At 42.5% G+C, this 57671-nt stretch carries 51 protein-coding genes, 1 tRNA gene and 1 pseudogene; 26 read left to right on the forward strand and 27 right to left on the reverse strand.

What is annotated here, in order from left to right:
* The 4 genes from ACFQZS_RS00005 to ACFQZS_RS00020 all read left to right on the forward strand — a co-directional run.
* Positions 1–204 (forward strand): hypothetical protein (locus ACFQZS_RS00005; RefSeq protein WP_377095791.1); only part of this gene is annotated, 204 nt, incomplete at its 5' end.
* A gap of 795 nt (positions 205–999) precedes the next feature.
* Positions 1000–3345: an outer membrane beta-barrel protein gene (locus ACFQZS_RS00010; RefSeq protein WP_377095794.1), complete on the forward strand. Its 2346-nt coding sequence runs from the start codon at positions 1000–1002 to the stop codon at positions 3343–3345.
* A 32-nt stretch (positions 3346–3377) separates the two neighbouring features.
* A complete protein-coding gene (locus tag ACFQZS_RS00015; RefSeq protein ID WP_377095797.1) occupies positions 3378–3740 on the forward strand; it encodes a BlaI/MecI/CopY family transcriptional regulator in 363 nt (120 codons plus the stop codon).
* Complete coding sequence (locus tag ACFQZS_RS00020; protein ID WP_377095800.1) at positions 3737–5566, forward strand: M56 family metallopeptidase; 1830 nt, start codon at positions 3737–3739, stop codon at positions 5564–5566. Before ACFQZS_RS00015 ends, ACFQZS_RS00020 begins: the two co-directional genes overlap by 4 nt.
* An 88-nt stretch (positions 5567–5654) precedes the next feature.
* Here the strand turns inward: ACFQZS_RS00020 and ACFQZS_RS00025 are convergent, their stop codons facing one another.
* From ACFQZS_RS00025 to ACFQZS_RS00045, 5 genes are read right to left on the reverse strand one after another with little or no spacing between them, the layout of a single operon-like run.
* Positions 5655–6014, reverse strand: coding sequence for a helix-turn-helix domain-containing protein (locus ACFQZS_RS00025; RefSeq protein WP_377095802.1), 360 nt, complete (start codon positions 6012–6014; stop codon positions 5655–5657).
* Complete coding sequence (locus ACFQZS_RS00030) at positions 5998–6309, reverse strand: type II toxin-antitoxin system HigB family toxin (protein WP_377095805.1); 312 nt, start codon at positions 6307–6309, stop codon at positions 5998–6000. Before ACFQZS_RS00030 ends, ACFQZS_RS00025 begins: the two co-directional genes overlap by 17 nt.
* A 51-nt stretch (positions 6310–6360) precedes the next feature.
* Complete coding sequence (locus tag ACFQZS_RS00035; RefSeq protein WP_377095807.1) at positions 6361–7671, reverse strand: paraquat-inducible protein A; 1311 nt, start codon at positions 7669–7671, stop codon at positions 6361–6363.
* Complete coding sequence (locus ACFQZS_RS00040) at positions 7658–8977, reverse strand: paraquat-inducible protein A (protein ID WP_377095810.1); 1320 nt, start codon at positions 8975–8977, stop codon at positions 7658–7660. Before ACFQZS_RS00040 ends, ACFQZS_RS00035 begins: the two co-directional genes overlap by 14 nt.
* Before the next feature lie 22 nt (positions 8978–8999).
* Positions 9000–9131, reverse strand: a complete 132-nt coding sequence (locus ACFQZS_RS00045; protein WP_377095812.1) for a hypothetical protein — start codon at positions 9129–9131, stop codon at positions 9000–9002.
* Positions 9132–9495: 364 nt separating this feature from the next.
* Between ACFQZS_RS00045 and katG the strand changes: the two genes are divergently transcribed.
* A complete protein-coding gene (gene katG, locus ACFQZS_RS00050; RefSeq protein ID WP_377095814.1) occupies positions 9496–11760 on the forward strand; it encodes a catalase/peroxidase HPI in 2265 nt (754 codons plus the stop codon).
* A gap of 125 nt (positions 11761–11885) precedes the next feature.
* Here katG and ACFQZS_RS00055 read toward each other — a convergent pair whose 3' ends face one another.
* Both ACFQZS_RS00055 and ACFQZS_RS00060 read right to left on the reverse strand, forming a co-directional pair.
* Positions 11886–12275: a hypothetical protein gene (locus ACFQZS_RS00055; protein ID WP_377095817.1), complete on the reverse strand. Its 390-nt coding sequence runs from the start codon at positions 12273–12275 to the stop codon at positions 11886–11888.
* Entirely contained in the window at positions 12272–12880 is a 609-nt protein-coding gene (locus ACFQZS_RS00060; RefSeq protein WP_377095820.1) for a GNAT family N-acetyltransferase, read from the reverse strand. The genes ACFQZS_RS00055 and ACFQZS_RS00060 overlap by 4 nt, the downstream gene beginning before the upstream one ends.
* Before the next feature lie 106 nt (positions 12881–12986).
* On the opposite strand from ACFQZS_RS00060, the gene ACFQZS_RS00065 reads away from it, so the two are divergent.
* The 5 genes from ACFQZS_RS00065 to ACFQZS_RS00085 all read left to right on the forward strand — a co-directional run bounded on the left by ACFQZS_RS00065 (position 12987) and on the right by ACFQZS_RS00085 (position 22004).
* Positions 12987–14732 (forward strand): ABC transporter ATP-binding protein, encoded by a 1746-nt coding sequence (locus ACFQZS_RS00065; protein ID WP_377095823.1) that lies wholly within the window; start codon positions 12987–12989, stop codon positions 14730–14732.
* Positions 14716–16494 (forward strand): ABC transporter ATP-binding protein, encoded by a 1779-nt coding sequence (locus ACFQZS_RS00070; RefSeq protein ID WP_377095826.1) that lies wholly within the window; start codon positions 14716–14718, stop codon positions 16492–16494. Before ACFQZS_RS00065 ends, ACFQZS_RS00070 begins: the two co-directional genes overlap by 17 nt.
* Positions 16495–16649: 155 nt before the next feature.
* Positions 16650–17096 (forward strand): response regulator, encoded by a 447-nt coding sequence (locus ACFQZS_RS00075; protein ID WP_377095829.1) that lies wholly within the window; start codon positions 16650–16652, stop codon positions 17094–17096.
* A gap of 75 nt (positions 17097–17171) precedes the next feature.
* Complete coding sequence (locus ACFQZS_RS00080) at positions 17172–20837, forward strand: PKD domain-containing protein (RefSeq protein ID WP_377095831.1); 3666 nt, start codon at positions 17172–17174, stop codon at positions 20835–20837.
* 156 nt (positions 20838–20993) lie between these two features.
* On the forward strand, positions 20994–22004 hold the full coding sequence (locus ACFQZS_RS00085) for a PorP/SprF family type IX secretion system membrane protein (protein ID WP_377095834.1): 1011 nt from the start codon (positions 20994–20996) through the stop codon (positions 22002–22004).
* Between the two features lie 416 nt (positions 22005–22420).
* On the opposite strand, the gene ACFQZS_RS00090 is transcribed toward ACFQZS_RS00085, so the two are convergent.
* The 6 genes from ACFQZS_RS00090 to ACFQZS_RS00115 are packed head-to-tail and all read right to left on the reverse strand — an operon-like array spanning position 22421 to position 27280.
* Positions 22421–23233: a hypothetical protein gene (locus ACFQZS_RS00090; RefSeq protein ID WP_377095837.1), complete on the reverse strand. Its 813-nt coding sequence runs from the start codon at positions 23231–23233 to the stop codon at positions 22421–22423.
* Positions 23234–23235: 2 nt separating this feature from the next.
* Positions 23236–24030: a hypothetical protein gene (locus tag ACFQZS_RS00095; RefSeq protein WP_377095840.1), complete on the reverse strand. Its 795-nt coding sequence runs from the start codon at positions 24028–24030 to the stop codon at positions 23236–23238.
* Between the two features lie 2 nt (positions 24031–24032).
* Entirely contained in the window at positions 24033–24842 is an 810-nt protein-coding gene (locus tag ACFQZS_RS00100) for a hypothetical protein (RefSeq protein WP_377095843.1), read from the reverse strand.
* A gap of 2 nt (positions 24843–24844) precedes the next feature.
* Positions 24845–25645: a hypothetical protein gene (locus tag ACFQZS_RS00105; protein WP_377095846.1), complete on the reverse strand. Its 801-nt coding sequence runs from the start codon at positions 25643–25645 to the stop codon at positions 24845–24847.
* A 1-nt stretch (position 25646) separates the two neighbouring features.
* Positions 25647–26465 (reverse strand): hypothetical protein, encoded by an 819-nt coding sequence (locus tag ACFQZS_RS00110; protein WP_377095849.1) that lies wholly within the window; start codon positions 26463–26465, stop codon positions 25647–25649.
* A gap of 8 nt (positions 26466–26473) precedes the next feature.
* A complete protein-coding gene (locus tag ACFQZS_RS00115) occupies positions 26474–27280 on the reverse strand; it encodes a hypothetical protein (protein WP_377095852.1) in 807 nt (268 codons plus the stop codon).
* Positions 27281–27437: 157 nt separating this feature from the next.
* Between ACFQZS_RS00115 and ACFQZS_RS00120 the strand changes: the two genes are divergently transcribed.
* The 3 genes from ACFQZS_RS00120 (at position 27438) to ACFQZS_RS00130 (ending at position 29733) form a co-directional block, all read left to right on the forward strand.
* The gene (locus ACFQZS_RS00120; protein ID WP_377095855.1) at positions 27438–27845 is read left to right on the forward strand and encodes an EVE domain-containing protein; all 408 of its coding nucleotides are present in this window, start codon (positions 27438–27440) and stop codon (positions 27843–27845) included.
* A 31-nt stretch (positions 27846–27876) separates the two neighbouring features.
* Positions 27877–28860 (forward strand): aldo/keto reductase, encoded by a 984-nt coding sequence (locus ACFQZS_RS00125; protein ID WP_377095858.1) that lies wholly within the window; start codon positions 27877–27879, stop codon positions 28858–28860.
* A 63-nt stretch (positions 28861–28923) separates the two neighbouring features.
* A complete protein-coding gene (locus ACFQZS_RS00130; protein ID WP_377095861.1) occupies positions 28924–29733 on the forward strand; it encodes a hypothetical protein in 810 nt (269 codons plus the stop codon).
* A 25-nt stretch (positions 29734–29758) separates the two neighbouring features.
* Here ACFQZS_RS00130 and ACFQZS_RS00135 read toward each other — a convergent pair whose 3' ends face one another.
* Together ACFQZS_RS00135 and ACFQZS_RS00140 are read right to left on the reverse strand one after the other, a co-directional pair.
* Complete coding sequence (locus tag ACFQZS_RS00135) at positions 29759–30127, reverse strand: hypothetical protein (protein WP_377095863.1); 369 nt, start codon at positions 30125–30127, stop codon at positions 29759–29761.
* Positions 30128–30175: 48 nt separating this feature from the next.
* Positions 30176–30694: an acyl-CoA thioesterase gene (locus ACFQZS_RS00140; protein ID WP_377095865.1), complete on the reverse strand. Its 519-nt coding sequence runs from the start codon at positions 30692–30694 to the stop codon at positions 30176–30178.
* 142 nt (positions 30695–30836) lie between these two features.
* On the opposite strand from ACFQZS_RS00140, the gene ACFQZS_RS00145 reads away from it, so the two are divergent.
* Positions 30837–31370, forward strand: a complete 534-nt coding sequence (locus ACFQZS_RS00145) for a hypothetical protein (RefSeq protein ID WP_377095868.1) — start codon at positions 30837–30839, stop codon at positions 31368–31370.
* A gap of 203 nt (positions 31371–31573) precedes the next feature.
* Here ACFQZS_RS00145 and tamL read toward each other — a convergent pair whose 3' ends face one another.
* Positions 31574–33937 (reverse strand): translocation and assembly module lipoprotein TamL, encoded by a 2364-nt coding sequence (tamL, locus tag ACFQZS_RS00150; RefSeq protein ID WP_449288894.1) that lies wholly within the window; start codon positions 33935–33937, stop codon positions 31574–31576.
* Between tamL and ACFQZS_RS00155 the strand changes: the two genes are divergently transcribed.
* From ACFQZS_RS00155 to ACFQZS_RS00165, 3 genes are all read left to right on the forward strand, one after another.
* A complete protein-coding gene (locus ACFQZS_RS00155) occupies positions 33928–34677 on the forward strand; it encodes a TrmH family RNA methyltransferase (protein WP_377095874.1) in 750 nt (249 codons plus the stop codon). The two genes, tamL and ACFQZS_RS00155, sit on opposite strands and share 10 nt — an antisense overlap.
* Positions 34678–34726: 49 nt before the next feature.
* Positions 34727–34797: transfer RNA gene (locus tag ACFQZS_RS00160), tRNA-Cys, on the forward strand.
* 32 nt (positions 34798–34829) lie between these two features.
* Positions 34830–35003, forward strand: coding sequence for a spore protein (locus tag ACFQZS_RS00165; RefSeq protein WP_377095877.1), 174 nt, complete (start codon positions 34830–34832; stop codon positions 35001–35003).
* Between the two features lie 164 nt (positions 35004–35167).
* Here the strand turns inward: ACFQZS_RS00165 and ACFQZS_RS00170 are convergent, their stop codons facing one another.
* Entirely contained in the window at positions 35168–36214 is a 1047-nt protein-coding gene (locus ACFQZS_RS00170) for a quinone-dependent dihydroorotate dehydrogenase (RefSeq protein WP_377095880.1), read from the reverse strand.
* A 108-nt stretch (positions 36215–36322) separates the two neighbouring features.
* Here ACFQZS_RS00170 and ACFQZS_RS00175 point away from each other — a divergent pair, with 108 nt between their 5' ends.
* The 6 genes from ACFQZS_RS00175 (at position 36323) to ACFQZS_RS00200 (ending at position 44098) form a co-directional block, all read left to right on the forward strand.
* Positions 36323–37084 (forward strand): SGNH/GDSL hydrolase family protein, encoded by a 762-nt coding sequence (locus tag ACFQZS_RS00175; protein WP_377095882.1) that lies wholly within the window; start codon positions 36323–36325, stop codon positions 37082–37084.
* An 89-nt stretch (positions 37085–37173) separates the two neighbouring features.
* Complete coding sequence (locus ACFQZS_RS00180; protein WP_377095885.1) at positions 37174–38331, forward strand: redoxin domain-containing protein; 1158 nt, start codon at positions 37174–37176, stop codon at positions 38329–38331.
* A gap of 89 nt (positions 38332–38420) precedes the next feature.
* Complete coding sequence (locus ACFQZS_RS00185) at positions 38421–40343, forward strand: ABC-F family ATP-binding cassette domain-containing protein (protein WP_377095888.1); 1923 nt, start codon at positions 38421–38423, stop codon at positions 40341–40343.
* Positions 40344–40470: 127 nt separating this feature from the next.
* Positions 40471–41724 (forward strand): type IX secretion system plug protein, encoded by a 1254-nt coding sequence (locus tag ACFQZS_RS00190; RefSeq protein WP_377095891.1) that lies wholly within the window; start codon positions 40471–40473, stop codon positions 41722–41724.
* A 25-nt stretch (positions 41725–41749) separates the two neighbouring features.
* The gene (locus tag ACFQZS_RS00195) at positions 41750–43417 is read left to right on the forward strand and encodes an ArnT family glycosyltransferase (RefSeq protein WP_377095894.1); all 1668 of its coding nucleotides are present in this window, start codon (positions 41750–41752) and stop codon (positions 43415–43417) included.
* A 36-nt stretch (positions 43418–43453) separates the two neighbouring features.
* On the forward strand, positions 43454–44098 hold the full coding sequence (locus ACFQZS_RS00200; protein ID WP_377095897.1) for an HAD family hydrolase: 645 nt from the start codon (positions 43454–43456) through the stop codon (positions 44096–44098).
* On the opposite strand, the gene ACFQZS_RS00205 is transcribed toward ACFQZS_RS00200, so the two are convergent.
* Complete coding sequence (locus tag ACFQZS_RS00205; RefSeq protein WP_377095900.1) at positions 44086–44442, reverse strand: VOC family protein; 357 nt, start codon at positions 44440–44442, stop codon at positions 44086–44088. The genes ACFQZS_RS00200 and ACFQZS_RS00205 overlap by 13 nt on opposite strands.
* A gap of 53 nt (positions 44443–44495) precedes the next feature.
* On the opposite strand from ACFQZS_RS00205, the gene ACFQZS_RS00210 reads away from it, so the two are divergent.
* The gene (locus tag ACFQZS_RS00210) at positions 44496–45155 is read left to right on the forward strand and encodes an MBL fold metallo-hydrolase (RefSeq protein WP_377095903.1); all 660 of its coding nucleotides are present in this window, start codon (positions 44496–44498) and stop codon (positions 45153–45155) included.
* Between the two features lies 1 nt (position 45156).
* On the opposite strand, the gene ACFQZS_RS00215 is transcribed toward ACFQZS_RS00210, so the two are convergent.
* The 5 genes from ACFQZS_RS00215 to ACFQZS_RS00235 all read right to left on the reverse strand — a co-directional run bounded on the left by ACFQZS_RS00215 (position 45157) and on the right by ACFQZS_RS00235 (position 51271).
* Entirely contained in the window at positions 45157–46584 is a 1428-nt protein-coding gene (locus ACFQZS_RS00215; RefSeq protein WP_377095906.1) for a serine hydrolase domain-containing protein, read from the reverse strand.
* An 8-nt stretch (positions 46585–46592) separates the two neighbouring features.
* Positions 46593–47522, reverse strand: a complete 930-nt coding sequence (locus ACFQZS_RS00220) for an aspartate carbamoyltransferase catalytic subunit (RefSeq protein ID WP_377095909.1) — start codon at positions 47520–47522, stop codon at positions 46593–46595.
* Positions 47523–47720: 198 nt separating this feature from the next.
* Positions 47721–48266 carry a bifunctional pyr operon transcriptional regulator/uracil phosphoribosyltransferase PyrR gene (gene pyrR, locus ACFQZS_RS00225; RefSeq protein ID WP_377095911.1) on the reverse strand — a complete coding sequence of 182 codons (546 nt, stop codon included), beginning with the start codon at positions 48264–48266 and terminating at the stop codon, positions 47721–47723.
* A gap of 191 nt (positions 48267–48457) precedes the next feature.
* Entirely contained in the window at positions 48458–50434 is a 1977-nt protein-coding gene (rpsA, locus tag ACFQZS_RS00230; RefSeq protein ID WP_377095914.1) for a 30S ribosomal protein S1, read from the reverse strand.
* 156 nt (positions 50435–50590) lie between these two features.
* Entirely contained in the window at positions 50591–51271 is a 681-nt protein-coding gene (locus tag ACFQZS_RS00235) for a hypothetical protein (protein ID WP_377095917.1), read from the reverse strand.
* 151 nt (positions 51272–51422) lie between these two features.
* On the opposite strand from ACFQZS_RS00235, the gene tyrS reads away from it, so the two are divergent.
* Entirely contained in the window at positions 51423–52706 is a 1284-nt protein-coding gene (gene tyrS / locus ACFQZS_RS00240) for a tyrosine--tRNA ligase (protein ID WP_377095919.1), read from the forward strand.
* Positions 52707–52776: 70 nt separating this feature from the next.
* On the opposite strand, the gene ACFQZS_RS00245 is transcribed toward tyrS, so the two are convergent.
* The 4 genes and pseudogenes from ACFQZS_RS00245 to ACFQZS_RS00260 form a co-directional block, all read right to left on the reverse strand.
* Entirely contained in the window at positions 52777–53439 is a 663-nt protein-coding gene (locus ACFQZS_RS00245; protein ID WP_377095922.1) for a PH domain-containing protein, read from the reverse strand.
* 57 nt (positions 53440–53496) lie between these two features.
* Positions 53497–54483, reverse strand: coding sequence for a LuxE/PaaK family acyltransferase (locus ACFQZS_RS00250; protein ID WP_377095925.1), 987 nt, complete (start codon positions 54481–54483; stop codon positions 53497–53499).
* Between the two features lie 43 nt (positions 54484–54526).
* Positions 54527–54712, reverse strand: a pseudogene (locus ACFQZS_RS00255) (hypothetical protein); the annotation flags it as partial.
* Between the two features lie 12 nt (positions 54713–54724).
* A complete protein-coding gene (locus tag ACFQZS_RS00260) occupies positions 54725–54889 on the reverse strand; it encodes a hypothetical protein (RefSeq protein ID WP_377095928.1) in 165 nt (54 codons plus the stop codon).
* Between the two features lie 226 nt (positions 54890–55115).
* Between ACFQZS_RS00260 and ACFQZS_RS00265 the strand changes: the two genes are divergently transcribed.
* On the forward strand, positions 55116–57572 hold the full coding sequence (locus tag ACFQZS_RS00265) for a glycoside hydrolase family 31 protein (protein ID WP_377095930.1): 2457 nt from the start codon (positions 55116–55118) through the stop codon (positions 57570–57572).
* Positions 57573–57671 lie beyond the last annotated feature (99 nt).

Raw genomic sequence — 57671 nt, forward strand, 5'->3', positions numbered from 1 at the left:
CAAAAAACCTATCGATATGGTAACCCTAAACAACCAAAAATAAACCGCTATTCTGTCATCGAATTACTAAACCCTTACAGCAAAGACGGGTGGGTGAGGTTCCATAAAAGCGGGCAATGGCCTGCCGAAAAACGCGGGCCATGGGTAATGGCCCTGAGCGGGGAAGAATTTTTTCGGCTTGATGTTTGGTTACTTTGCATCTAAGGTAAAGTAACAGCCTCCGCGGCAAATGAGCGGGGCAAGCCAATAGCGTTGGCTAACCGAGCGATAAGCCACGCGCCCGGAACTAGCCAATTAATCAGTAACCCCGCACTTCCGGTCGCTTTGGGATTACTTCGTGCCTCACAATTACGGGTGGGTGAGATTGGCTTGAAAAGCGTTCGAAAAGACTTTTTCCCCTCGCTTCGAAAAGATTTCTCTTTCGCCCCGCCGCGCAATCCCCGCCCTCGCTCTATCGAAATGACAAATTTTTATTATATGTCATCCCGACCTAAGGAGGGATCTATACACATGTTGGTCCGGCGGCTTGGCTTGTGTATAGATTTTTCTTTCGCCCCGCCGCGCAATCCCGCCCTTGCTCTATCGAAATGACAATTTTTATTATTTTGTCATCCCGACCTAAGGAGGGATCTATACATGTTGGTCCGGCGGCTTGGCTTGTGTATAGATTTCTCTTTCGCCCCGCCGCGCAATCCCGCCCTTGCGCTATCGAAATGACAATTTTATTATTATGTCATCCCGACCTAAGGAGGGATCTATACACATGTTGGTCCGGCGGCTTGGGTTGTGTATAGATTTCTCTATAGCCCCGCCGCGCAATCCCCGCTCTTGCTCTATCGAAATGACAATTTGTTAAATAGGGTTTGGTTGTAAAATTTATTTACTCATAATCAATTACTTATAAATTATTAATCAATTAGTACTAATACTATAGTACTAATACTAATTAATTAGTATTATGTTTGTGTAACGAATTTTTAAACCTGAGTATCCGTTAGTATGAGAACCTTTATAACCACCTTATTACTATTTTCCGTTTGCACCTTAAGGGCGCAGCAAAGCTTTAAATTAACCGGCAGCATTACAGACGGCGGGGGCGGCGGTTTGCCTTATGCAACGGTGGGCATCAGCAGCGGCGGACAGCAAACCGCGGTGCTAAGCAACGAGGCGGGTTCTTATTCGTTGCCCTTAAAAACGGGCAGGTACCTGGTAAAAGTAAGCCTGGTAGGGTACACAACCTATCAGGATTCGGTTACCATTAGCGGCGATAAGATTTTGAATATAAGATTAGAAAAAGATGCCAAAACACTGGCAGAAGTTAACGTGGTAGCCGCGAAGCCCATTATTGAGCAAAAGATTGACCGCCTCACCTTTAACGTTGCCAACAGCGTGTTTAACAGGGGCTTTAGCGCTATGGAAGTGTTGAGCCAGGCACCCAGGGTAGAGGTATCGCCGGATGGGCAGTTATCATTAATAGGCAAAAGCACCCTTGCGGTAATGATTGACGGGCGCATTATATCCGGCGATGCGGTAAAAGACCGTTTGGCGGCTATCCGGTCAGACAATATCGCCAGCATTGAGGTGATCACGATGCCGCCGGCAAAATACAGCGCGCAGGGTAATTCGGGTTTGCTCAACATCGCGCTTAAAAAAAATCCGAACCTGGGCTGGCTGTTCAGCTTTAACACGGGGTATCAGCAGCGCACATTCGCGGCGGGTTCGCAGTCGGTAACGGTAAACTACAAAAGCAGCAAGCTGGATGTAAACTTTAATACCAATGGCTTTATTGAAAAGCGCCGGTTTAAAACCGACCTGCAATTTGAGCAGGCTGCTATAAAGTGGGATAATGATAATGTGAGGGACCCATTCGGCAAAAACGTATCGGTCAACACTTCGCTTAATTATAAGCTCACAAAAAAGATGAACGTAGGTTTCCTGGGAGATATCACCACGCAGAAAGTAAAGGAGGATGGTGTAACCAGCAGCGTTTTTCAAACCATTGGTCGCACTGCTGCCGACTCTGCCGCCTCGGCCATAATCAATAATGCTATGCGCTACACCACCAAATCGGCCACTGCTTATTATGATTTTATGATTGATTCGCTGGGCAAAAAGCTAACCGTTAACGGCAGTTACTTTGTAAGGAACAACGGCAGCGATGTTTTTACCAATAACCAGATAAACAGCAAAAACCCACGACAGGAGCTTTTTACCAATACAGATGATACCCGCTACCAGGGCAGCTCGGTTAATTTAGATCTGGAGCTGCCTTACAAGTTCGCCAAAATTGAGACGGGCGGGGCGCTGGCCTATGTAAACAACCATTCGCTCATCAACGCTACCGGCAAGGGTATCCCTATTGGCGTAAACGACTTTTTGTATAAAGAGAATACCGCGGCGCTGTATGTTTCGGGCAGTAAAAAGCTGGGTAAAAGCTGGTCGGCCAAGGCGGGTTTGCGTTATGAGCGCACGGGCATCAACAGCGAGTTGGTTAATACCGGTTTGGGTAATAGTACGGCTATAAATAACCTGTTTCCGAGTTTGTTTTTATCCTATACCCCTAAAAATAATTCCATTACTATTGCTTATTCCAAACGTATTCAACGGCCATCATTCAGCCTATTAAATCCTTTCAGAAGCTACGTTAACAGTTATACTTACCGCACAGGTAACCCTTATTTGCTGCCTGCTTTTAGTGATAATGTAGAGCTTACGCATATTTACAAAAACAACTTAACTACAACGCTTTCGGGCACGGTGCTTAATGGGGGATTTGGCAGCATAACTACTTTCAAACAGGGCGAGGCACTGACAGAATCAAAGCCTTTTAACTATATAAAGACTTACTCGGGTAATTTATACGTCGCTTACACTTTTTCGTATAAATGGCTAAACAGCTACAATAGTTTCAGCTTGACGTATAATCGCTCAGTTGCTAATAAGAATGTGGTTGTTCTGCCTGATGTGAATGGCTTTACTGCCAACTATTCCATCCGCAACACTCTTACGCTGAACAGCAAAAAAACAACCTTTGCAGTGGTAAATTATCAGTATGGTTTTCCGGGCACTTCGGGGTTTTTTACACTGCAAAGCAGAAGCAATTTGGAGGCGGGGGTGAGGTTTCAGTCGCATAATGGTATGTTTATGTATAACCTGGTGGTGTCTGATATATTGCGTACCGGTGCCAACCGTACCGCCATGCAGTATAATGGTGCCAGGCAAACCACCCATATATATAACGACCTGCGGTATTTAAATTTTTCTGTAACCTACAGCTTTGGTAATGCCAAGGCGCGGGCCAATACCAAGTATATAGATGGCGGTAACAAAAACCGTACGCTTTAAAAAATTATATATTTAAATAATAACTTAGTACAATGCAAAAGCTGGCTAAACGCGAAGAACAAATAATGCAGGTTTTCTGGAACCTGAAAAGAGCTTTTATAAAAGAAGTGCTGCCCGAGCTGCCTGACCCTAAGCCGCATTATAACTCGGTATCAACCATGATAAAGGTGTTGGAGGATAAGGGCTTTTTAGCGCATGATGTGGTGGGTAATATCTTTCAATACTTCCCTATGGTATCAAAAGAAGATTATCAGAAACATGCCATGAAGGATGTGGTGAGCCAGTATTTTGATAACTCGTATGCCAACATGTTGGCGTTTTTTGCCAAAGAGCAAAAAATGACCGAAGAGGAATTGAATGACATTATTAACCTGATTAAAGCGGGAAAAAAATGATGAGCTATATTTTAAGCGTTGCGGCTATAATTGGTATCAGCTTGTTGTTTTACAGGATGTTTTTAGACAGGGAAACGTTTTTCAGGCTGAACAGACTGGTTTTGTTGAGCTGCCTTATAATGGCGTTTATCGTACCGCTGGTACATGTGCCCGCTAAATTTTCTTTCAGGAGTGCTGTGCCGGTCGCATTGGATAATGTAGTTGAAACGCCTGTAATTACCCAACCGGAAAAACGTTTGGTTATGCAGCCAACGGAAGAGGTGAATTACATTAAAACGGTAACTCCGCCATCGCCAATAACAATTGGTGGGGTTGTTGCCGGCGCGATAAAATATATCCCATTTATTTACTGGGGAGGTATTGCCATTATGGGTACCAATTTGCTGTTGCAGATATTTGTATTGTTATACCGCTCTCGTAAAAGCCGGATAGTTAGGGATGGCGTATGCCGTATTGTTGAGGTTGATGATGACCGGGCGCCCTGTTCTTTCGGCAATAACATTTATATCAACCCCGGAAAATACGATGTTAAAACCTACAGCAAAATATTAGCGCACGAGAAGATCCATGTTATACAGGCACATAGCGTTGACCTGTTATTGGCCGAGGCCATGCTTATTTTTCAGTGGTTCAACCCATTGGCCTGGATCTATCGCAAAGACATAGAGCGTAACCTTGAATACCTTACGGATGATTCTGTACTGAAGGGTAATAATTTTGAGCCGTCTGATTATCAGTTGAGCTTGCTAAAGGTATCGGTGCCGCACATGGCTTTAAATATTACCACCAATTACAGCCAGTCTATGTTGAAAAAACGCATTCTGATGATGAATGCCAGGCGCTCAAACATTAATAGCATGTGGAAGTATATGACACTTGTTTTGCTGATGGGGGTGTTGGTTTGTAACATAAACCAGCCGCTTGCGGCAATCGCTGCTAATAATGTTCCGTTTAGCTTTAATAAAAATACTGATGCTAAAAATGCTGATGTAGCTGTACATGAACAAGCACCCGCCGCATTACCACCTGCTGCGTCACCATCGCCTGAAAACAATAACAATGAGCCGGTAAAAATAGCTGGTGGTTTAACGCCGCCACCTCCCGCGTTAGATGCCGACACGTCCAACCGGCTTAAATTCAGCAACACCAAAGGCAGGATAGAGATATTTTATGAGCGAGGCACCTATAAAATGCCCTTTCCGGATGATATTGTAGTGGCCGATGCTGCATTTGTCAACGCCATCAGCGGTTTAGGGTATAGCTCGTTAAGTCCAAGCCAAATGGACTCGCTAAAAACAGCCGGGGTTACACCGCAATTTGCTAAGGATATAGCGGCATTGGGTTATACTGATCTGCCTTATAAGATACTTTGCATGTTAAAATTAGCCGGGGTTACGCCGGAGTACATAAAAAGTTTTTCTGATCTGGGATACGGTCACCTGATGATCTCAAAGCTGATATCGTTTAAGTTTTCAAACATAGAAGCGGCGTATATAAAAAGTATGCAGCGTGTAGGCTTAACTATTCCGTTAGAATTGGTTACCATGGCCAAATTAAGAAACCTTACGCCCGAGTACGTTCAAGGTTTTAAAGACCTGGGATATACCAACATCACATATGATAGAATTTCTATGTGGAAGTTGCAGGGCATACATGCCGATTATATCCGGGGTTTTAATAAAATAGGATATAACAACATCCCTGAATCGGAGGTGTCCTTCCTTAAAATCAGTAAGCTAACGCCTGAATATATAACAGCTATGAAGGATAAGGGAGTTGTTTACGCTGATTTGAAAAGGTATACGTTTGGAAGGGATCGGAATTAATATATTAGTCGATTAATTTGTAAGCTGTATTTCTGCTGCCACCAGCTTCTTCCTATGGGGATAGTTTTATAGGCAGGCTTGACAAGCTTTAATAAGCCTGTATCAATACCTCTGCAGGTATATGTAATATCTGGTTAAGTTTTCTGATCATGGCCAGACTTAACTTTCTTTTGCCGGAAAGTATCTCTGATTTTCTGGAGCGGTTACCCAGGATACTACTCAATTCAGTTTCTGACATATTCAATTGATCAAGCCTGAATTTAATTGCATCCAAAGGGTTTGGATTTGGTATAGCGTGGTGCACGTTTTCATATTCTTTAATCAAAATACTCAGTATCTCCAACTCATCAGAAGCTGATGTGCCTTCCTTTACGTCATTTTGCATGAGTTGGTAAACCTGCATCAACGCTTCATTATATTGCTCTTCGTTTTTAATTAGTTTTAACATAACTTACTGTTTTAGCGTCAACCCTATCATATTCTTTATGCGTACCAAACCATACTATAAAAACAATTTTTAATCGGTATTCAATATCTACAATAAGGCGGTAACTATTACCGTGGATATTGAAAACAACGCGTTTGTTGTTAAGTATAGATACATTGCGATATTGATCCTTTAGTTCATTATGATTACTCCAATTTACTATAGAAACCTCCTCGTACCAACTAAACAAAGCCTGATCGGCTTGATGATACCTTTCGGAATAAAATTTTAAGGTTTTGGTAGCTATTACACGCATGCTTCACAAACATACAGAATTGTTACCAATATGGTAACAAATTTAGATAAATTATTTTAACTTATCATGCGGAGATACCCTTTTCAAAACATACGAGAGCAGCGCGCCAAAAAACACATATCCTACAAAAATAAAGTAGCCGGGTTGCAACGATGTACCATTATCCGTTATCATGGTTAATGATGGGGTGTGGATGTTAAGACTGGAAAGCTGCCCTTTTATAATGCCGTTTAAACCAATGTAGGTCATTAACACGCCTACAATCATCACATCGGCCATGTCCCATTTGCCCAGCTCAAAAGTCAAGTAACGTATTACGGGGTGGCGGGCTATTTTTTTGGTGCTTAATACATAAATGCCTTTGGCTATTAACCGTAGCAGGGGCAGTATCAACACAAATAACATAATAAGCGCCCCCACAACAGTAGCATCGGGTTTGCCTTGCCGCATTAGTGTGCTAACTATACCAACAATGCTTTTGCTTTGGTAAAACAACACCTGGTTCTGGAAAGTTATGTTTTCGCCCAAAATTAACAGGTCCAATGATTGCACGCGGGCATCAACTTCAATAACGGGCTGCAGGCTGCCCACTGCCAGCAGCACAAATGCAAAAAGCAGCGAAAAAATAAACAGAGGTGTTTGCAGTTCAACATGCCTGCGCATAGACAACCACAATAGCAGCGCTGCAACAACGCATCCTAACAATATGCAAACGTATTTAATCAGCTCGGCCTTTAAATGCGCCAGGCGCGCCTTTATCTCATCGTTAAAGCTGGTGGGGTTATCTACCTTATATTTTTTATAAACGTATTTGGTCACCTCGTAATTGGCTACGCGGGTGCTATCATAAGTTTGAGTTATTAGTTGCTTAAACTTACTGCCGGCTATATCTTTTAACCTGTCCTCGCTTCGCTGGCTGCTTATTTTGGCAACAATGGTATTGGTAAATGGCCTAACCTGCGCTTGCAATTCGGCGGAGTCTACCAATATATTGAACGCCAATTTTTTAAGCTTGCCGCCGACGCTCTTTTGCGGTTTTTTGATCTCGCGTACCGTTTGGGCAATTAAACCGTGCAGTTGGGCCGATATAGCCTGGCGCATATCTGTACGCTGCTTAGGCGTTATATGATATTCCTCAATTTTGCCGTCCATTAGTTTAGCAATTCTGTCGCTCCACTCATCAACAGAAAAAAGGCCGAATGTAACACTGTTAGATAAGCTGTAATCCTCTTTAACCTGCACGCGTTCATCAGATATAAGATGCAATTTATACCCACAGTAAACCGCACCGGCCAGTAATACGCTTAAGCCGGTAAGCAGAACGATGTTTAAAACGGTATATTTTAATTTAGCAGTTGGCATCGTTAGGTGTTATATATTTAAGGATGGTTGACAGGATCAACCCGTACAGCACAAAACTTATAAATATGATGTAACCCGGCTGCAAGGCCGTGTTGTTGGTGGTTATAATAGTAAGATCCTGGCTTTTAACATTCAGAAAAGCTAACTGGCTCTCCAATAATCCGTTCAGGCCGATATAGGTCATCAGCACAGCAATAACAATAACATCGGCCATGCTCCATTTGCCCGATTGAAAGGCGAAGTATTTTACGATCCTGTTCTCGGCTATGCTGCGCCTGCTTAGTAAGTGTATACCGGTTGAGGATAATTTTAATACCGGGAACAAAATGCTGAAACACAGTATCAGTATGCCAACGGCAATGGCATCAACCGCCGGTTGCTCTATCAGTACCTTTACTACGCCCAGAATGCTCTTGCTTTCGTAAAATAGTACCTGGTCCTTAAACTCTACCTGTTCACCCAGCAGCACAAAGTCGAAGGTTTTTATGCGGCAATCCACCTCTATCATAGACGCGCTTAAACCCACGCCCAGCAGTATGAAAGCAAAAAGTAGTGATAATATAAACAGGGCACCATGCAGATCTGTACGGCTCCTGAAAAACCACCAGCAGCACAGCACAATTATAATACAGCCCAACATACCAAAGCAATAACGGTACATATCTGTATGAATGTTTTTAAGCTGACTGTCTAATTTAGCGTTTAAAGTGGGGGTTGAATTTACATTGTACTTTTTGTACATGCCGTGAAACAGCACATCGCGCGCACGTAAAGCGCTATCTATTGTATCGCCTTTCAATACCTCGGCAAAACCGCCCATGGCCATTTCGCTCAGCTTCGCTTTTTGGTTGGGGTTATCGGCTTTAGCTATAATTTTGCGAGCCAGCTGGGGCACCTGGGCGCGTACTTTATCTGTTTTTACAAAGGTTTTAACTACCAGCTTGCGTATTTTGCCTATCAGGCTTGTGGGCTTTTGCTCCACCATGCGTTCGGCCTTGGCAATTAATGCATACAAAACCTCTTCAACTTCGGTTTGCATTAACTTTTTTTGCTTTTTGTCAAATTTAAGGTTGCGCAGCTGTTTGTTTACAATGCGGGCAACATCATCGCGCCATTGGTCAAGCGAGAGCAGGCCGTAGTTGATGCTATTAACCTCAGAGTAGTCGGCTTTAATGGTTTCCTGCTGCGCGGATAGTGCGCGCAGGCGATACCCAAAATAGCCTTCGGCACCGAGTAATAGCATAAGCCCGAAGATAAGTATTAGCTTATCGACTGAAAAGAAGCCGGTTTTAGATTTTGTGGTCAAGGTTTAAAGCAAAAAATACCGATTAAGCAGCAAGTTTTTGACCTTGCGCTTGTTTCGCGCGGAACGCTTTTAAGTCTTTTTTCAATATAGCTTTTAATTCAATGTCTAAAGCTTTCATTAATACGTCGGTTGAGGTAACAGTTACTTTTTTCATGATATGATAGTTTTACATTAGTTCGGTTAGCTAATTGTAAATATCGTGCCATGGGTTTTTATGCTGATGACAAGCGGGTGACATTATAAAAGTGTAGGTTTTTGTGTACAATTATAGGCGGGTATCTGTATGGATATACGTTGAATTAGCAGTGTTTTGAAGATTTAAAAAGAGCTGCGGTTACTCACCCGGGCGTATCGGTATAGCGATGGGTTTTAAACCCATCGCTATGATAATAACCATCTATAGCTTTTCCCTATCTGATATAGAATTAATTGATTTTGATTTAATGGCCAACCCATCTATCTTTATAAAAAGCACGTAACCGGTGCTTTACATCCGATAAAACCTGATAAAATATTTTATGGAAAACGAATCAAACGACATCAGCAAATGCCCTTTCCACAATGGCAGCATGAAACAAAATGTAGCCGGCGGCGGCACCAAAAATCAGGACTGGTGGCCCAAACATTTAAAAGTTAGCATTCTGCGCCAGCATTCTTCAAAGTCAGACCCAATGGGCGGCGATTTTGATTATGCCGAAGCTTTCAATAGCCTTGATCTGGAAGCTGTTAAAAAGGACTTACACGTTTTAATGACCGACTCGCAGGATTGGTGGCCGGCAGATTTTGGCCATTACGGTGGTTTGTTCATCCGCATGGCCTGGCACAGTGCGGGCACTTACCGTGTGTTTGATGGCCGTGGCGGGGCAGGGGCAGGGCAGCAGCGCTTTGCACCGTTAAATAGTTGGCCGGATAATGTGAGTTTAGATAAAGCCCGTCGTTTGCTTTGGCCCATAAAACAAAAATATGGTCGTAATATTTCATGGGCCGATCTGATGATATTGACGGGCAACATAGCTTTGGAGTCAATGGGTTTTAAAACCTTTGGCTTTGCAGGCGGTCGCGCCGATGTTTGGGAACCCGATCAGGATGTTTACTGGGGCGCAGAAACTACGTGGCTGGGCGGCGATAAACGTTACGCGCACGGATCGGAAGGTGTACCCGGACGCGGTGTGTTATCATCTGATGATGATGCCGATGGCGATATCCACTCGCGCAATTTAGAGAAACCCTTAGCTGCTGTGCAAATGGGTTTGATCTACGTAAACCCCGAAGGCCCGGATGGCAATCCTGACCCGGTTATGGCTGCAAAAGATATTCGCGATACTTTCGGCCGCATGGCTATGGATGATGAGGAAACAGTAGCATTAATAGCAGGCGGACACACCTTTGGTAAAACGCATGGCGCGGCATCATCTGATAACGTTGGTAAAGAACCTGAAGCGGCCGACCTGGCCATGCAGGGTTTTGGCTGGCATAACAAATACGGCAGCGGCAGCGGCCCTGATGCCATTACAAGCGGACTGGAGGTAACCTGGACTACCACCCCCACCAAATGGAGCAATAACTTTTTTGAGAACCTTTTAGGCTTTGAGTGGCAATTGAGCAAAAGCCCGGCTGGTGCGCAGCAATGGGTAGCTAAAAACGCGGACGCTATTATACCGGATGCGTTTGATAGCTCGAAAAAGCGTTTGCCTACGATGTTGACTACGGATTTAGCGCTGCGCTTTGATCCGGCGTACGAAAAAATATCACGCAGGTTTTTAGAAAACCCTGATCAGTTTGCTGATGCCTTTGCGCGTGCATGGTTCAAGCTTACGCACCGTGATATGGGGCCGAAGGAACGTTATTTAGGTCCGGATGTGCCGCAGGAAGAACTGCTTTGGCAAGATCCAATACCGGCGGTAGATCATGAATTGATAAATGATGCTGATATTGCTACATTGAAAGGCAGAATATTGGCTTCAGGATTGAGCGTTGCCGAATTGGTATCAACGGCCTGGGCATCGGCATCAACCTTCCGCGGGTCTGATAAGCGTGGCGGTGCAAATGGTGGTCGCATTCGTTTGGCGCCGCAAAGATACTGGCAGGCTAACAACTCAACGCAACTGCAAAAAGTACTGGATGTTTTAGAACAAATTCAGCAGGACTTTAACGCCGGTGGTAAAAAAGTATCCATAGCTGATCTGATTGTTTTGGCAGGTTGTGCGGCTGTAGAAAAGGCTGCTCAAGATGCCGGCAAAAATGTTACCGTTCCATTTACTCCGGGTCGTATGGATGCTTCTCAGGAAAAGACCGATGTGGAATCATTTGGTTACCTGGAGCCGATAGCTGATGGTTTCCGTAATTACCGCAGGTCAAAATCGTCTGTATCAACTGAGGAGTTGCTGATAGACAAGGCGCATTTGCTTACGCTAACCGCGCCGGAGTTGACGGTATTGATAGGTGGCTTACGCGTGCTGGGCAATAATTACGATGGCTCCAAGCACGGCGTGTTTACCAATCGCCCCGGAACTTTAACCAACGACTTTTTTGTGAACCTACTGGATATGGGCACCGCCTGGAAAGCCGCATCGCAAGACAGGGAAGTTTACGAAGGCAGTGACCGCGCTACCGGTGCCATAAAATGGACCGGCACCCGCGCCGACCTGGTATTCGGTTCCAACTCTGAGCTCCGCGCCGTTGCCGAAGTTTACGGCAGTGCAGACGCGCACGACAAATTTATAAACGATTTTGTTGCCGCGTGGAGTAAAGTGATGAATTTGGATAGGTTTGATCTGAAGTAGTAGATACAGGGGCATTACCCTCTCATTTTTGTCATTGCGAGGTACGAAGCAATCGCTAACGGTGCATAGTCCGCTTTTCTCCGTGCGATTGCTTCGTACCTCGCAATGACATATTGTCTTTTGCTTTATTCATCATTCAGTAAATGGATTTGATTGATTACCTGCATTGCAATTTCAGGTGTTAAATCTCCGTTTATTTCCGGGTCTGTCAATCCCGCGACTAAGTCGAATAATTCCTCATTATCGAAATCAACATGCTCGGCAAGTGTTAACACATCCATTATGTAATAAACATGGTTTTCTTCTATACCGCCATCTAAATAAGCTTTACAAAGAAGAGCTATATCACTACCACTTACTTTTAAAGTTGCGTCTTCAGTGATGTAAATAGGCACGCTACTACCTTTCTTTTTAAGAAGTGTTACGTAGTCTATAACTTCTTTTTCAATACTCTTCCGTAAAACGCCTATTACAATGTTATTTGAAAATAGGTCCTTTAATTGACTTAATTTCATTTATCACTAATTTTACCCCTCAACCTCTCCTTCACCCCACCAAACCACTCATTCTTTAAAATACTCAATAATATAGAATCGCGGCGACCGCCTTCGCGTAAAATGCCGTGACTGCGTACGGTCCCTTCAACCACACAGCCAATACTTTTCATAGCGGCAATACTAACCTGGTTACGGGCATCAGCGCGGAAACCAACCCGGTCTGCGTTCATGGTTTCAAATGCAAATTGCAGCAGAAGGAATTTGCAATGCTTGTTCATGCCCGTTCCGCGGAAATCTTTTCCATACCACGTATAACCCAGCTCAAGCGCGCCGTTTTCTGTTTGAATATCATAAAAGCGGGTACTACCGGCATAGGCGTTCGCGGTTTTGTCAAATACAATAAAGGGATATTCTACGCCCTTATCACGCGCCTGCAAGGCATCTTTAATGTAATCCTTTAGTAGCTGTTCGCTTCCAGCGGTTTTGCTTGAATACCGCCATGTTTCCGGTTCGTTTACTGCAAACGATAAAAGGTTGCCAAAATCATCAACCTGCAATGGGCGTAACAACACCCGCTCATCCTCTAATATAATTTCTTGCTGTGGGTTAAAATTCAACGACATAATTTTTTGTGATAGATCTTAAAATATTATCGGCTGCTGATCGTCTGTAATCTTAATCAAAAATATACATAAGCTTTAGTATTTTTGCACGCTCATAAAAAACCGTATGTCTGTAAAACCCAATGCTAATACACCAAAACCGCCCGGTATAGGCAGTTTACTTAAGCCGTATAGCGGTTTGGTAACAATGCTTATTGTATTGGCGCTGCTAAGCAACGGCATTAACTTGTTTTTGCCGCGAATAATTGCCGATGGAATAGACGCGTATACCCATAAAGCTTTCGACATAAAAGCCATAATAACGGAGTTCAGCGTAGCGGTTGTATTGGTTTTTATCTTTGGATACCTGCAAAGTGTTATCCAAACCTATGCTTCGGAGCGCGTTGCCCGCGATCTGCGTACCCGGCTGGCCGATAAGATCTCGCGCCAGAGCCATGCTTTTATTGAACAAGCCAATCCATCCAAATTATTGACCAACTTAACTGCCGATGCTGATTCTATAAAGCTGTTTATTTCGCAAGCCATTGTATCCATCGTATCATCATTAGTGATAATAATAGGCGCGAGCGCGCTGATGTTGAGCATTAACTGGCGGCTGGCGTTGACGGTAATAGCCATTATCCCTATTATAGGCGGAACGTTTTTCTACGTGTTAAAAAAGGTGCGGGTGCTGTTTATTCAAAGTCGCGAAGTGATTGACTGGCTGAACAGGATCATCAACGAAAGCATTTTAGGTTCGGCGCTGATACGTGTTATCAACTCGCAAAACCTGGAATCGATGAAGTTTTTAGAGGCTAACAGCAAGGCCCGGGATTTTGGTTTAGCCATACTTAAAATGTTTGCGGGACTGATACCGGTAATTTCATTTACAGCCAATCTTTCTATGCTTACCATATTGGCGCTGGGTGGGCATTACGTAATAAACGGAACCATGACGCTGGGCGAATTTTCGGCATTTAACAGCTATCTTATTATGTTGATCTTCCCGATACTGGTTATAGGGTTTATGAGCAACATTATTGCGCAGGCTACGGCATCATTCCAAAGGCTTAATGCCATTTTGAACGCGCCAGATACTGAAGAAAAAGGAACAGATACAACACCGATCAAGGGTAATATCGAACTAAAGCATGTTAGCGTACTTTATGGACAGAAACCCGCACTCAAGGATGTATCAATAGCGGTAGATGCCGGATCAAAAACAGCCATAATAGGCCCAACCGCCGCAGGTAAAACGCAACTGCTTTACCTGCTTACCGGGTTAATAAACCCAACAGAAGGTTCGGTTGAGTTTGATGGGAAAAGCATAGCCAATTATAATAGCGAGGCATTTCACAGGCAGGTGGGTTTTGTGTTTCAGGATAGCATTATCTTTAATATGAGCATTCGCGAGAACATCGCGTTTAGCGATACCGTAACCGACGAATCATTACAAAAAGCGATAGAAACCGCCGAACTGAGTGATTTTATAAATGGTTTGCCTGATAAGCTGAATACCATTGTTTCTGAGCGGGGATCAAGCCTTTCGGGCGGACAAAAACAACGGATAATGCTGGCACGGGCGCTGGCTGTAAACCCAAAGGTTTTATTGCTGGATGATTTTACCGCCCGTGTCGATACAGGCACAGAGCAGAAGATATTGGCTAACGTTCAGCTTAATTACCCGGGCACTACACTGATATCCGTAACACAAAAAATTGCTGCCATTGAACATTATGATAAAATTGTAGTGCTGATGGATGGCGAAGTAGTGGCCGAAGGAACACACGATGAACTAATGAGCATGAGCCCTGAATACGTACAGATTTTTAATTCGCAACAAAGCACCAGCAACTATGAATTACGATCTTAACGAGTTATCAAAAGGGCAGCAAAAAACGTCAACGCTTGCCGGTTTAGGAAAACTGTTTCAGTTAATAGCGCACGAAAGAAGGAACTTGCTGCTGGCACTTTGCGCCATATTGGTTACCTCAACTATTAACCTAACCGGGCCTTTTGTTGTGGGCCATACTATTGATCAGTACATCGCCCCGCACAATGGCGCGGTAGTTGCTAACCCATATCACGGCGTGCTGGTAAATTGTGGCATACTGCTTTGCCTGTATTTTGTTTCGCTGGTTACCAGCTATCTGCAAACGCGGTTGATGGGAGGGGTAGGGCAGCGTATGTTGTTTACGCTGCGTAACGCGGTGTTCAATAAACTGCAGCAATTGCCGGTAGCCTTTTTTAACCAAAACAAAGCCGGCGACCTGATATCGCGGATAAATAACGATACCGATAAGTTAAACCAGTTCTTTTCGCAGTCGCTGATGCAATTTATAGGCAGCATTGCTACTATGCTTGGAGCAGGTATATTCCTGATAGCCATTAATGTAAAATTGGGCGCGGCTGCGCTTGCACCCGGCTTGTTGATATTGTTTTTTACCATGATCGTATCGCCGTGGGTAAAACGCACCAATGCCAAAAGCTTGAAAAGCGTAGGCGGCATGAGTGCCGAGATACAGGAAAGCCTGCACAATTTTAAAGTGATCATAGCCTTTAACCGCCGTGATTATTTTAGAAAAAGGTTTGATGTTGCCAATAAAGAAAACTATAGAACCGCTATAGGTGCCGGCCTGGCCAATAATATATTTATGCCGGTATACACGCTGTTTGCAAGCATAGCGCAACTGGCTGTTTTAACTTTTGGCATTTACCTGATAAGCGAGGGCGAGTTCACTATTGGTTTGCTGGTAAGTTATTTTTCGTACACCACTAACTTTTATAACCCTTTAAGACAATTGGCTACGCTTTGGGCCAACTTTCAGACGGCCATGGCGGCCTGGGACAGGATATCGCAGATATTGGCAATGGAAACAGACCTTGCTACGGTAAGTGCCGGTGAAAAGGAAGCATCTGATGCCTTGCTGGAGTTCAAAAATGTGCATTTTGGCTATGGCGATAACAAGATATTGCATAACATAAGTTTTAAACTTGAACAGGGTAAAACTTACGCGCTGGTTGGCCCAACAGGTGGTGGTAAAACCACAACGGCATCGTTAATTGCCCGTTTATATGATCCGCAAAGCGGCACGGTTTTGCTTTGCGGTAAAGATATAAGGAGTTACAATGCTGCAGATCGGTCTAAAAAAATAGGCTTTATTTTACAGGAGCCATTTTTATTTACCGGTACCGTGCGCGAGAATATATTGTACGGAAATGAGCTTTACGCGGGCTACACTGATGAGCAGTTGGAGCAGGCAATTAAACAAGCCAATCTGGGTAATTTACTGGCCATGTTTGATGACGGATTGGAAACTAAAGTATTATCAAGCGGAAACAGTATTAGCTTAGGGCAGAAACAGCTGATAGCCTTTATGAGGGCCGTGTTGCGCAATCCGGATCTGCTGATATTAGATGAGGCAACGGCCAATATTGATACCATTACCGAAAAATTGTTAAGCGAAATACTCAATAATTTGCCACAGCATACCACGCGCGTAATAATTGCCCACCGGTTAAATACAATAGAAAATGCTGATGAGATATTTTTTGTGAACTCGGGTGAGGTTGTTAGGGCAGGGTCTTTTAACGATGCTATGAATTTGCTGTTAAAAGGCAAACGGGTTAGTTAACAACCTTTGGAGAAAAGGATGGCGATGGAGGGTTGCCAGCCTCCAAATACTGACTTTCTGTGCAGAATCTGAACAAAAAGCAGGTTAATACGCTTTAAAACGTGTTTATTTAATTTTTTTAGATGTATAATTACCGTACGCTTTATAATTAATTTATGGCAGTTGGAGTATTATACGTAGATGATGAGGTTAATAACCTTAACAGTTTTAAAGCAGCCTTCAGGCATGATTTCGACGTATTTACGGCGATATCGGCTAAAGAGGGCCGTAAAATATTAGACGCTACCGAAATTGGCGTAATTATAACAGATCACCGTATGCCTGTTATGACGGGCATCGAGTTTCTTGAATCGATAATACAGGCTTACCCCGATACCATAAGGATTTTACTTACCGGCTTTGCCGACATAAACGCGGTTATGGATGCCATTAACCGTGGCCACGTTTATAAATACCTGGTAAAACCATGGCAAAATGATGAGTTGAAAATGTACATTATAAACGCCATTGAGATATACAAGTTGCGCCGCGAGAACAAGGACCTTGCAGCAAAACTCCGCCTTGCCCACGCAGAAATTGAAACCCTTAAAAAGTTAATGTAACAGTATTGTTATTGTGTTTTGTAAGTATGTATATTAGAGGGACTATTTTTTAAACCGCCTAATTAATTTACGTACTTGATAAACGCCAGGACATTATATTGTGCTGCTTTAGTTTTATTGCTGTTTTTTTGGCGCGCGGATGCGTTTGCCCAGGGAACCAGCAATAAGGGTACAGAATTTTGGACGCTGTATATGGATCATATTAAGCCACCCACGGCAACTAATGGCCCCAGCAGCATGATCCTGTATATTACTTCCGATTTGTCGACTTCCGGCACAGTCGAAATTGCCGATGGATCATTTAACGCAATAACTTTTAGTGTAACTGCCAATGCGGTAACGATGGTTAATATACCTACAAGCGCCTTTGTGGGTAGCCAGGGTAAGTTTTCAAAAGGCATCCACATAAAATCGTTAAAGCCTGTAGCTGTTTACGCGCATATTTATGCGTCGTCAGTTTCGGGTGCTACCTTATTGCTGCCCGTTAGCGCAATGGGTAAGGATTACATGTCCATCAATTATAAACAGTTATCTAACTCCAACACTCCCAATCAACCTAATAATAATGATGGGCCGTCCTATTCTACATTTGCTGTTATAGCAACTGAAGATAACACAGCTGTTGAGATAACACCATCCGAACAACTTTTAAATGGCGCAGCCAAAGGCGTAACTTTCACGGTTAACCTGCAAAAGGGAGAACTATATCAAGCTTTAGCAGATAACGACCTCACAGGTACCAAGATAAAATCGGTAAGTACAGCCGCGGGCACTTGTAAAAAAATAGCGGTTTTTTCGGGTAGCACTAAAATTGGTATCGGATGTCCGCCTGCTGCTAATTCTCCCGCAGGTTACACAAGTCTTACCTCCGACAATTTATTTCAACAGATTTATGCTACGTCAACATGGGGCAAAAATTATATTACCGCACCATTAAAGTCTCGCCCTTACGATATCTACCGTGTTATACTAAGCGATCCCACAACGCAGGTAACCGTCAACGGTGCAGCTATTGCGGCTAATCAGTTTGTAAATGGTTTGTATTATGAATTTCAGTCAACCACTACCAATATAATATCGGCCAACAAACCTGTGCAGGTGGTGCAATATTCAGCCAGCCAGGGCGAGGGACCTAATTGCACAAAGGTAAATGCCGATGTGGGCGACCCTGAAATGATCTATTTAAGCCCTATTGAACAGGGATTAAGCAAGGTTACGCTTTATTCAAGCGGGTATTTCGACATATTAAATAGCTATATTAATGTGGTGTTACCAACAAGCGCGGTATCCTCATTCACGGTTGATGGAAATCCGTATAGCGGCTTTACACCTGTGGCCGGCAAGCCTGAATATTCTTACGCGCAGATAACGGTGTCATCCGGGCCGGCTAACAGTCGCCCCGGTTCAGTAACATCAGGAACCCATACGCTAAAGGCCGACGAAACCTTTACCGCAATTGCCTACGGTTTTGGGCAGAGAGAATCATATGGCTATGCTGCCGGTACCAATCAGCTGGATCTGAATACCCACCTGGTTTTTGAGGACCCTGCAGATAATACCAAAAGCCTTGTTACGGCCTGTAGCGGGCAGTCGTACAAGTTGCAGTTAACCCTGCCTTACGCAACAACCCGCATAAGCTGGGATATTGGCGACGGTACCGCGCCGCTTGTACAGCCTAACCCGGTACCAAAATCTACTACCTTAGTGGCCGGAGTTACATTATACAATTATGAGTATCCTGGTACGGTTACTTATCCGCCGGGTAATCATACCGCTACAGCAACGGTGTTTAATCCGGTTATTGACGAGTGCGGATCTGACCAGGAAGTACAGTTTTATTTTACAGTTAACAGTCAGCCGGTAAGTACCATACAGGTTGCCGCGAGTAGTTGTTTGGGCGATGTTGTGCAGTTTAAAGATGCATCTGTTATTGCCGATGGAGGTGCGGCCCAAAAATGGTTATGGGATTTTGGGGACGGCACCACTTTTTCAACCGAGCAGAGCCCCACACACCTTTATGCCGCCGCCGGCGACTACAAGGTTACTTTAACGGTTACAGATGCCAATGGCTGTAGTACAATTTCGCCCGAAACGACTGTGCATATTAAAAAATTACCGGTTGCCTCTTTTAACGCCACAGCATCTGATTGTGTAAACAGTAATGTATTATTGACCAATAACTCAACGGCACCCGAGGGCAACATCGTAAAATGGACCTGGAATTTTGGAGACGGAACGCCTGCTGAGGACAAAACAACAGCGGCGACATTCAGTCATGTTTTTACGGCTGTAGGCACTTATACTGTTAAACTGATAGTTACTACTGATATGGGCTGTATAAGCGCGGTTTTTCAAAAAGATATCACCATTCATCCCGTTCCGGTTGTTGATTTTATTTTACCCGATGCCTGTATTGATGATGTGGCCAAGTTTACAGACCTGAGCACCATTGATGACCATACCGAATCAGAATTTACTTACGCATGGAACTTTGGTGATGTCAATGCAACTGCCGCCAATAACATATCCAACCAAAAGAACGCGCAGCATAAATACAGCGCCCCGGGTAACTACACGGTTTTGCTTACAGTAACTTCTAAATACGGCTGTAAAAGCACAAAGCAAATGCAGTTTAAGGTGAACGGCGCAAACCCTATCGCTAAATTTTCTGTACAAAACGCTAATAACTGCAGTGGTAGCGAAGTTAGTTTTAAAGATGAATCAATTGTGCCTGGTGGTTTTGCCAGTAACATAGTTAAACTTGTCTGGTTTTTTGACTATGACAATCATCCCGATTTGTCGCAAACTTTTACTGCGGCCGATATGCATTCCGATAAAATATACACGCATAAGTACGCGCTGTTCAACACCCCCGCAACAAAAATATATCATGTTAAATTGATAGCTTATTCTGGTGAGAGCCAAAGCTGTACAGCTGTTTATGATAATAGCGACGTAATTGTTAATGCTAACCCCATTATAACGCTATTATATAATAATGTAGCCATCACAACTGATATCTCGCCGCTATGCCAGGATAACGGTGTTGTTGAGATAAAAGAGAACAAAGGAATCTACGCCGGCACAGGTGTTTTTAGCGGTACGGGTATAACAGCAGATGGCTCTTTTAACCCGGCAGTATCCGGGGCCGGTACTTTTACCATTAGCTACACCTTTACCGCGAGCGCAACAGGTTGCACCTACACTACAAGTTTCAAAATTACAGTTAACCCCGTGCCGGTTATACAGGATGATGAACAATACGTAATGCTGGAGGGGCAAAAAATATTGTTAAAACCTACGGTAAAAATAAGTTCGGGCACGCTAAAGTATAGCTGGCTCCCTGCCGCTACGCTTGATCAGGCTGATATTGAAAAGCCTTATGCTAACCCCGTTGAAAGCACAACCTACACATTAACTGTAACGTCTGATAAGGGTTGCCCGGCAGTTAAAAATATTTACGTAAAGGTGTTAAAGGCCCCGCTTATACCCAATGCTTTTACGCCCAACAGTGATGGTATAAATGATCTGTGGGATATAAAATATCTTAATATGTACCCCAATGTAACAGTTGAAATATTTAGCAGAAACGGCGAGAAAGTATATTTTTCAAAGGGATACGCTTCTCCGTGGGATGGAACATCGCGCGGTGCAATGTTACCTGTTGGTACTTATTATTATATTATTAACCCCGGGAGTGGGCGAAAAACGGCTACGGGATACGTTAGTATTATTAAGTAGTGAATTTTTTTATAGTTTATTTATACAACAGATAAATAGAGAAAAAGCTATATTCGTCGATAATTGTTCTGAAATGAAACCGGTAAAAGGTTAAATTAACCGCCGAAAACTTAAACCTTCATTTTAAAGCAATTAAGCTAAGGGTGGTATTCTTTAATGAAAAAACTTCTACTATTCATTTTAATTATCAGTGTGCGCTCTGCAATGGCGCAACAACTGCCACAATTTACCCAGTACGTATTCAATAACTATCTGCTAAACCCGGCTGTAACGGGTATAGAAAATTATACTGATGTTAAGTTAGGCCATCGCAACCAATGGGTTGGTTTAGAGGGGGCCCCGGTTACAAGTTACCTATCAGTTAACGCGCCGCTTGGCCGCAATTTTATACAAGGCGACGCCACGGGTTTTGCTGCTCAAAATGGCATCAATCCTTCAAGCAGATTATTTACGCAAAACTACCAGGCGGCCGAGCCGCATCACGGCATAGGTGCCATGGTTATGACCGATAAGGCCGGGCCCATAACGCAAACCAATGTTAATGTCACATACGCTTACCACCTGGGCTTAACCAGCCGCATGAACCTGTCAGTAGGGGTTATGGCCGGGATGAACCGCATGACCTTGAATACCCAGGATATAACGCTTACCGACCCTAATGACCCTGCCATAACCAACGGAGCAAACAACAGCCAGTGGAAGCCCGATATTGGCGCAGGCGTGTGGTTATATTCGTCTAACTATTTTGTGGGTTTATCGGCGCGGCAGTTGCTTCCGCAAAATTATTATTTCGGTACCTCGCGCACTACGGGCAGCCCTACTGTTCCGCACTTTTATTTAACGGCAGGTGTTAAATTGTTCATGACGGATGAGATCACCTTTATGCCATCGGTATTGGTAAAAAGAACCAGCCCTGTACCGCTTACTTATGATGTTAACGGCAAGTTCAATTTTCAGGATAAATTTTGGTTAGGCGCGTCCTACCGCCATAAAGATGCCGTAGCTGTTTTAGCCGGGTTTAATCTTAGCTCGCTTATTAATGTGGGTTATAGTTATGATATCACCACATCAGCCCTTAATACTGTAAGCCGTGGCACGCACGAGATAGTTCTCGGGCTTATGTTAAACAACAGCTATAAAGTTACCTCTCCGCAGCACGGGTTTTAGGTGTAGCCGTATACGGTTATCCACTATTAAAAAAGCGTATACACCTTTATTTTAATTTTCTGACTATCAGATAAATATAAAATACACAGTTTTAAAAAGACACCAAAAAGGCGCTGTATTCCTGATAGTTGTATACACTTGATTGAGCTTTTTTAGCGGTTTTTGCACCCTAGTCCAATTCGAAAGATTGGTTACCATCAAAACTCCTTCCCTGGGGAAGGGCGGGGTGGGCTGTGAAATGGCGGGTAGGGGTTTTGCGCAAACATAAAATGTCCTGTTTACCCCTTCCTCCTCCTTCCCAAAGGAAGGAAACGCACTGCTCACCACTTTTTTTGAATCTTTAGAACACGATTATTTGCACCCCATCCCGGTATTCTAAATGATGCCGGAAGCATACTTATTTCCTAATTTACAGCCTATTTAGCCAGCGTATATTCTCCCCAAAAATTGGTTGGCGTTGCCAGGCTCCAGTTTCGTGGTGTGGGTTCGCCAAGCACATAGTCCTTTCCGTCGGCGCCTCTGTAAGTTAAAAATTTATCCCTGATAGATTTCAGATCTGATCCGCCGAAGGCATAACCATTGATTTGGATATTATAATTTATACTTTTTGGCGTTGCGTTACCTACTACCAACTTTAGGGGAACGGCCAATTCAAAATTATAATATAAATTTTCGTCGAATACAGCCGTTGCCAATATGCCTTCGGCGTTGTAAAGCGATATCATATCACTGATAACTCCTTTTAACCCCGATGTGCCTATAAATTTAAATCCGTCTTTAATTTTCTTATTAAGGCCGTTTTTTAAAGTGTCCAGTCGCATGTTTACGTCAACCCCATCGCTTTTAATTTCTTTTGATTTATATAACATCAGGTAAAGGCGTGGCTTTCCGTTTTCATAAACCGGGAAGGTTACAACAGCACTATTTTTGTCTTTTTTATTACCATCTGTATTCATTGTTAAGGCCAATCCGCGCGAAACGATCTTGTCAATAATATCTATATCAGTAGCCTGTATGGTTAGATACAGGTAGTCTTTATTGTTGGCTATGGTATAGTAAATTTCCGTTTCTTTATTATAAGCTTGTAGCTTATCACCCCATTCTGTCAACCTTCCATCCACTTTAACATTAGCAGGGGCCACTAAGCTTGCCTGTTGCACATCAGGTAATTTTTGCGCATTAGCGACAAAGCAACATCCCATCAAAAAAATAAAAGTCAACGTTCTCATAATTATTTCGCTAAAGTGTATTCGCCCCAAAAATCTGTGGTAGCGGTTGAGTTGTTGGTTGAATTTTCAAACCCCTCAATATTACGCAACTGTGCTGCAGTTAAACCGCCGGGAGTATTGTTTGAAATACTTTTAACTACATTCATAATCCCTTTAAATGAATACCGGTTAGGTTCGGCATTAACCATAAGGTGATAGGAAAACTTTGAGGCATTTACTACCGACAGGTTCAGCAGCGAGAGATCAATGGCCATTTCAAGCGTGTATTTTCTTTTAATGTCTACGCCATGAGCTACCGTTATCCCACGGTCATTGTAAACAGATATCAGGCTATCTACACCTGTTATTCCGCTGGTGTAGATCCATTTAGCCTTAGTAAGCGCTTTATTGTCCTCCCTCATTGCTGCATCCGCATCAGCATTTGCCTGGCCTTTAGGTGGTATCATTATATGGCTTTTTACCATATAAGGAAATTTGATGACCGGCGCCCCGGCGTCGTTTTTCTCACCGGTTTTTTGTACAGCCAGCTTTATGCCGCCATTGGCAATGTTGGTTATCACTGTCCAGCTTGTGGCCTGTACAACCAGGTATAGGTTTTTATCGTCATTAGCCACAGAATAATTAATTTCGGTAGCCGCGTTGTACGCTTGTAAAGTTTTACCCCACTCGTCGGGCCTACCGTCAATTTTTATATTATTGGGGACACGCAAACTAACCTGCTGCACATTGGGCAGCTTTTGCGCCTGGGCGTTTACAACGACAAGGCCGGCGAAGAAAAATAGGAGTAGCTTTTTCATAATTATTTAGCTAAAGTGTATTCGCCCCAAAAATCTGTTGACGATGCCAGGCTCCAGGAGCGGGGTGACGAGTCTTCCATCCGGTAATTTTGGCCATCGCGGCCTACCCAAATCACAAACCTGCCGCTATCCTTCAGGTCAGAGCCACCAAAAGCATGACCGTTTAGTTTTATATTATAGGCCAGCGTTTTAAGTGTTGTACCGCCGCCAAGTAACTTTAGCGGAACGGCCAGCTCAAAATTGTAAACCAACTTATCGTCCAGCATGGCCGCGGCAGATATGCCTTCAGTATTATAAACGGATATCATATCCTCCGCTATATCCTTTAGTCCCGATGTGCCTATAAATTTAAACCCGGCTTTTATTTTGTTGTTAGATGTATTTATTAAGCTATCCCAACGCGATGCATAATTTGCGGCATCTCTCTTTATTTCGGTAGCTGTTTCTAACGTAACAAAGGGATAGTTTTTACCTTTTTCGTAAAAGGGGAAAGTGATAACAGCACCATTCTTGTCTTTCTTATTGCCGCTTTTATTAATGGTAAAGGCTAACCCGCCTACTATTATTTTTTTAATTATCTGAGCATCGGTAGCTTTAACAGTCAGATATAAAAAGTCGTGATTGTTGGCTATGGTATAGTAAACTTCGGTACCATTGTTATACGCCTGTGGTATATCGCCCCATTCTGTCGGCTTTCCATCAACTTTAATATTGGCAGGGGCGCGTAAACTTACCTGCTGCACATTGGGCAGCTTTTGCGCATGTGCGTGCAGGCAAATAGCCAGTAAAAACATCAATGCTAATATTCTCATAGTTATTTAGCCAAAGTATATTCGCCCCAAAAGTCGGTAGATGCATTAAATCGGCCATCTGCAACCCGCAGGTTTTCTAACGCCCGGTCACTGTCTTCTCTGGTTAAAGAAAATACCTGGCTGTTGCGTTCGAAAACATTTTTTATATAATCCATATAAACCGCCATTGAGTATTTGTTAGGTTCGGCATTTGCAATGATGTGATAGCTGAATTTGGAAGCATTTTCAACAGACAATCCAAAAAGCGAGAGATCAACAGCCATCTCCAGAGTGTATTTCATGTCACTATTAAAATAGCCGGCAGCGGCTACGCCACGGTCATTGTAAACCGAAAGCAAGCTATCCACCCCGTTAAGTCCGTTTGTATATATCCACTTAGCGTTTGTAGTTAATTGTTTATTATACTTCGCTACTATGGTATCCGCAGCACCATTAAAGTCTCTGGGGTTTATCGGTAACCGTTTCGCTTTTTCCAGATATGGATATTTAATGAACGGGGCCCCTGTATCGTTTCTACCTCCATTTTTTTGTATCGCTAATCTAATTCCCCCGTTTGCAATGTTGGTTATAAGCCCGCCGCTTACCTGTACAACCAAATAAAGCTTTTTATCATCATTTGCTATTGTATAATTAATTTCTGTTGGCGGATTATATGCCTGTAGTTTACCCCATTCCGTTGTTTTGCCATCAATTTTAATGTCATCAGGCGCGCGTAAACTTATCTGTTGCGTAGTGGGTAGCTTTTGCGCATAGGTGTTAAACACAGTTATTACGGTTACTAAGAGCAGCGCTATCTTTTTCATTTTATTTTGCCAGCTTATATTCGGCCGAGAAATCAGTTGATAATGTTGTTGCAACCATTTCGGCCTGTTGCCTGGTCATATCCTTACCGGCAACAACGCCCTGCCCTTTAAATACATTAACAGGTGCTTTATTGCCCTCTAATTCTGGTATGTAAACGGGTACCTGCACCGGCCGTAATTTAGGCCCGTTAAGTTTAATGTTGTAGCTAAATTGATCGCCCCGCAGGTTGAGCAGGGTAAGCGGGATCTCAAATTCGCAGGTAAGAATGCCTTTCTGTGATAGCGCTGCAGCAGCTTTTATCCCCTGTTCGTTGTAAATGGAAATAAGCGAGTCGCTAACATTTTTTAACCCCGATGCCTTAATCAGTTTTATCCCTCCTGCCAGCTTTTTATTGGCGGCTAACGTAAGCGCGTCGGCATCCCCGGCTGATGAATTTTCCATAACATCCCGCATGGACTGAACAATTCCCCTCAGTTCAGCCGGTTCTATCAGCGGAAAGGTGATTGAAGATGCCGGCGCACCATCTTTTTGCGCGTTAGCATTAACGGTGAGCGTTAGGCCACCGCGTGTAACTTTGTTGGTTATGTTATAATTGGCTGTCTGCACAATAAGGTACAGCCGGTTTTCGCTGTTGGCCAGGCTGTAAAACGCATCAGTAGCCGCGTTAAATGCTTTGAAAGCTCCCCACTCATCAGCTTTGCCATCAATTTTAACAATAGCAGGTGCTTTAACGCTGCTTTGTTGAACATTAGGAAGTTTTTGGGCGCTTACACCCGCAAATACAAGAATCGCGAATATTGTAGATGTAATTTTTTTCATTTCAATTATCATTTTGCAAGGGTGTATTTAGCCGAAAACTCTGTGTTTGTAAAGCGCGGATCAGGCGGTGGCGGCGGCGGTGCAATTGCCCCGGGTTTAAGCATGGGTGGTGGTGGGGGAAAAGGTGAACCAGGCGTAGGTTTTTTCCACATCATTCTTCTTACTACTTCGTCATGGGCACTCAAGCAAACAGTGTAGGTAAAAGGCGCCGCATAATCCTTATCCATATCAAGATAGGAGAGCGGTACGCACAGTTCATAAACCAGGTCAAGGTTTTTATTAAATCTGATGCCGGCCACTATGTTCAGGTCGTTATAAACCGGCACATCATCGCCATTTATCTCAAAGCGTTTTAATAGTACTCCTATTTTTTTATTGATGACAGCCAAAAGGGAGTCGGAGTTTTTGTTGTTTTTGTCCAGGTACTTATCCATTACTTTGATGAGCTCATTTCGGTCGTCATTTTTGAGCAAAACAAAATCGATCATCTTTTTCAGGGGATCATAATACACGTTCTTCTTTTCAACCTTAACCACAGAGAAGGTTATGCCGCCCCGCAACGCTTTGCGGCAGGCATCCTTGTTCGGAGCAATGAGCGAGAGGTACAGGTTTTTATCATCATTGCTTATGGTGTAATATAAACCGTCGGTTTTGTTAAAGGCCTGTAGTTGATTGTTCCACTCGTTTAAATTGCCATCAATTTTAATGTTAGCAGGTGCTTTAACGCTTGTTTGTTGAACGTTAGGTAGTTTTTGGGCAATAGCTGGGGTAGCAATCACAACAGCAAATAATAAGGCAGGTATAAGTGCTCGCATGGTTGAGTAAGGATAATTGGTTGCACTAATATAAAACTATAATATTAGTTATTTACGTAGTTTTTCATTTTTTTGATAATTACTCACTAATTACTTAGACTATTGACCAACGCTGCTTTTTTAAATAGCTTTACCGCCATTATAACATAGCAGCAAAATGAATTATTGGTTGATAAAATCTGAGCCCGAAAAATATAGCTGGGACGAATTTGTTGCGGATGGCCGCACTTTTTGGGATGGTGTACGCAACTACGCGGCGCGTAATAACCTGCGCGACATGCGCGAGGGTGATTTAGCCTTTTTTTACCATAGCAACGAAGGCAAAGAGATAGTTGGCATAGCCAAGGTAGTAAAGGAAGCCTACCAGGACCCAACTACTGATGATACCAATTGGGTGGTAGTTGAGTTTTCGCCGGTTGAAAAACTAAAAACCCCGGTAACGCTGGCGCAAATAAAGGCCGACGAAAATTTGAAAGACATTCAATTGGTAAGGTTAAGCCGCTTATCGGTAGCCAGCATTAAGCCGAAAGAATTTGATTATATTTTACAATTAGGAAGCAATTAAACTACACGCCTCTAAGTAGGTAATACACACCATGAATTACAGAAAATTTAAAGATACAGCCATAGCCGAAGTGGGTTTAGGTACCTGGCAATTAGGCAGCGCCGATTGGGGTAACATTAATGACGAGGATGCCTTTGCGATATTATCAGCTTATGTTGACGGTGGCGGAAATTTTATTGATACCGCCGATGTTTACGGTATGGGCGTTAGCGAACAGGTGATAGGCAGGTTTTTAAAGACTGTTGACACACCTATTTATGTTGCTACCAAGTTAGGTCGCCGCGGAGATGCGCCTAACGGTTGGCCGCAAAATTTTACTTATGATGCCATACGCCGCCATGTGGAAGACTCTTTGCGCCATTTAGATGTACCGCAATTGTTTTTGGAGCAGCTGCATTGCATCCCAACAGAAGAAATGCGCTCGGGTAAAGTGTTTGATCACTTGCGCAAGCTGCAGCAGGAGGGTTTGATAGCCAACTTTGGTGCCAGTGTTGAAACATCAGAAGAAGCTTTGATATGTTTGGAGCAGGAGGGGTTGGCATCTTTACAGATCATCTTTAACCTGTTCCGTCAGCATGTGGCTGATGAAGTGTTTGCCAAAGCTGCCGAAAAAGGTGTTGCCATTATAGCACGCGTGCCATTGGCCAGCGGCTTGCTAACCGGCAGGTTTAACAAGCAAACGGCTTTTTCTGCAAATGACCATAGAAACTATAATGCCAACGGCGAGAAATTTAACGTGGGCGAAACTTTCTCGGGCATTGAATATAACGAAGGTGTGCGTTTATCTGAAACGATAGGTGCAATGCTGCCTGATGAGCGCATGGCGCAATGGGCTATCCGCTGGATCCTGGATCATCCGCAGGTAACAACAGTTATTCCCGGTGCATCTAAAGTAAGCCAGGTTGAAACCAACCTGCATGCCTCAACATTGCCGCCTTTATCTGCACAAACTTTCAGCGATCTGCGTAAGCTTTATGATGCAGAAATTCATGATAAGATAAGAGGAGTTTATTAATATTTTGGCGACTTACCACTAAATGATTAGTTTTAGGTCGCCAATTTAATAATTTACTACTCTATGAATTCCCTTTCTTTAAGCATCCGTTCCATTCTGTTTATAACCGCATGGCTGTTAACTGTTGTTAGCGTTACCGCTGTCGCCCAGAAATTACCCGTTAAGCAGGAGGGAAGTATGCGTGCGCCTGCCAACGTAAAGATTGATGGTAAGGCTACCGAGTGGACCTTTAAGGCCTATAACCTGGCAACGGATGTTTTTTACGCTATGGCACATGATGACAATAACATTTACCTTGTTATTAAATCTGCCGATGAAAGTTCTGTAAGAAAAATTGTAAGCAGCGGCCTTACTTTTATAGTAAACAACATCGGAAAAAAGAATGACACTACCGGTGCTAAGGTAACGTACCCGTTATTTAATTATAAAAACAAACCCTATATAAATTTTTTGGTAAAGTCTGCTCCGGCAGATAGTGCAGACTATATAACTACAGCCAACAATAAACAGTTTAACAGTATAGGTAAATTTGTAAGAGTGCGGGGTATTAAAGATGTAGATACCCTGCTTTCTATTTATAACACGGATGGCATCAGCGTAGCTTCATCATTTGATAAAGAGGCTAACTATACCTATGAGTTGGCAATATCACGTAAACATATAACGCCTTATATTAACCCCAACGGAGCTTTTTTTTATAAAGTGATAGTTAACGCGCTTCAATTTGACGACCTTCCCGGCGTATCCATCACGCGCGATCCAAGCGGCACAATAACCGCGATAATGGTTAACAAGAGCAATTCACGGCCCAACCTTAACCCGGCAATGAATGTGGAAACAGATTTTTCAGGCGAGTATACATTAACCAGGTAGCTACCGGGCAAGCGGCATCGCTATGTTATTGTTTCCCAAAATAGCTTGATACATCAAAATAGACCTGGGTTTCTCTGCCATCGGTGGTAGTGATATTTACTATTTCGTGCTGTTTGTCTTTATAGATCTCGTAGCGTTGCGAAACCCTTTTGCTGCCGGGGAATAATGTAATTAGCTGTGTGTTTTCCGCGTCGAGCCCTGCTCTTTCTGTTTTTTCGTCTATTATTATTGCTTTGTCAAATGAGCTTCCATCGCGTTGAGAGGCGAATCCGGTAGCTGTTTTAGGTAGAGGCTTGTCGGTGTTATCAGTTGTTCCTTCAAGGGTGTTTCTGTTGCTTGAACAGGCGGTTATTACTGAAGCACATATAAGCAGGACAAATATTTTAGTTTTCATAGTAGGTAGATTATATATATAATACAAGCTACCAGGCTGCAAAAGGTTTTATTCTTTATCCATAAAGAGCGCTTTTAGCTCTGTAGCATCATGTGGTTTTAATTTGCCATCCAGTATCAACCTTAGTTGGCGGCGGCGCAGGGCGCTATCAAATAAAGCCTGTTCAGCGGGTGTTTCAGGTACAAGTTCAGGCACAGCTAATTTGTTACCCTCCTTATCCAGCGCTACAAACGTATAGTAGGCCTCGTTGCTTTTAACGCGCGTGCCTGATGGAATGTTCTCTGCATAAACGTCCATACGTACTTCTACCGAGGTTGTAAACGCGCGCGATACCCGCGCCTCAATAGTTACCACATCACCCAGCTTAATAGAATGTTTGAATGACACGCTGTCAACCGATACAGTTACCGCCAGTGTGTTGCAATGTTTTTGCGCAGATATGGCGGCAGCGATATCCATCCAGTGCAGCAGGCGGCCACCCATAAGGTTGTGCAGCATATTGGTATCATTGGGTAACACCAACTCATTCATAACAGTGTGCGAGTCTTTGGGCGTTTTTTTTAACATAAGCAGTGTTTTTGTAAATATACATTGTTAACACAAATTAAAGCCCGGGTGGTTTTAAATGTATTGTAATGAACATACTGAACTGAATAATATTAGCTATTTTTATTGCCAACCATGTTGCTGCCAAATTAACCTTGCTACTATGAAAAAAATATTCTTTGTTATTTTATTAATGATCTGTGCTAACAGCACTCTGTTTGCCGATACGGTAAGCATTGATCGCTTTGTAGTAAAAGAAAACCCCTTTGCCCAAAGTGAAGTGGCAATAGTGGCTGTTGATACGTTGGATAATATTCGCGAAGATGTGGAAGGCCTTTTCAGCTTCACGGTAAATGGCTTTCAGGAGGAAATGCGGTTTGAAAAAGGTACAGCATTCTATCACCACAAGTTGGATAAATCAGCATTTTTTTTCGTTAAGCATGTTAATGATAACGGCACCCACTCAAAGCTTTACTACATTTATAAACAAGACGGTAAACTACGCCCCATTGGCATAAGCTGGTGGCTGCTGCTGGGGATACCGCTGGGGCTTGTTTTGCTGGGTTATTTGTTTAAGCGTTTTATAGCCATAATTCTGATCGTATTTTGCATATTCCTGTTCTTCAATTACCAAAACGGACTAACCATTTCCACCTTTTTTGAAAGTATTGTGAATGGATTGAGGGGATTGTTTTAGGTGTTGAAGATTTGTTGTTAAAGGTTGGTTATTAAAGATTGAAGATTGGTTGTTAAAGATTGGTTATTAAAGATTGAAGATTGGTTGTTAACGATTGGTTATTAAAGATTGAAGATTGGTTGTTAACGATTGGTTATTAAAGACTGGGTTAAGCCGCATGCACTAATCTTTAATCTTCATTCTCTAATCTTCATTCTTTAACATCAAAACGGCATTCCTATACCAAAGTTAAGCTGCATAAAGTTGTAGCTTTCGCCGCCATTGGCGTTTTGATAGTTTTCTTTGAACGTTCCGCTTTTAAACAGTTCATCCGCATGTTTAAACAGTACCCATTGGTCTGATCCTCTAAATTGAGGGTCTTTTACCTTAAACGCGGCATCTAAACGGAACACAAAAAAGCTCAGATCAAATCGTAAACCTGTACCTATGCCAATAGCTGATGATTGCAAAATACGGTTAAATTTGAATTCGCCATTCGGATTTTCCACCTCAGGGTGCAGGCGCCATATATTACCGGCATCTACAAAAACCGCTCCTTTTAAAATTGTACCAAAAAAGTTATTGGCCAGTTTATAGCGGTATTCTGCATTCATCACCAACTTTACCTCGCCAAACTGGTCTATATACTTCAGGCGTGCGCGGGTAGTATTATCGTTTCCATAGGCGTCGCCGCGGTTAAATTGTCCTGGCCCAAGTGTGCGTGGCAGCCAGGCCCTTATATCATTTGCGCCCCCGGTGTAAAAGTTTTTCTCAAAAATAAGCTGCCTGCTGTTACCATAGGGTATACCAAGCCCCGGGTTTATCCGAAAAATAAATTGCTTGTCGCCGCCGAGGCTCTTATAAAGCCTTAAATCAATTTCTGCCTTAGCGTATTGGGCAAATGTGTAGCCAAAAAGGGTGCGTTGGCCCTGCGCGTCGCGCGGGGTATTAAAGGTATTACTCAGCAACGATAGCAGGTTGCCGCCTACATCTAACAACCCGCGGAAATAGGTAAAATTGCTTAATGTATTTAACTGATTGCCGTTTACCTGGTAAGTGTACTGGCTACCGGTGGTAAACGTGGTGCGGCCGATAAGATATACGTACGAGTAGCGGTTTCTTGCAATAAGTGTATCGCGCGCTGCCGGATCTATAGATCCTCTTGAAAATTCAAAATTGGCAGCTGTAAGGCTGTGCAATTTGTTAGCTGTTTCGGCAAAATCATAAGTAACCGAGTTGATAAAGCTGGTTCGGGTAACCAGGTCGCGCTGAAAGAAAAGCGAATAGTTGCTTGCAAATGTGGTATGCGGAACGCCGTATTTACCCGGCTTGGCCAATTTAAACGGCGAAATAATTCGCGGATAGGTTAAGCTTACACCTATCTTAAAATCCTGGTTAGTTACTCCGCTTGCACCCGGCGCATCTCCACCGGTTGAATATAAAACGCTGTAATTAAACTTTAGCTGTAATATTGCCGCTTCTTTAAAAATATTGCGGTTAGTAAACGTATTACCAATGTTGTAACCATAGCGCCCTCCGGCAAACAAAAACTCGCCCTCCACGCGGTCAGACATTTTTCTGAGGGGTACAATATCTATTGTTGAGTTGAGCCGGTTGGTACTATCAGCAGTTTTGGTGTAAGTAGGGTTGGGCACGTTTCTGAAAACGTTGAGTTCTGATAGGCGCGATGTAGTTATGGTTTGCATATCCACATCATAGATATCGCCTTTTTTCTGAAAAATATAGTCGGTTACGGTGTGTGGCTTAAATCTTTTGGAGTAATCTACAAACGTAAACTGCGAATCTACCTGCAAAGTATCAGCGGGACCGGTTTTTTGGCCGTTGCTGTTAGATATCGTAATAAGCGTATTATTGATAGTGTAAACCGGGTGTGCATTTTTATTCTCCGGGTTATCAAGTACCATGTGCAGATCAATAACGCTATTGTTAAAAACAGAATCATATTCAAAGTTGATGAACTGTCTTTTAAAATCATAATAACCATTGCGTTTCATTACCTGGTAAAAGGCATCGCGATTATAGGCAACGCTGTCCAGATCGAATCTGCCGCCCGGGTGCAAATGCGAAAAAGTGGCATAGGTATTATGGAAAAGTGCGCGGACTTTTGGGTCGGCAATACTATCGCCTAACTTACGTATTCTGAATAGCGGGCCCTGGTCAGTAATAAACACCAGTTCGGCCTTTTGCTTTTTGATAACTATACTATCTCTGATCTTTGCCTTAAGATAGCCCTTGGTCTGAATAAACTTTTCCATTTGGAAACGCGAAAACTCAACCAGGTTACTATCCAATATAGAAGGTGGCTCGCCTATTTTTCGCTTGCCGTTTTTACTGAACCAGTAGTAAAATTGCAAATTAACCACGCTATTGGGCTGTTGCTGTTTATCAACGTAGTTAACAGCAGCCTCAGAAAACTCTTTATCCATACCCTTTATAGTGATTTTACGCACTAAATTTTGGTTGGGGGCAAGCTTGCGTGTTAAACTACAGCCGGTGCCCATAAAAAGCAGAAGAATACCTAATATTGTAAAGCGATAAAGATTTGTTTTAATAAAATATGCTTTCAAAATCTCAGGTTAGTTTATTACAATCATTACAACATAAAAAATTCCGCAAAGAGCATGGCGTTTTTTTGGTGGAGGGACTAAAATCAGTTAATGAGTTTATCCAATCTGCCTACACCGTTCAAACCATATACCATACGCCCGCAATTGCGCCAAAATTGCTTAAATTATCGCATAATATAAACACGATAGAGATATCATTAACCATTCTGCAGAAAATAAGTTCTTTAAAAACGCCTGCAGATGTAGTTGCAGTGGTTAAAATACCCGATTGGCCTGTATTAAAGCCCGTTTCGTTAAAAAATAAGTTCTCTCTGGTACTTGATGGAATACAGGATCCGGGCAACATGGGTACTATAATTCGCACAGCAGATTGGTTCGGTATTGAGAATATTATTTGCTCTGAAGATACTGTTGATGTTTATAACCCAAAAGTTGTGCAGGCTACTATGGGTTCGCTGTCTCGGGTTAGTTTACACTATACAGATCTTGAGGCTATATTGGCTAACAATGACCTGCCGGTATATGGCGCCTTGTTGGATGGTGTTAATATTTATGATACCGATTTTGGTACAGAAGGCCTGGTAGTTATGGGTAACGAAGGCAACGGGTTGCGCCCCGAAGTTATAAAGTTGATTAAAAAAACCATTACCATACCGCGTTTTGGCAGTGCAGAGTCGCTGAATGTGGCCATTGCCACGGCCATATTTTGTTCAGAAATAAACAGAAATAAGCGCAAATAAATATTGCTGTGCAATTAAATAATTACTATTTTTGCAATCCTTTAAAAAGGGTCGGGTGGCCGAGTGGCTAGGCAGAGGTCTGCAAAACCTTTTACAGCGGTTCGAATCCGCTCCCGACCTCAAGGTTAAAAATATTAAATAAAAAAATTGTCATGGGCGTAACTCGTTTAAAAAGAAAAGATAGAAGAAACAAAACTTTTTCAAGATTAGAAGTTCAGTTTTTAAAGAATGCTACTAACCTGGAGTATGGTAGCCGTTCGCACGAATCTGCTAAAAGCCAGATAGCTAAAAACAACGACGTTTTAGCTGCGGTTGCAAGCAAATAATTGCTAAGAAATTTATGGTATAAAGTCTTGTTGGTGATAACCGGCAAGGCTTTTTTTATGCGCCTGTTTTTGTCTGAACCAGGATTCGTGGGATTTTTAAGATTATAAGATTTTTATTTATCGTTCATGGAATCCTAAAATCCCTTAATCCTACAAATCTTAGTTCAGACAGTTTCCCCTAACATTTTCTTATTGATCTCCTTGATCAGCCCCGGGCCCTCATAAATAAAACCCGTATAAAGCTGCACTAATGATGCACCCGCTTTTATCTTCTCCAGTGCATCTTTTGCCGAATGTATACCCCCGACACCTATAATAGGGAAGGAACGGTTTGATTTGTCGGCCAGGTAGCGTATTACCTCGGTAGATCGTTCAGTTAAAAGTGCGCCGCTTAACCCACCCGCCTCTGTTTTTAAATTTTCTTTTTTTAGGCCGGATTTATCAATTGTGGTATTTGTAGCAATAATGCCTGCAATTTTGGTTTCCTGTACAATCTCTACAATGTCGTCCAACTGCTCATTGGTAAGGTCAGGCGCTATTTTTAAGAGGATGGGCCTGCTAATGCCATCTTTATTATTACGTTGCTGCAAAGTGTTTAAAATATGCATTAACGGCTCTTTCTCCTGCAGGGCGCGTAGACCGGGGGTATTGGGCGAGCTTACGTTTACCACAAAATAGTCAACCACATCAAACAAACGGTCAAAGCATTTTATATAATCATTAACAGCTTCTTCATTGGGCGTGTTTTTGTTTTTGCCAATGTTGCCGCCTATAATAAGTCCTTTTTGCGCCGCAGGTTGATTTTTGCGGTAGGCCGCTATCCGCGACGCCAAAACATCTACCCCTAAATTATTAAAACCCATCCGGTTAATAATAACCTTATCCGCCGGACTACGAAACATCCTCGGTTTTGGGTTGCCCGGCTGGGGCAGGGGAGTTACGGTACCCAGCTCCACAAAGCCAAAACCCAGGTTGGCCATTTCGCTTATCACTTCGCCATTTTTATCAAACCCTGCTGCCAAACCAACCGGATTTTTAAACGTCAGGCCAAAAATCTCTCTTTCCAATCTATTGTCTCGCATGTCCCACAACGCCCTGCTTAAAGCGGCCCCACCCGGAAAACGGTTAAAGCGCTTTAAATTGCGGGTTACAAAATAATGCACATTCTCGGGGTCGAACTGAAAAAGGATGGGTTTGAGTAAAGAATACATGCGGCAAAGTTAGTAGTTTGGTTTGTAGTTTATAGTTAATGGTTCATTTGTAAATCATTTAGGCAAATACCTATATTAGTAAACCAATTATACTATTAACCAATAATCATGAACCAATCAAACACTCGTCGTGGTTTTCTTAAAACCGCCTCCTTAGGCACGCTGGCCGCGGTTAGCATCCCTCAAATTGTATCAGCTGCTATGGCGGCCGAACCTAAAGGAAAAAAAGTTACCATTGAAAAAGGCGATATCATACTTTTTCAGGGTGATTCTATCACAGATTCCGGCCGTAATAAAACCAATAATACGCCTAACCTGGCATCGCCGTTGGGCAATGGCTACGCGCTGATGGCCGCGGGTGAGCTTTTGCTGAAACACCCTGATAAGGACCTCAAAATATTTAACAAAGGCATTAGTGGTAACAAAGTATACCAATTGGCGGAGCGCTGGGATGCCGACGCGCTGGATATTAAACCAACGGTGCTAAGCATTCATATTGGTGTGAACGATTTTTGGCATACGCTTACCAGTGGCTATAAAGGAACGATTGAAACCTACATTGCCGATTACAAAAAGCTGCTGGACCGTACCAAAGCCGCCCTGCCCGGGGTAAAACTTATTTTATGCGAACCCTTTGCTGTAATGGGGGTGAGATCTGTTGATGAAAAGTGGTACCCTACTTTTAACCTTTTCCGCCAGGCAGCCCGCGATATGGCAGACCAGTATAACGCGCCGTTTGTACCTTACCAGGCAGCTTTTGATAAAGCCATAAAACAAGCGCCGCCAATTTATTGGACAGGCGACGGTGTACACCCATCAGTTGCCGGAGCCGCGTTGATGGCACAGACTTGGTTGGAAGCTGTTAAATAGTGTTAAACATTACAGTGGAATAATAAAAGGTTGTAATATAGCGGCGTTATTAAAGCAATGCTTAACTCTCAAACCTTTATCCATCAATTATGAAACCACATTTTTTATTTACCGTTCTGCTTTGCTTTGGCTTAAAGGCATCGGCACAAAACCAATTTGTTTTATCAGGAAAGATAACAGGGGTGCCTGTAAATAGCTACGTTAAAATAATTTATACTGACAGTAAGGGGGGGAATGTAAAAGACAGCGCCCTTTTAGTAAATGATAGTTTTATTTTAAAAGGAGATATCAGTGAACCTACCCGGGCTAACTTGATTGTTAAGGATAAACGTATTGAGCTATTTTTAGAAAAAGGTGCATTAACACTTAACGGAAATTACCCCGATGTAGAACATTCAAAACTTACAGGTTCAAAAACCAATGACGAGAACCTGGAGTTTAAAGTTATTTCAGAGGCTTTAAGCAAAGAATTTAAACCGGTAAGTGATAAGATAAACGCGGTGTATGCAGAACTAAGACTTGCCAAGCTGAATAAGAAATCCCAGGCAACTATCGACTCGCTGAACGACCGGCTTTTAGTTGTTGGAAAAGAGCGCGAGCCATACGCTGCCAAATACGAGCAGGCCGTGCATGATTTTGTGGTAAAGCACCCCCACTCATTTATTAGCCCGTTGCAAATGGGTATTTATTCTACCTCGTGGGCGCTTAATGATATGAAAGCGATTTTCAACAGTTTTTCTGAAGAGGTAAAAAACAGCACGCAAGGTAAGGTTATTAAAAAAACAATTACAGAAAGAGAGATACAGCAAGCCGGCTTGGCTAAGGATTTTACAGCTATGAGCCTTGATGGAAGACCGCTTACACTGTCAAGCCTTAAAGGCAAGTATGTACTGCTTGATTTTTGGGGAAGCTGGTGCGTGCCCTGCCGTGCCGAAATGCCCCACGCCAAGCAACTGTACAACCAGTACCATAAAAGCGGACTTGAGATTGTTGGTGTAGCCGTAGAACAAGACAAAGACAAGGAAGGCAGATGGCGAAGAGCCGTAAAGCAGGATGGCACCGGTATTTGGCATAATGTTTTGCAAAAGCAAGATAAAAAAGGCGAGCCGGGCAACATTACCGGTCTGTATAACATTGGTGTGTACCCCACAAAGGTGTTGATAGATAAAGAAGGGAAAATTATTGGCCGTTATGACGGTGGCGGATCAGATGAATTAGATAAAAAACTGGCAGAATTATTTAAGTAATTTAACGCCAAAGGGGGCATTTGGTAGTAAACTACAACAACCTTTTACCTTTCGCCTTTAACCTCGAAAAACCGTACCTTTGCGGCCAAATGATCGCGATAAATAATTTAACGTTCGAGATAGGTGCGCGGGCGTTGTATGATGAGGCCAACTGGCACATTAAACCCGGAGAAAAAATTGGACTGATTGGTGCTAACGGAACCGGGAAAACCACACTTTTAAAAATAATAGTAGGGGATTATAAGCCAACATCGGGCACCATATCAATGGCTAAGGACCTTACCATGGGTTACCTTAACCAGGATCTGTTATCCTATTCGTCTGATAAAAACATTGTGCACGTGGCCATGGAAGCTTTTGAGCGCCAAAATCAGCTGCATGATGAGATAGAAGTTTTGCTGAAAAAACTTGAAACTGAATATACCGAAGACATTCTGCATAAGCTAAGCGACAAGCAACACGAGTTTGAAGCGTTGGATGGCTATAATATTGAATACAAAGCACACGAGATATTAGCGGGTTTAGGTTTTAGCGAGGCAGATTGCCAGCGTAAGCTAAGCACCTTTTCGGGCGGGTGGCGTATGCGGGTAATGCTGGCCAAGATACTATTGCAGGCACCCGATATTTTGTTACTGGATGAGCCTACCAACCACTTGGACTTACCCTCAATACAATGGCTGGAAGATTATTTGAAAGCATTTACCGGCGCTATCATCATTGTATCGCACGACAGGTGGTTTTTAGATAAGGTTATTAACCGTACAGTAGAATCGCGCAAGGGCAAACTGACTGTTTACGCGGGTAACTATACCTTTTATTTAGAGGAAAAAGCACTGCGCGCCGAGATACAGCGTGGCGAGTTTAAAAACCAGCAGTCTAAAATAAAACAGGAAGAGCGTTTGATTGAGCGTTTCCGTGCCAAGGCATCCAAAGCAAAAATGGCGCAGTCGCGTATAAAAATGCTGGATAAGTTGGAGCGGGTTGATGATGTTGATGATGATAATCCTGAAGTTAACTTCAGCTTTAAATTTAGCAAGCAATCCGGCAGGCATGTAAGCACTCTGGAGCATATCACTAAAAAATACCCTGCAATAGATATTTTGGATGATGCCGAGGCGATAATTGAAAAAGGCGATAAAATTGCGCTGATAGGTGCCAATGGTAAGGGTAAATCAACCCTGTTGCGCATTGTAGCAGGTGCTGATAAAGAATTTAAGGGAACAGCAATTGCAGGGCACAACGTTACCCAAACCTTCTTTGCGCAGCACCAATTGGAGTCGCTGCATCTGGAAAACCAGATCTTGCAGGAACTGCAGGCCTTTGCACCAAAACATACTGATACAGAATTACGCTCCATATTAGGATCATTCCTTTTTACAGGTGACGATGTTTTCAAAAAGATCAAAGTGCTTTCGGGCGGCGAGAAATCGCGCGTGGCATTGGCTAAGGCCTTAACTGCCGATGCTAACTTTTTAGTACTTGATGAGCCTACCAATCACCTGGACATGGCATCTGTTAATATATTGATACAGGCATTGCAGCAGTATGAGGGTACGGTGATAGTAGTATCGCACGACAGGTATTTTCTGGATAACGTAGCCAATAAGATCTGGTTTATTGAAGATCAAAAGATCAAGCAATATCCGGGTACATATGCAGAGTATGATGAGTGGAACGCCAAACGCAAGTTAGAACCCAAAGCCGCTGTGCCAACACCTGCTCCTAAAAAAGAAGAGAAAAAGGCCGAGCCGGTTAAGCAACAGTCATCAGAAAATAAACATCAGCAGCTAAGAAAGTTGAACCAGGATCTTTCTAAAATGGAAGAACATATAGCTGTCTTAGAGAAAGCCGTTAAGGATTTTGAAGCTAAACTGGCCGACTCAACAATATATAACGACAGCGCTAAACTTAAAGAAACCAACGCCGCCTATTCGCAAAAGCAAACGGAGTTGAAGCAAATGCAGCAACAATGGGAAACTTTGGCGGAGCAGATAATGGAGCTGGAGGGATAAGCGTCCTTAACTCTTGCGTCATGCCGAATTTATTTCGGCACCCCACAGGACATGAACGTTTGCCGAGCAAGTGGGATGCTGAAACAAGTTCAGCATGACTTATCTTGTTTTTCGTTAATATTGTAATATGAGGAAAATAACCCTTCTGTTATTGCTTTTTATCAGCATAAACACCTTCGCTCAGACACCATACATTAACAACGTATTTAACCCCGCCATAAAAAGCGTCGAGTTTTATAATACCTCAAAAGTGGGCTCCTTCCCAGTCATCAATTTAAACACGGCCGACCAGTTGCTGATAACATTTGACGATCTGCGCGGGAGCTATCGTAATTATTATTATACTATTGAGCATTGCGATAATAAATGGAACTCATCCAACCTTTCGGCGGGATTTTACATGCAGAGTTACCAGGATGATCGTATTATCGACTACCAATATTCCACCAATACCATGCGTAAATACACGCATTATGAGTTGAAATTTCCGAATGACAACATCAAACCCAAAATATCAGGCAATTATGTGCTGAAGGTTTACGAGGATGGCGACCAGAATAAAATGGTATTTACGCGCCGTTTTTATGTTTTGGGTAGCCGCGTTTCTGTAGCTGCTGATGTAGTTACACCCAATCTTGTCCAGCTAAGGCAAACCGGTCAGAAAGTTAATGTGCAGGTTAATTATGGCGGCCTGGTTGTGCAGAATCCTAATTCGGACATGCGGGTAGTAGTAACGCAAAACGAGCGCGGCGAGACCACACAGACCAATATTGCCCCAACTTATGTGCGCAATGGTCAGTTGATCTATAACGATATCAGCATAAATAATTTTGCCGGGCGCAACGAGTTCAGACGTTTTGATACGCGCACGCTAAAACTTAACTCGCAACGCATAGCGCGTATCTACCGGGATACTGCTTATTCTATAGTATTGCTTACTGAGCCGGTACGCAACAGCCCCGATTATTTATTTGAGTTTGACAACGATGGCCGTTTTTTTATCCTTAATCAGGACGGCAATGATGCCCGCAGAGACGGTGATTATACGTACGTTTATTTTAGCCTGGCCCCTGGTAATTTACCGCCACAAGGTGCCGTGCACATAATAGGAAAATTTAATGATTACCGCATTGACGGCCGCAGCAAGATGGAGTTTGATACAAGCGTAGGAAGGTATATTGGTAAGCAATTGCTAAAACAAGGTGTTTATGATTATGAGTACACCTGGGTAGATAACGCGGGCAAGGCCGACGATGTACCCATAGAAGGCAGCCACTTTGAAACAGAAAACGAATATCAGGTACTGATTTATTACCGCCCCCCAAGTGCCCGCTGGGATGAATTGGTGGGATATCGTTTGTTAAGTACCGCCAAAAAGTAGCATAAACTATTACCTTTGGTTAATAATGAACCACCCCAACCCTGCAATTGATAAACAATGGCTGTACCTTTTTATAGGTGTTGCCGTGCTTATCAACCTGACCGGATTATATATTCCAATTATGGGGACAGACGGCACACTGTATGCCACTATTGCCAAAGCCATGGTACAGCGCAATAACTACATTGAGCTGTTTTACAATGGTACCGACTGGCTGGATAAACCCCATTTTCCTTTTTGGATAACGGCCTTCTCTTTTAAGCTATTAGGCTTTACCACATTTGCTTATAAGCTGCCCGCTATACTTTTTATGCTGATGGGAGCAGGGTACACTTACCTGTTTGCCAAAAGGTTATACAATACGCAGATTGCCTTATGGTCTGTGCTGATACTGTTAACCGCACAACATATAGTGCTTTCTAACAATGATGTACGTGCAGAACCTTATTTAACCGGATTGATCATCGCCTCGGTATATCATTTATACCGCGCCCAAAAAGGAAACTACGCGCAACTGGTATTGGGCTGCATTTTTGCCGCCTGCGCTGTTATGACGAAGGGCCTTTTTGCGCTGGTGCCCATTTGCGGAGCCCTGGGCGGGCATTTGTTTATTACCAGGCAATGGAAGCAGCTTTTCAATTTAAAGTGGCTTATAGCCGCTGTTTGTATCCTGATATTCATCCTGCCGGAGTTATATTGCCTCTATGTACAGTTTGACGCGCATCCCGAAAAGCTGGTGTTCAATTCACATCATGTATCAGGTGTAAAGTTTTTTTTCTGGGATAGCCAGTTCGGGCGGTTTTTTAACACCGGGCCAATTAAGGGCCACGGCGATCCTTTCTTTTTTGTGCATACCGCGCTGTGGGCTTTTTTGCCTTGGTCGTTATTGTTATTTGCGGCCTTGTTTCAGTTTGTAAAAAAAGGAAGCCGCATGATATTCCGCACGGAGTGGTATTGCATTAGTGGGGCCATGCTAACCTTCCTGCTTTTTTCGGCATCAAGTTTTCAATTGCCGCATTATTTAAACATTGTATTCCCGTTCTTCGCCATAATTACAGCGCAGTACCTGTATAATGTAAAAATGTCCGCCAGCGTTAAGGCGGTTAAAATAACACAGGCCATTGTTTTCGCGTTGTTACTGTTAATAATAGCGGCGCTGCACTATTTCTACCAGCCGGAAACACTAACATTTGTTACAGGCTTCTTTTTAGGGGTGATATTCTTATTCTCTTTTTTGTTGCCGCAACGCATTAGCAATGGCGTTATATCCCAGGCCATTATCCGTACCGTGATGATATCGTTCATTGTTAACCTGTATCTTAATGAGGTTTTTTACCCGTCATTGTTAAAATACCAGGCAGGCAGTGAAGCGGCTATGTGGATCAATGAGCACAACCCCCAGCATTTCCCGGTGATACAGGTAAATGAGGATATGACCACACCATTTGAGTTTTATATTGATGGTGAGGCCGAAACAGTTTCGGCACCTGCGGTTGCAATACATGCAAAAGAGGTTATTCTGTTTGGTTCTAAAGCATATATCAACACGCTTATCAGCAAGGGCTGGCAAATTAAACCGCTTAAAAGCTTTGAAAGATATTGGATAAGCAGGTTGAAAATTGGTTTTTTAAATAAGAAAACGAGGAGCAAAGAGTTGACAGAAATGCAGGTGGTTTTAGTAACCCGAAAATGACAATGGCGCCAAAATAAAATCCTACTTTTGCCGCTGATGAGCACTTCTTTAAAAAACACATACGACAGCATAATTTTTGATTTGGATGGCACCCTTTGGGACAGCACCGGCGTTGTTGCCGAAGCATGGCAGGCAGCCAAAGAACAGGTTGATTTTATAAACGAAGATGTAACTGCCGACATGGTAAAAGGCATTACGGGCATGACCTATAAAGCCATTTTTGAGAAACTGTTCCCGTATCTTACAGATGAAAAGCGCGAGGAGTACAAAGCCATCGCAGCAAAGTACGAGCTGGAAATTTTGCATACAAAGGGCGGGCAGTTATATCCGGCTTTAGAGGAAACCTTAAAGTACTTATCAGCCAAATACAAATTGTATATAGTTAGCAATTGCCAAAGCGGATATATAGAGGTTTTCTTTAAAACCAGCGGGTTAGAAAAATACTTTCTGGGTCACCAATGCTACGGCACTAAAAATATGCCTAAAGCTGATAACATAAAGGATATAGTGAACGACCATGGCCTTAAAGCGCCTGTATACGTTGGCGATACCATGGGCGACTATAACGCCGCTGTTGGAGCCGGTGTGCCCTTTATATTTGCAGCGTATGGGTTTGGCAAGGTAGATGAAGACCAGGCGGCGACGATTGAACAGGTGAGTGATCTAATTCAGCTATTATAACCCACTTCTATCATTAAGCTGTCAAAGTTGAAGTAAAATCCAAAAGTGTCTCTTATTTTGCCGGGCCCTTTTCCAACATCAATGCCACCATTTTTTAAACCTTCATAACACTTTATAACTTCTTCTTCACTTGCTAATATAAAACCGATGTGAAATGCATCGGGATAATTAACAATGCCCATTTTGTTTTTCATAATAACAAGGATAAAACCGTCCGCGCCATTTAAAATGGCTATGGCATTATCGCCTTTAATAGCTTGGCACCTAAAGCTAAAATGCGTCTCAAATAGCTTTACGGTATTTTCAACATCACGTACTACTAAGTTAATATGGTTAAGTTTCATGGGTTTATCTGTATTCGGCATAAAGATAAAATTTAGCCCTTATCTTTGATTACATGAAGATCTCAAAATACCTGCACTCCTGCTTAGTGTTTGAGCTGGATGGCTACAAGCTGTTGTTTGATCCCGGAAAATTCAGTTTCGCTGAAGGTTTGGTAACGCCCGGAATGTTTGCTGATGTCGACGGCATTATCATTACACATATTCATCCGGATCATCTGGATATTGGTATTCTCGATCAGATTTTAGCGCTGAATAATGCGCCTGTTTACACCAACGCGCAGGTGGGTGAGGCATTGACTAAAGCAGGCCTGACACATACCATTTGGAACGACGGGACATACAACCTTGGTCCGTTTAAACTACAAGCAAAAACCGTAAAGCACGAATTGATACTGGATAACCCGCTGCCGCAAATGACAGGTTTTATAATAAACGATAAGGTACTGCATCCGGTTGACTCCATGGAGGATGCATTACTGAAATGTAAAGGAATTGAGCTGCTAATAATGGTAACAATGGCCCCATTTACCAACGAACTGCGCATAACAGAATTTGCAGATAAGCTGCAACCTAAACAGATTTTACCTGTGCACGATGGTTACGCTAAAGATTTTTTTATTGAACAGCGCTACGCTGCCTATGAAAAACATTTCGAGAAACACGGCATTAAGTTTAACCCGGTATATAAAGTGGGCGATAGCTTAACGATTTAATTTATTGCAGTTTTTTTATCAGAGCTGCGCCCAGGGCATCTGTGCTCTCGGCAGCGTTTGATAGTACTATCACCGCCAGTTTCTTTTCGGTATTAAAAGCTAAGAAGCTGCTGCTGCCATAGGTGCCGCCGTTATGGAAAGTATAATCAGCACCCGCAACCTTTATAATATGCCAGCCCAGGCCAATTGCCGTGTCTGAATTTTTATAAGTGATTTGATGCGTTAGTTCAAACGCTTTAGACAGTTTGTTGCCATCGCCGGCAAGGTTTGCTTTTACATAATTAGCCAGATCGCTTAATGATGATCGCAGGGACCCGAGGGCCGCCAAAGCATCAAAATCCCAGGCCGGGGTTAATTCGCCATTCTCGCTGTATACAGATGTAAACCGGTCGTTTTGTATGCGCGAAAGGTGCTGCCCTGTATTTTTCATCATCAATGGAGCGCAAATAATTTCCTGCACCATTTGATCATAAGATCTGCCACTAATCTTTTCTAATATTACACCTAATAAACCGGCTCCCAGGTTAGAATAGGCATAGGTTTTACCTGGATCGGTATTAAGCCTGCAGCGCTTTAAATAACTAAACAATAGCTGCCTGTTATAATTTTTATAAGGGTTTCCCCTGTCATAAGGCACTTGCGCGCTGTAATTTTCGGGCATGCGCGCCAAACCGGAGGTATGATTACTCAGCGAAAGAAGGGTAACGTTTTTTAACTGAGGATTGGCTGCTACAGAGTCCGGCAGATACTTTGTTATGGGGTCATTTAATTGGGCTTTACCCTCGTTTACATACCAGGCCAGCAGCGCGGCTGTAAACGTTTTGGTTATAGATGCAATTTCGAAAATGGTATTACCGGTAGGTAGCTTGCTATTACCCTTAGTGGTTTCGCCGTAGTTGTAAATATTAAGTGTTCCGTTTTTTATTACCCCAATGCTTAAGCCAACGGTATTGGCTTTTTGTATATACTCCCGGGCAACGCTGTCAACCTTTTTATCAGCAAGTGTGGCTAATTTGTTATCAGTAGCAGCTTTTAATATTTTTTTTACTGAAGTGTCTTTAAAGGGTTGAAAAAGAAATACCTCTATTTTATCAAACTGGTCAAGGCTTAATAAAAATTGCATGGTAACTGCGTCAAATTGAAGTTTGTAAGTAGCCAGGTTGTTGTTTTGGAAACTAATTAGCGTAGCTGATTTGATATTGCCCAAAGGGAACAACTGTTGTTCGCAAACCTGTTTGAATGCAAGCGGGGTTAAGGCTGCATGCAATTTATCGCCGGCTAAGGCGTATAATTCATTTGCGTTTTTTAACGCGAATTTTTGCTTTATCAGCGTTAAAACCGAATCTGTTTTTTGTAACTGACGATTTTGGGCCAGACCCTGATATTGTAACCCACAACAAAGCAGCAATAACAACACCAATCGTTTCATTGCCATAGTTATTGAGCAGGAGTTTGCCCGGCCAGCAGATACAGCACTGCCATACGAATTGCCACGCCGTTTTCAACCTGGTCAAGTATAATAGATTGCTTGCTGTCTGCCACGTCGCTGGTTATTTCAACACCGCGGTTAATTGGGCCCGGATGCATTACGGTTATCTCTTTATCCAGCGAGTTGAGTATTTGCTTGTTCAAACCGTATAGCATAGTGTATTCCCGCAGCGATGGGAAGTATTTAATATCCTGACGTTCTAATTGTATACGCAGCATGTTGGCTACGTCGCACCAGTTAAGTGCTTTTATTAAATTGTGTTCTACTTTAACGCCCAGTGCACCAATATATTTTGGCATAAGGGTGGTAGGGCCGCACACCATTACTTCTGCACCCAGTTGTTTAAGGCATAATATGTTTGATAAAGCCACGCGCGAGTGTAAAATATCGCCAACTATTACTACCTTTTTCCCCGCTACATCGCCATATTTCTCGCGGATGGAAAAGGCGTCAAGCAGGGCCTGTGTTGGGTGCTCATGCGCTCCATCTCCGGCGTTTACTATCTGGGCCTTTACATGTTTTGACAGAAAGATACCGGCACCGGCGTAGGGGTGACGCATCACCACCATATCAACCTTCATAGCCAATATGTTGTTTACGGTGTCTATCAATGTTTCGCCTTTGCTTACAGATGATGAAGATGCTGCAAAGTTCACCACATCGGCAGAGAGGCGTTTTTCTGCCAGTTCAAAAGAAAGCCTTGTTCTGGTAGAATTCTCAAAAAAGATGTTAGCTATAGTTACATCGCGAAGCGACGGGACTTTCTTTATAGGGCGGTTTAATACGGATTTAAAAGTATCCGCAGTTTCAAATATCAATTGAATGTCCGCTTCGTTTAAGTCCTTTATTCCGAGTAAGTGCCTTGTGCTTAGTCCCATATTTTTTATTTCGAATGTCGGATGTTCGATTTCGAATTTTTAATTTTTTATTCCTCGTCATGCCGAACTTGTTTCGGCACCTCATACTGCTTGCCCGCGCGTGAGATCCTGAAACAAGTTCAGGGTGACTTTACTATTTTTGGATTTGGACCGCCCGACTCTAATTCCGAAATCGAACATCCGAAATCCGGTATCATTTTATTTTGCTTCTGATAACAACACAATCCTATCCTCACCATCCGTTTCTTTCCAGCTCACCACTACTTTTTGCGATGCTATTGAGTCTACTTCTATCCCCACATAATCAGCCGATACCGGTATATGGCGCGAGTAACGGCGGTCAACTAAGGTAAGCAACTCTATTTTTTCAGGGCGACCAAAAGCCAGCATGGCATCCATAGCAGCGCGAATGGTGCGGCCTGTCCAAAGTACATCATCCATCATGATCACTTTTTTGCCTTCAATAATAAAATCTATTTTGGTTTGATTGGGCAATAGCGGCGATTCGCGTCTGCGAAAATCATCGCGGTAAAAGGTGATGTCAAGGTCGCCTTGTTCTATTTTATGTTCCGGTAATATCTTGCGTAATTCTTCAGCAACCCGCTTGGCTAAATAAATGCCGCGTGGTTGAATGCCTATTAAAACTGATCCCGAAAAGTCGTTATGATTTTCAATTAACTGACGACACAAACGTTGAATGGTTATCTGAAATTTCTTTCCGTCGAGCAGTGTTAGATTTTGCATCGTATGGGTGGATTTGGGCAAAGGTAATTATTTTGGTGATTAGTTGAATAGTGATTGGAGATTAGTTTTATCGTTTTAATTATTTAAAACATGAATAGGTTGCTAATGTGCTTAATCAAATCTACAAAAATACCCAACAAAAAAGCCCTGCTGATTGCTCAACAGGGCTTGCAAAAAATTATGGTTAAAGCTTAGTTAGCTTCTTCTTCAGATTCTGTTTTTTTAGCAGCAGTTTTCTTTGCAGCAGCTTTGGTTTCAGCACCTTCCATTTGCTCTTTTAGCTGTGCTAAAACGCTCAGGTCGCCTAAAGTTGATTTCTCAACTGAATCTTTAACCTTTTTAACTGCATTGCTTGCAGATTTTGCTTCTTTCTTGCGGTTCTCAAAGTCTTGTACACGAGCTTCAGCGCGAGCTTCTTCCCATATACGTGAGTGAGATATCACAATACGTTTGCTGTCTTTGTTAAATTCAATAATCTTGAATTCGGCAGCTTCTTCACCTTTAAGGCTTTTGCCATCTTCTTTAACCAGGTGTTTGGTTGGCACAAAGCCTTCAACACCATAAGGTAAAGCAACTATAGCACCTTTGTCAGTTACTTTTAACACAGTACCTTCATGTATAGAGTCTATAGTGAAGATAGTTTCAAAAGTATCCCAAGGGTTTTCTTCTAATTGTTTGTGGCCTAAGCTTAATTTACGGTTATCTATATCCAACTCTAAAACAACCACATTCAGTTTTTCACCAACTTTAGTGAACTCGTTAGGGTGGTTAACTTTTTTAGACCATGAAAGATCAGAGATATGGATAAGGCCGTCAATTCCGTCTTCCAGTTCAACAAACACACCAAAGTTGGTCATGTTTTTAACTGTAGCAACGTGTTGTGTGCCTATAGCGTATTTCTCGCCGGCATTTTGCCAAGGATCTGGGGTTAATTGCTTAATGCCTAATGACATTTTGCGCTCGTCGCGATCCAAAGTCAATACCTGTGCTTCAATCTCGTCGCCAACTTTCAGGAATTCCTGAGGGTTACGCAGGTTTTGAGACCATGACATTTCTGACACGTGGATCAAACCTTCAACACCAGGAATAATTTCTAAGAACGCGCCGTAATCAGCAACGGTTACTATGCGACCTTTAACTTTAGAACCAATTTGGATTCCTTCGTCAAGCGACTGCCAAGGGTGTGGAGTTAATTGTTTTAAACCAAGAGCGATACGTTTTTTCTCGTCATCAAAGTCAAGAACAACAACGTTGATCTTTTGATCTAATGCCAATACTTCGCGTGGATGCTCTATGCGGCCCCAAGATATATCTGTAATGTGTAGTAAGCCGTCAACACCACCTAAGTCAATGAATACACCAAAGTCTGTAATGTTTTTAACTGTACCTTCCAATACCTGACCTTTTTCAAGTTTGGCAACAATTTCAGTTTTTTGATTTTCCAGGTCGTCTTCAATAAGCACTTTGTGTGATACCACAACGTTTTTAAATTCGTGGTTGATCTTAACAACCTTGAATTCCATAGTTTTACCTACATAAACATCGTAATCACGAATTGGCTTAATGTCGATCTGAGAGCCTGGTAAGAAGGCTTCAACGCCCATTATGTCAACAATCAAACCACCTTTAGTTCTGCTCTTCACAAAACCGGTGATGATCTCGTCGTTATCCAATGCAGAATTAATTTTTTCCCATGATTTTTGAGTTTTTGCACGTTTACGAGAAAGAACTAACTGTCCGTTAGCATCTTCTTGTGATTCAACAAAAACGTCAACTTGATCACCGATCTTCAGATCAGGTGTATCACGGAATTCAGAGACAGATACCAAACCATCAGATTTAAATCCAACGTTTAATACTACATCCTTGTTGTTAACATTTACAACAGTACCGGTAATAATTTCGCCTTTAGTGATAGAGCTGAAAGTTCCATCATAAAGTTTTTCCATTTTTTCGCGCTCACTGTCGCTGTAGTTACCAAATTTTTTGTCGTCAGCGTCCCAGTCAAAATCTGCGTCTGGTGCTGTAGCGATCTGAGATTTGATGTCTTCGATCGATATTGAATCAGCTTCTGATTCAATCGTCTCTTTTTCTGCTGTAGCAGTTGCTGTGCCCAGCTCTGCCTCTTTAGCTTTTAATTCTTTTTCTGCTTCTTGTTTTTTTGCCATTAAATTTTTTATCTCCTTTTCCCAACCTTAATTGGGACTGCAAAGGTAGAACTATAATTCTATTCAAAAAAATTTAATTTGAGGTTTATTGGTTGATTTTAAGGCTTTTTTGAGTAGCTGCTACCTTTTTATGTAATATTATTAATGTTATAGTTATTAACTACCGTTATCGGGCATCAGCTTTTCCTCTATTTCATTAAAAATCAACAGGTAATCAGACAAAAGCGAGGTATTGTATGCCCTTATTACCCGGGTCATTTCCTGCTCTTGTTCTGTTGTGAACGGATTCTGCCATATCCGCATGCAAATTCGTTTTAAGGCATAAGTTATTTGGGGCATTTCGGCATAGGTATGCAGGTATCTGTCTTTTTTAAACCTCTCAAAATATCTAAAAAAGAAGTCGGAGTTATTTAGGCCCGCCAGGTCAAAAAACGCTCGTATAATATCTTCATGGCAATTGCTAAGATGATCATAAAAGCTATCCACATTTATTTTTTGATGGGTTATCAGTAAGCTATCCAGAATGATTTCTATAGCAATATGCCCCAAAAAGAAGGGTTTAACCGGCGAGTCGTCCATGGCAGGCAACAGCACTTTTTTTAATTGGTGACTATGGTTCTTAAAAAAATCGGAAGAGTGAAAATGGCGGTCAACTTCAAGATGTTTGTTCCACCCTTTAATTATGCTGTTAACATGGCTGTTATTATGATGAAGGCTTTCGGGGTGAAGAACGATCGTTTTATCCGCATTTTTAAGCAGATCAGGCAGTACGGTACCTAATATATGGTAACAATCGGTAACATCGCGGTCAAAATAGTAATGAGATAAAAAATTCATAGATAGCGCTTCGGGTACGACCTGCTTTAAAGCTACACAAAATATAGCAATTGCGGGCCATTTATAGCTATATGTTATTCATTTAACCGGCAATGTTTATAAACTATTATCTTTGGCGTCCCGATAGCTATCGGTATTCAAATAACATAAAATGAATTTTGTAGAAGAACTGCGCTGGCGAGGCATGCTGCATGATATAATGCCCGGAACTGAGGAATTACTGAATAAAGGAATGGTATCCGGGTATATTGGTTTTGACCCTACTGCCGACTCTTTGCATGTAGGCAGCCTGGCGCAAATTATGACGCTCATACATTTTCAACGCGCGGGGCACAAGCCATACGCGTTGGTTGGTGGCGCTACCGGGATGGTGGGCGATCCATCAGGTAAATCGGCCGAGCGTAATTTATTGTCGGAAGATGTACTGGAGAAAAACCTGGCAGGCATAAAAGCGCAGCTGGAAAAATTCCTCGACTTTAACAGTGGTGCCAACAGTGCCCAGATGGTTAACAATTTCGATTGGTTTAAAGACTTTACTTTTCTGGATTTTATACGCGAAGTAGGCAAGCATATTACTGTAAACTACATGATGGCTAAAGATTCGGTAAAGAAACGGCTGGAGGGCGAAACCGGCATGTCTTTTACCGAATTTACTTATCAGCTGGTACAGGGTTATGATTTTTACTATTTGTGGAAGCATGAAAATTGCGCTTTACAAATGGGTGGAAGCGATCAGTGGGGTAATATTGTTACAGGTACAGAGCTGGTGCGCCGTAAAGGTGCCGGCGAAGCTTTTGCGCTTACCACGCAACTGATAAAAAAATCAGACGGCACCAAGTTCGGTAAAAGCGAAGGCGGTAATATCTGGCTGGATGCCACTAAAACATCGCCATACAAATTTTACCAGTTTTGGCTAAACACCAGCGACGACGACGCGAAGGCATACATCAGAATATTTACGCTGTTTGATGAGGGTGCTATAAAAGCTTTAGAGGCCGAGCAAGACGCGGCACCGCATCAGCGGGCGATACAAAAAGCTTTGGCTAAGGATATTACCATACGTGTGCACGGTGAAACCGAATACGAGAAGGCTATAAAATCATCGGAGTTTTTGTTTGGCAATACCGGTATTGAGTTTTTAAATGAGTTAAATAGCGACGAAGTTATTGGTTTATTTGAAGGCGTACCAAATTTTAAGGTGGCTTTAACCGATATAAGGCAAGGTATAAATGCGGTAGATCTGTTAGCTGCTAATACGGCTGTCTTTCCATCAAAAGGCGAAGCTAAAAAAATGATACAGGGCGGGGGAGTAGCTATCAATAAAATAAAAATCCCTTCGGCAGAAACTACCTATAGCGCTGATTCACTTATTAATGACAGGTTTTTAGTGGTGCAAAAGGGTAAGAAAAACTACTTTTTGATAATTGCCGAATAACCACATTGAAATAAACGGAAAGGGCCGAAATATTTCGGCCCTTTCCGTTTATTCAGTATTTAAAACGTGATTAAAAATCACTTAACAAATCCAGCTTTTTGTGGTTGTATTCTTCCTGCGAGATTAATCCGTTCTCAAAAAGAACCTTCAATTTCGTTAATTTTTCGGTAAGTTCATCAGATTTTAATACCTCAGCAACAGGCGCTGGGGTAGGGGCTGCTACAGGTTGCGCAGGCTCAACAGGGGATGCCTGGATTGCAGCCGCTGCAACCGGTTGCGACGGTGTCTCAAATTGCACCGAACCGGATTCTGCACGTTTTTGTTCAAGCTCACGTAGTCTTCGCGCTTCACGCTCGGCTTCTTTACGTTCCTGAGCGTATTGGTATAATTTGCGTGCCTGCACTTTAGGCAGGTAATCAACACCCATCTCGGCACCGTTGGTAGTGCGCACGCTAAATATGGCGCCTATTATTTCTTCTTTAGTGTGTACATCAACAATGTCTTTCCAAACAAAATCTACAAATTTTATTGAAAGACCCAGATTGGCGGGAGTAAAGAATAAAATGCGTTTATTGGTTATAGCAATGCAATCAGGAAGCAAGTTTACCAGAGGCTTTTTTTGAACCGCTATGTAAATTATCTCTTCGCCCGTGGTTAACAGATCGGTAAGGCGCAGATAAACTTTTTCAACCGCTTTTGGGTCCTGCTCATCGTTCAAAAATTTCTCCATCATAAATGATAATATTTAGTGGGCAAAAATAACAAATTCTGTTAGTTATAATATTAAGTTTTACGCTATCAATAAATTGCAGCCCCGTATATCAGCGTTATCAAAACGGCCTAATACTTCAAATTCGGCATTGTTGCTTAATCTGCCCAGGTCCTGCGTAGCAATAAAGGAGCAGGAGTTGATATTGGCCAAGTCTATTACATTAATGCCCCCGGTTTTATTTTCAGTTACAAAACTTAATGGGTCATTAGTGTCCCTCATCATTACACGCATCCATGGCGGGCATGCAAAAAACCCCTCGCCTTTTGAGTAGGCCTGGGATAATAATTCCGTCATGCCGTATTCTGAATGTATTGCATTAACACCAAATCCATTACATAAAATATTGTGCAGTTCTTCGCGTATCATTTCTTTGCGGCGGCCCTTCATACCTCCTGTTTCCATAACTATCAATTCGGGGAAATCTATACTGTGCCGTTCCACAAAATCAAGCAAGGCAAAGGTTACGCCTATTAACAAGGTAGGTTTTTTATTTTCTCTTTGCTTAACAAGCTGCCGGTAAAGGTCATCATGGTTATATAAATAAAATCCGCTGTCTGTGTTGTCTGATTGTTTGATCAGATCAGCAGCCATGTAGATAAGCGACGAGCCCTCTCTTTCCAGGTAAGAGGGTAATAAAGCTAATACTGTATAGGTTTTAATATCGCCATAAAACAACTCAAAAGCTTTTCTGAAACTTTGTTCATACCAGGTTAAATCAATTACGAAGTGTTGGCTGGTAACCATGCCTGTAGTGCCCGAACTGGTGAAAATAGTTTCGGCCTGAGTGGTATCGCTTTTTATAGCGTGGTTTTTAAAAAAGCTGATGGGTAAAAACGGTATCTCATTAACGCTTGATATTTGGTTACGATCTATTTTTAAGCCTTTAATAAAATCGTGATAAACTTTGCAGTTTTTAGCCTGATAATTAAATATTTGCAATGCAGCAGTGGTAAACTGAAGATCATTGTTAATAGAAAACACCTGTTCTTTGTTCGGCTTAATCATTTATGCAAAGATAAGCAATGCTGTTGTTGCTTATACCCGCAGATCAATCTTCAGCTTGATATTTGAGGAAATCTCCGTCAACTATTAAAAGTTTAACAGCATTTTCAGTTACAGACCGATGCGAGCTCAACTCGTCTGATACGATATAACTCATCCCTTTAGTAAGTTTAAAGCTTGTTCCATCGGCAAGTTCAGTGGTAAACTCTCCTTCCAAACAATAAACTATGTGTCCTTTTTGGCACTAGTGGTCTGCCAGATAGCCCTTAGAATATTCAACTATCCTAACGCGTAAGCCGGAAAAAATAAGTGTTTGCCAGAAGGTATTACCCTTCTCTCCGGGATAATTCACTTTTTCTATATCATCCCAATTGATTACCTGAAAAGGGATGTTTTTTTTATTATTCATAATTAAAGACAAAGTTTTATACGAGATCGCTTCCTGCTAAATTGCAAAATTTTCATAAACACCGCCTCATTTTTAAAACGTTTTTAAATTTTCAATTTATGCTCATAATTAGGTTGGGTAATAAGGTAATTGTGCAATAAAAGTCGTTTATTAGCTGTTGAAACAGGTTTTTGGCTGCCCGTTTTTATTTTTATTTGCGGGCAGGTGCATCAGTTTAAATTGTTATATGGAAGAAAACAAGACAGATCCGGAAATAGAATTGAATAAGGCAGTTGCTGATGACGAGGATTTTCAGCATATTAATAATCCGATTGTTGGCTTAAAACCCATCCAGAAGAAATACCTGGGCGTGCCCAACAGCTGCGACAAGCAGGGTAATAAATTCTATTTCACAGATGGCGATGCTAAGGTTGAGGTAGTAGTTGTTACTGATCAGATCATTCGCGTTAGGCTTGCACCGCATGGTGTGTTTTTGGATGAATTCTCCTACGGCGTACCTAAGCTTGAGCAAAGCACAACTGAGTTTGCTTTGTCTGAAGACGAAACAGAGTTTCGCGTTTCAACAAACGCGGTAAACTGCCACATACGTAAAAGCGACTTTTTTATATCATTTTCTGACGCTGAAAATCACGTTACCAGCTCTGACGCTATATCTATGCATTGGGAAGAAAATGTTTCTTTTGGTGGATATTATGTGTTCTGTACAAAAACATGCGCTCCGCAGGAAAGCTTTTTTGGCTTAGGTGATAAAGCTACGGACCTTAACCTAAGGGGCAAGCGGTTTGTAAACTGGAATACCGACGCCTACTCGTTCCAATGGAACCAGGACCCCATTTACCGTACCATACCTTTTTATATAAGTGTAAATGAAGATATAGCGCATGGTATTTTCTTTGATAATACCTACAAATCGCATTTTGACTTTGGTAAAGAGCAGAAAGACCACACCAGCTTTTGGGCTGATGGAGGTGAACTGAGATATTATTATATCCACGGCCCGCACATGATGGATGTGGTAAAAAATTACCACCTGCTTACAGGCACCCACCCAATGCCGCCGATGTGGGCATTTGGCTATCACCAATGCCGGTGGAGTTATTACCCTGAGTCTAAGGTTAGAGCAATAGCCAAGACATTCCGTGAGCAAAAAATACCATGTGATGCCCTTTATCTGGACATTGATTACATGGATGGCTACCGTTGCTTCACATGGAATAAGAAGTATTTTCCTGATCCGAAAAAAATGGTGAAGGAACTATCAGATGATGGCTTTAAAACAGTGGTAATTATTGACCCGGGCATACGTGTTGACGATAATTATTGGGTGTTTAAAGAAGGAAAAGAGAAAAACTATTTTTGCCGCCGCAGTGATGATTACTTTATGGAGGGCCATGTTTGGCCCGGCCGTTGTCAGTTCCCTGATTTTACTAATCCTGAAGTGCGCGAATGGTGGGGGGGCTTGTTTAAGGGATTAGTTGAAGCAGGAGTTGCCGGCGTTTGGAACGATATGAACGAGCCGGCTGTGTTTGGCACAGGTACTTTCCCTGATGATGTTCGTCATCAATACGATGGGCACCGCGGGTCGCACCGTAAGGCGCATAATGTTTATGGTATGCAAATGGTGCGTGCAACTTACGAAGGGCTGCGCAATATCCAGCGGAATAAGCGACCGTTTACTATAACACGCGCGGGGTACTCCGGTGTTCAGCGCTACTCGTCAGTTTGGACCGGTGATAACGTTGCTACCTGGGAGCATTTAAAATTGGGTAATGTGCAATTACAACGTTTATCCATATCAGGCATTCCGTTTTGCGGTACTGATATTGGCGGATTTAGCGGCGAGCCGGATGGCGAATTGTTTACCCGCTGGATCCAGATTGGAACCTTCGCGCCATTTATGCGCGCGCACTCTGCGGGTGATACCAAGGAGCGTGAACCCTGGAGCTTTGGCGAACCATACACTTCTATTAACCGCAAGTTTATTGAGTTGAGATATCGCCTGATGCCTTATTTTTATTCTACTTTCTGGGAGCATCATCGTTATGGTTTCCCTATACTGCGCCCGATAGTTATGCAGGAGCAGGGCGAGGTTAGCAACCATTACCGCCAGGATGAATTTAAATACGGCGATAAATTATTGGTATGCCCTGTGCTGGAGCCCGGACAAAAAAGCAGAAAAGTATACCTGCATAAAGGTCAATGGTACAACTTCTGGACGCAGGAAGTTGTTGAAGGCGGTAAAGAGGTAGAGGTGGAGACACCGTTAGATACTATACCTGTATTTGTTAAGGCAGGCGCGGTTTTACCTGAATACCCCGTGATGCAGTATGTTGGCGAGAAAGAAATTGAAGAGGTAACCTTAAATGTTTATTTCAACGATGTAGAAACCAACTCGTTCTTCTTTGAGGATTACGGAGAAACTTTTGCTTACGAGCAAGACATCTATTCTGAAAAGAAATTTGCCGTACACGGAAGCACCGTCAACTTTGTTATTGAGCAAAGTATGGAGGGCCTTTATACCCCGCGTTATGAAACCTACCAGTTTAATGTATTTGGTTTGCCATTTACACCAACCAAAATAACGGCTGATGATAAAGTAATTACCGAGTTTAGTATTACCGATACCAAAGTACTCGAGTTTCAGACCAATAAGAAATTCAAAAAGATAGAGATCGCGCTGTGATCTTAAATAACCCCGGCTAAAACCGGGGTTATTTTTTTTATCCTAAACATGCGCCTCGCATAAGTGTTGAATAATGATATATTTGATCATTATTCCAAC

The sequence above is a fragment of the Mucilaginibacter calamicampi genome (assembly GCF_042676765.1).
Taxonomy (GTDB): Bacteria; Bacteroidota; Bacteroidia; order Sphingobacteriales; family Sphingobacteriaceae; genus Mucilaginibacter; species Mucilaginibacter calamicampi.

Excerpts from the sequence above, each read along its gene's own strand:
- ACFQZS_RS00010 (WP_377095794.1), top strand. The coding sequence starts at position 1,000 with ATGAGAACCTTTATAACCACCTTATTACTATTTTCCGTTTGCACCTTA.
- ACFQZS_RS00015 (WP_377095797.1), top strand. The coding sequence starts at position 3,378 with ATGCAAAAGCTGGCTAAACGCGAAGAACAAATAATGCAGGTTTTCTGG.
- ACFQZS_RS00020 (WP_377095800.1), top strand. The coding sequence starts at position 3,737 with ATGATGAGCTATATTTTAAGCGTTGCGGCTATAATTGGTATCAGCTTG.
- ACFQZS_RS00025 (WP_377095802.1), bottom strand. The coding sequence starts at position 6,014 with ATGTTAAAACTAATTAAAAACGAAGAGCAATATAATGAAGCGTTGATG.
- ACFQZS_RS00030 (WP_377095805.1), bottom strand. The coding sequence starts at position 6,309 with ATGCGTGTAATAGCTACCAAAACCTTAAAATTTTATTCCGAAAGGTAT.
- ACFQZS_RS00035 (WP_377095807.1), bottom strand. The coding sequence starts at position 7,671 with ATGCCAACTGCTAAATTAAAATATACCGTTTTAAACATCGTTCTGCTT.
- ACFQZS_RS00045 (WP_377095812.1), bottom strand. The coding sequence starts at position 9,131 with ATGAAAAAAGTAACTGTTACCTCAACCGACGTATTAATGAAAGCTTTA.
- katG (WP_377095814.1), top strand. The coding sequence starts at position 9,496 with ATGGAAAACGAATCAAACGACATCAGCAAATGCCCTTTCCACAATGGC.
- ACFQZS_RS00055 (WP_377095817.1), bottom strand. The coding sequence starts at position 12,275 with ATGAAATTAAGTCAATTAAAGGACCTATTTTCAAATAACATTGTAATA.
- ACFQZS_RS00060 (WP_377095820.1), bottom strand. The coding sequence starts at position 12,880 with ATGTCGTTGAATTTTAACCCACAGCAAGAAATTATATTAGAGGATGAG.
- ACFQZS_RS00065 (WP_377095823.1), top strand. The coding sequence starts at position 12,987 with ATGTCTGTAAAACCCAATGCTAATACACCAAAACCGCCCGGTATAGGC.
- ACFQZS_RS00070 (WP_377095826.1), top strand. The coding sequence starts at position 14,716 with ATGAATTACGATCTTAACGAGTTATCAAAAGGGCAGCAAAAAACGTCA.
- ACFQZS_RS00075 (WP_377095829.1), top strand. The coding sequence starts at position 16,650 with ATGGCAGTTGGAGTATTATACGTAGATGATGAGGTTAATAACCTTAAC.
- ACFQZS_RS00085 (WP_377095834.1), top strand. The coding sequence starts at position 20,994 with ATGAAAAAACTTCTACTATTCATTTTAATTATCAGTGTGCGCTCTGCA.
- ACFQZS_RS00090 (WP_377095837.1), bottom strand. The coding sequence starts at position 23,233 with ATGAGAACGTTGACTTTTATTTTTTTGATGGGATGTTGCTTTGTCGCT.
- ACFQZS_RS00095 (WP_377095840.1), bottom strand. The coding sequence starts at position 24,030 with ATGAAAAAGCTACTCCTATTTTTCTTCGCCGGCCTTGTCGTTGTAAAC.
- ACFQZS_RS00100 (WP_377095843.1), bottom strand. The coding sequence starts at position 24,842 with ATGAGAATATTAGCATTGATGTTTTTACTGGCTATTTGCCTGCACGCA.
- ACFQZS_RS00105 (WP_377095846.1), bottom strand. The coding sequence starts at position 25,645 with ATGAAAAAGATAGCGCTGCTCTTAGTAACCGTAATAACTGTGTTTAAC.
- ACFQZS_RS00110 (WP_377095849.1), bottom strand. The coding sequence starts at position 26,465 with ATGAAAAAAATTACATCTACAATATTCGCGATTCTTGTATTTGCGGGT.
- ACFQZS_RS00115 (WP_377095852.1), bottom strand. The coding sequence starts at position 27,280 with ATGCGAGCACTTATACCTGCCTTATTATTTGCTGTTGTGATTGCTACC.
- ACFQZS_RS00120 (WP_377095855.1), top strand. The coding sequence starts at position 27,438 with ATGAATTATTGGTTGATAAAATCTGAGCCCGAAAAATATAGCTGGGAC.
- ACFQZS_RS00125 (WP_377095858.1), top strand. The coding sequence starts at position 27,877 with ATGAATTACAGAAAATTTAAAGATACAGCCATAGCCGAAGTGGGTTTA.
- ACFQZS_RS00130 (WP_377095861.1), top strand. The coding sequence starts at position 28,924 with ATGAATTCCCTTTCTTTAAGCATCCGTTCCATTCTGTTTATAACCGCA.
- ACFQZS_RS00135 (WP_377095863.1), bottom strand. The coding sequence starts at position 30,127 with ATGAAAACTAAAATATTTGTCCTGCTTATATGTGCTTCAGTAATAACC.
- ACFQZS_RS00140 (WP_377095865.1), bottom strand. The coding sequence starts at position 30,694 with ATGTTAAAAAAAACGCCCAAAGACTCGCACACTGTTATGAATGAGTTG.
- ACFQZS_RS00145 (WP_377095868.1), top strand. The coding sequence starts at position 30,837 with ATGAAAAAAATATTCTTTGTTATTTTATTAATGATCTGTGCTAACAGC.
- ACFQZS_RS00155 (WP_377095874.1), top strand. The coding sequence starts at position 33,928 with ATGCTTTCAAAATCTCAGGTTAGTTTATTACAATCATTACAACATAAA.
- ACFQZS_RS00165 (WP_377095877.1), top strand. The coding sequence starts at position 34,830 with ATGGGCGTAACTCGTTTAAAAAGAAAAGATAGAAGAAACAAAACTTTT.
- ACFQZS_RS00170 (WP_377095880.1), bottom strand. The coding sequence starts at position 36,214 with ATGTATTCTTTACTCAAACCCATCCTTTTTCAGTTCGACCCCGAGAAT.
- ACFQZS_RS00175 (WP_377095882.1), top strand. The coding sequence starts at position 36,323 with ATGAACCAATCAAACACTCGTCGTGGTTTTCTTAAAACCGCCTCCTTA.
- ACFQZS_RS00180 (WP_377095885.1), top strand. The coding sequence starts at position 37,174 with ATGAAACCACATTTTTTATTTACCGTTCTGCTTTGCTTTGGCTTAAAG.
- ACFQZS_RS00185 (WP_377095888.1), top strand. The coding sequence starts at position 38,421 with ATGATCGCGATAAATAATTTAACGTTCGAGATAGGTGCGCGGGCGTTG.
- ACFQZS_RS00190 (WP_377095891.1), top strand. The coding sequence starts at position 40,471 with ATGAGGAAAATAACCCTTCTGTTATTGCTTTTTATCAGCATAAACACC.
- ACFQZS_RS00195 (WP_377095894.1), top strand. The coding sequence starts at position 41,750 with ATGAACCACCCCAACCCTGCAATTGATAAACAATGGCTGTACCTTTTT.
- ACFQZS_RS00200 (WP_377095897.1), top strand. The coding sequence starts at position 43,454 with ATGAGCACTTCTTTAAAAAACACATACGACAGCATAATTTTTGATTTG.
- ACFQZS_RS00205 (WP_377095900.1), bottom strand. The coding sequence starts at position 44,442 with ATGAAACTTAACCATATTAACTTAGTAGTACGTGATGTTGAAAATACC.
- ACFQZS_RS00210 (WP_377095903.1), top strand. The coding sequence starts at position 44,496 with ATGAAGATCTCAAAATACCTGCACTCCTGCTTAGTGTTTGAGCTGGAT.
- ACFQZS_RS00215 (WP_377095906.1), bottom strand. The coding sequence starts at position 46,584 with ATGAAACGATTGGTGTTGTTATTGCTGCTTTGTTGTGGGTTACAATAT.
- ACFQZS_RS00220 (WP_377095909.1), bottom strand. The coding sequence starts at position 47,522 with ATGGGACTAAGCACAAGGCACTTACTCGGAATAAAGGACTTAAACGAA.
- pyrR (WP_377095911.1), bottom strand. The coding sequence starts at position 48,266 with ATGCAAAATCTAACACTGCTCGACGGAAAGAAATTTCAGATAACCATT.
- rpsA (WP_377095914.1), bottom strand. The coding sequence starts at position 50,434 with ATGGCAAAAAAACAAGAAGCAGAAAAAGAATTAAAAGCTAAAGAGGCA.
- ACFQZS_RS00235 (WP_377095917.1), bottom strand. The coding sequence starts at position 51,271 with ATGAATTTTTTATCTCATTACTATTTTGACCGCGATGTTACCGATTGT.
- tyrS (WP_377095919.1), top strand. The coding sequence starts at position 51,423 with ATGAATTTTGTAGAAGAACTGCGCTGGCGAGGCATGCTGCATGATATA.
- ACFQZS_RS00245 (WP_377095922.1), bottom strand. The coding sequence starts at position 53,439 with ATGATGGAGAAATTTTTGAACGATGAGCAGGACCCAAAAGCGGTTGAA.
- ACFQZS_RS00250 (WP_377095925.1), bottom strand. The coding sequence starts at position 54,483 with ATGATTAAGCCGAACAAAGAACAGGTGTTTTCTATTAACAATGATCTT.
- ACFQZS_RS00260 (WP_377095928.1), bottom strand. The coding sequence starts at position 54,889 with ATGAATAATAAAAAAAACATCCCTTTTCAGGTAATCAATTGGGATGAT.
- ACFQZS_RS00265 (WP_377095930.1), top strand. The coding sequence starts at position 55,116 with ATGGAAGAAAACAAGACAGATCCGGAAATAGAATTGAATAAGGCAGTT.